46 protein-coding genes (1 of these 46 running past the window's edge) are annotated in these 57,671 nt (G+C 30.2%); 32 read left to right on the top strand and 14 right to left on the bottom strand.

Annotated features, from left to right (window positions below):
- The 5 genes from paaE to BUA86_RS14685 all read right to left on the bottom strand — a co-directional run.
- A protein-coding gene (paaE, locus tag BUA86_RS14705) for a 1,2-phenylacetyl-CoA epoxidase subunit PaaE (protein ID WP_072933910.1) crosses the window boundary here: on the bottom strand, positions 1-661 show its 5' portion. The gene continues 422 nt to the left of window position 1, outside the view; the window shows 661 of its 1,083 coding nt (coding positions 1-661); the start codon lies at positions 659-661; the stop codon falls past the left edge of the window.
- Between the two features lies 1 nt (position 662).
- Positions 663-1,238 carry a TetR/AcrR family transcriptional regulator gene (locus tag BUA86_RS14700; protein ID WP_072933909.1) on the bottom strand — a complete coding sequence of 192 codons (576 nt, stop codon included), beginning with the start codon at positions 1,236-1,238 and terminating at the stop codon, positions 663-665.
- Positions 1,239-1,241: 3 nt separating this feature from the next.
- Positions 1,242-2,579 carry a phenylacetate--CoA ligase family protein gene (locus BUA86_RS14695; RefSeq protein ID WP_072933908.1) on the bottom strand — a complete coding sequence of 446 codons (1,338 nt, stop codon included), beginning with the start codon at positions 2,577-2,579 and terminating at the stop codon, positions 1,242-1,244.
- Positions 2,580-2,687: 108 nt separating this feature from the next.
- Positions 2,688-4,742: an alpha-ketoacid dehydrogenase subunit alpha/beta gene (locus tag BUA86_RS14690; protein ID WP_072933930.1), complete on the bottom strand. Its 2,055-nt coding sequence runs from the start codon at positions 4,740-4,742 to the stop codon at positions 2,688-2,690.
- A 5-nt stretch (positions 4,743-4,747) separates the two neighbouring features.
- Positions 4,748-5,992 carry a dihydrolipoamide acetyltransferase family protein gene (locus tag BUA86_RS14685; protein WP_072933907.1) on the bottom strand — a complete coding sequence of 415 codons (1,245 nt, stop codon included), beginning with the start codon at positions 5,990-5,992 and terminating at the stop codon, positions 4,748-4,750.
- Between the two features lie 323 nt (positions 5,993-6,315).
- On the opposite strand from BUA86_RS14685, the gene BUA86_RS14680 reads away from it, so the two are divergent.
- Genes BUA86_RS14680 through BUA86_RS14650 form a run of 7 tightly spaced genes read left to right on the top strand, consistent with a single transcriptional unit; the run spans position 6,316 to position 13,834 of the window.
- Complete coding sequence (locus BUA86_RS14680) at positions 6,316-7,293, top strand: AAA family ATPase (RefSeq protein ID WP_373282291.1); 978 nt, start codon at positions 6,316-6,318, stop codon at positions 7,291-7,293.
- 15 nt (positions 7,294-7,308) lie between these two features.
- The gene (locus BUA86_RS14675; protein ID WP_072933905.1) at positions 7,309-8,181 is read left to right on the top strand and encodes a DUF58 domain-containing protein; all 873 of its coding nucleotides are present in this window, start codon (positions 7,309-7,311) and stop codon (positions 8,179-8,181) included.
- Positions 8,181-9,143: a BatD family protein gene (locus tag BUA86_RS14670; RefSeq protein WP_072933904.1), complete on the top strand. Its 963-nt coding sequence runs from the start codon at positions 8,181-8,183 to the stop codon at positions 9,141-9,143. The genes BUA86_RS14675 and BUA86_RS14670 overlap by 1 nt, the downstream gene beginning before the upstream one ends.
- A 2-nt stretch (positions 9,144-9,145) precedes the next feature.
- Complete coding sequence (locus BUA86_RS14665; protein WP_072933903.1) at positions 9,146-10,162, top strand: vWA domain-containing protein; 1,017 nt, start codon at positions 9,146-9,148, stop codon at positions 10,160-10,162.
- Complete coding sequence (locus BUA86_RS14660; protein WP_072933902.1) at positions 10,162-11,172, top strand: VWA domain-containing protein; 1,011 nt, start codon at positions 10,162-10,164, stop codon at positions 11,170-11,172. Before BUA86_RS14665 ends, BUA86_RS14660 begins: the two co-directional genes overlap by 1 nt.
- A gap of 17 nt (positions 11,173-11,189) precedes the next feature.
- The gene (locus BUA86_RS14655; RefSeq protein ID WP_072933901.1) at positions 11,190-12,035 is read left to right on the top strand and encodes a tetratricopeptide repeat protein; all 846 of its coding nucleotides are present in this window, start codon (positions 11,190-11,192) and stop codon (positions 12,033-12,035) included.
- A complete protein-coding gene (locus tag BUA86_RS14650; protein WP_072933900.1) occupies positions 12,035-13,834 on the top strand; it encodes a BatD family protein in 1,800 nt (599 codons plus the stop codon). Before BUA86_RS14655 ends, BUA86_RS14650 begins: the two co-directional genes overlap by 1 nt.
- A 54-nt stretch (positions 13,835-13,888) precedes the next feature.
- On the opposite strand, the gene bioB is transcribed toward BUA86_RS14650, so the two are convergent.
- The gene (gene bioB / locus BUA86_RS14645; RefSeq protein ID WP_072933899.1) at positions 13,889-14,842 is read right to left on the bottom strand and encodes a biotin synthase BioB; all 954 of its coding nucleotides are present in this window, start codon (positions 14,840-14,842) and stop codon (positions 13,889-13,891) included.
- A 217-nt stretch (positions 14,843-15,059) separates the two neighbouring features.
- Between bioB and BUA86_RS14640 the strand changes: the two genes are divergently transcribed.
- The 6 genes from BUA86_RS14640 (at position 15,060) to BUA86_RS14615 (ending at position 19,613) form a co-directional block, all read left to right on the top strand.
- Positions 15,060-15,659, top strand: a complete 600-nt coding sequence (locus tag BUA86_RS14640; protein ID WP_072933898.1) for a tetratricopeptide repeat protein — start codon at positions 15,060-15,062, stop codon at positions 15,657-15,659.
- 70 nt (positions 15,660-15,729) lie between these two features.
- Positions 15,730-17,250: a histidine kinase gene (locus tag BUA86_RS14635; RefSeq protein ID WP_083580393.1), complete on the top strand. Its 1,521-nt coding sequence runs from the start codon at positions 15,730-15,732 to the stop codon at positions 17,248-17,250.
- Between the two features lie 3 nt (positions 17,251-17,253).
- Complete coding sequence (locus tag BUA86_RS14630) at positions 17,254-17,979, top strand: CPBP family intramembrane glutamic endopeptidase (RefSeq protein WP_229731923.1); 726 nt, start codon at positions 17,254-17,256, stop codon at positions 17,977-17,979.
- Entirely contained in the window at positions 17,976-18,731 is a 756-nt protein-coding gene (locus tag BUA86_RS14625) for a LytR/AlgR family response regulator transcription factor (RefSeq protein WP_072933897.1), read from the top strand. Before BUA86_RS14630 ends, BUA86_RS14625 begins: the two co-directional genes overlap by 4 nt.
- 51 nt (positions 18,732-18,782) lie before the next feature.
- On the top strand, positions 18,783-19,397 hold the full coding sequence (locus BUA86_RS14620) for a MarC family protein (RefSeq protein ID WP_072933896.1): 615 nt from the start codon (positions 18,783-18,785) through the stop codon (positions 19,395-19,397).
- Positions 19,398-19,412: 15 nt separating this feature from the next.
- On the top strand, positions 19,413-19,613 hold the full coding sequence (locus tag BUA86_RS14615) for a hypothetical protein (RefSeq protein WP_072933895.1): 201 nt from the start codon (positions 19,413-19,415) through the stop codon (positions 19,611-19,613).
- Between the two features lie 40 nt (positions 19,614-19,653).
- Here BUA86_RS14615 and rnpA read toward each other — a convergent pair whose 3' ends face one another.
- Complete coding sequence (gene rnpA / locus BUA86_RS14610; protein WP_072933894.1) at positions 19,654-20,034, bottom strand: ribonuclease P protein component; 381 nt, start codon at positions 20,032-20,034, stop codon at positions 19,654-19,656.
- 111 nt (positions 20,035-20,145) lie between these two features.
- On the opposite strand from rnpA, the gene BUA86_RS14605 reads away from it, so the two are divergent.
- The 3 genes from BUA86_RS14605 to BUA86_RS14595 all read left to right on the top strand — a co-directional run bounded on the left by BUA86_RS14605 (position 20,146) and on the right by BUA86_RS14595 (position 24,217).
- Positions 20,146-20,556 carry a BrxA/BrxB family bacilliredoxin gene (locus BUA86_RS14605; RefSeq protein ID WP_072933893.1) on the top strand — a complete coding sequence of 137 codons (411 nt, stop codon included), beginning with the start codon at positions 20,146-20,148 and terminating at the stop codon, positions 20,554-20,556.
- A 330-nt stretch (positions 20,557-20,886) separates the two neighbouring features.
- Complete coding sequence (locus tag BUA86_RS14600) at positions 20,887-21,882, top strand: aspartate-semialdehyde dehydrogenase (protein ID WP_072933892.1); 996 nt, start codon at positions 20,887-20,889, stop codon at positions 21,880-21,882.
- 79 nt (positions 21,883-21,961) lie between these two features.
- Positions 21,962-24,217, top strand: coding sequence for a CotH family protein (locus tag BUA86_RS14595; protein ID WP_072933891.1), 2,256 nt, complete (start codon positions 21,962-21,964; stop codon positions 24,215-24,217).
- Between the two features lie 71 nt (positions 24,218-24,288).
- On the opposite strand, the gene BUA86_RS14590 is transcribed toward BUA86_RS14595, so the two are convergent.
- Positions 24,289-24,936, bottom strand: a complete 648-nt coding sequence (locus BUA86_RS14590) for a nucleotidyl transferase AbiEii/AbiGii toxin family protein (protein WP_072933927.1) — start codon at positions 24,934-24,936, stop codon at positions 24,289-24,291.
- Positions 24,917-25,420 carry a helix-turn-helix transcriptional regulator gene (locus BUA86_RS14585; RefSeq protein WP_072933890.1) on the bottom strand — a complete coding sequence of 168 codons (504 nt, stop codon included), beginning with the start codon at positions 25,418-25,420 and terminating at the stop codon, positions 24,917-24,919. The genes BUA86_RS14590 and BUA86_RS14585 overlap by 20 nt, the downstream gene beginning before the upstream one ends.
- 740 nt (positions 25,421-26,160) lie before the next feature.
- Between BUA86_RS14585 and BUA86_RS14580 the strand changes: the two genes are divergently transcribed.
- Positions 26,161-27,972 carry a metallophosphoesterase family protein gene (locus BUA86_RS14580; protein WP_072933889.1) on the top strand — a complete coding sequence of 604 codons (1,812 nt, stop codon included), beginning with the start codon at positions 26,161-26,163 and terminating at the stop codon, positions 27,970-27,972.
- A gap of 378 nt (positions 27,973-28,350) precedes the next feature.
- Here the strand turns inward: BUA86_RS14580 and BUA86_RS14575 are convergent, their stop codons facing one another.
- Entirely contained in the window at positions 28,351-29,424 is a 1,074-nt protein-coding gene (locus tag BUA86_RS14575) for a phosphatidylinositol-specific phospholipase C1-like protein (RefSeq protein WP_072933926.1), read from the bottom strand.
- A gap of 297 nt (positions 29,425-29,721) precedes the next feature.
- Here BUA86_RS14575 and BUA86_RS14570 point away from each other — a divergent pair, with 297 nt between their 5' ends.
- The 8 genes from BUA86_RS14570 (at position 29,722) to BUA86_RS14535 (ending at position 40,830) form a co-directional block, all read left to right on the top strand.
- On the top strand, positions 29,722-32,778 hold the full coding sequence (locus BUA86_RS14570) for a SusC/RagA family TonB-linked outer membrane protein (RefSeq protein WP_072933888.1): 3,057 nt from the start codon (positions 29,722-29,724) through the stop codon (positions 32,776-32,778).
- A gap of 17 nt (positions 32,779-32,795) precedes the next feature.
- Positions 32,796-34,559: a RagB/SusD family nutrient uptake outer membrane protein gene (locus tag BUA86_RS14565; protein ID WP_072933887.1), complete on the top strand. Its 1,764-nt coding sequence runs from the start codon at positions 32,796-32,798 to the stop codon at positions 34,557-34,559.
- Between the two features lie 154 nt (positions 34,560-34,713).
- On the top strand, positions 34,714-35,256 hold the full coding sequence (locus BUA86_RS14560; RefSeq protein WP_072933886.1) for an RNA polymerase sigma factor: 543 nt from the start codon (positions 34,714-34,716) through the stop codon (positions 35,254-35,256).
- The gene (locus tag BUA86_RS14555; protein ID WP_072933885.1) at positions 35,256-36,254 is read left to right on the top strand and encodes a hypothetical protein; all 999 of its coding nucleotides are present in this window, start codon (positions 35,256-35,258) and stop codon (positions 36,252-36,254) included. The genes BUA86_RS14560 and BUA86_RS14555 overlap by 1 nt, the downstream gene beginning before the upstream one ends.
- A gap of 170 nt (positions 36,255-36,424) precedes the next feature.
- A complete protein-coding gene (locus BUA86_RS14550; protein ID WP_072933884.1) occupies positions 36,425-37,336 on the top strand; it encodes a hypothetical protein in 912 nt (303 codons plus the stop codon).
- On the top strand, positions 37,323-38,231 hold the full coding sequence (locus tag BUA86_RS14545) for a hypothetical protein (protein ID WP_072933883.1): 909 nt from the start codon (positions 37,323-37,325) through the stop codon (positions 38,229-38,231). The genes BUA86_RS14550 and BUA86_RS14545 overlap by 14 nt, the downstream gene beginning before the upstream one ends.
- A 6-nt stretch (positions 38,232-38,237) precedes the next feature.
- Positions 38,238-39,092, top strand: coding sequence for a hypothetical protein (locus tag BUA86_RS14540; protein WP_072933882.1), 855 nt, complete (start codon positions 38,238-38,240; stop codon positions 39,090-39,092).
- A gap of 139 nt (positions 39,093-39,231) precedes the next feature.
- Positions 39,232-40,830, top strand: a complete 1,599-nt coding sequence (locus BUA86_RS14535; RefSeq protein ID WP_072933881.1) for a S8 family serine peptidase — start codon at positions 39,232-39,234, stop codon at positions 40,828-40,830.
- Between the two features lie 32 nt (positions 40,831-40,862).
- Here the strand turns inward: BUA86_RS14535 and BUA86_RS14530 are convergent, their stop codons facing one another.
- A complete protein-coding gene (locus BUA86_RS14530; RefSeq protein WP_072933880.1) occupies positions 40,863-41,789 on the bottom strand; it encodes a bifunctional riboflavin kinase/FAD synthetase in 927 nt (308 codons plus the stop codon).
- 172 nt (positions 41,790-41,961) lie between these two features.
- On the opposite strand from BUA86_RS14530, the gene BUA86_RS14525 reads away from it, so the two are divergent.
- From BUA86_RS14525 to BUA86_RS14510, 4 genes are all read left to right on the top strand, one after another.
- Complete coding sequence (locus BUA86_RS14525; protein ID WP_072933879.1) at positions 41,962-43,020, top strand: alpha/beta hydrolase; 1,059 nt, start codon at positions 41,962-41,964, stop codon at positions 43,018-43,020.
- 222 nt (positions 43,021-43,242) lie between these two features.
- The gene (atpD, locus tag BUA86_RS14520; protein WP_072933878.1) at positions 43,243-44,751 is read left to right on the top strand and encodes a F0F1 ATP synthase subunit beta; all 1,509 of its coding nucleotides are present in this window, start codon (positions 43,243-43,245) and stop codon (positions 44,749-44,751) included.
- An 83-nt stretch (positions 44,752-44,834) separates the two neighbouring features.
- Positions 44,835-45,128 carry a F0F1 ATP synthase subunit delta/epsilon gene (locus BUA86_RS14515; RefSeq protein WP_072933877.1) on the top strand — a complete coding sequence of 98 codons (294 nt, stop codon included), beginning with the start codon at positions 44,835-44,837 and terminating at the stop codon, positions 45,126-45,128.
- A 261-nt stretch (positions 45,129-45,389) separates the two neighbouring features.
- A complete protein-coding gene (locus BUA86_RS14510; protein ID WP_072933876.1) occupies positions 45,390-46,976 on the top strand; it encodes a hypothetical protein in 1,587 nt (528 codons plus the stop codon).
- A 57-nt stretch (positions 46,977-47,033) separates the two neighbouring features.
- On the opposite strand, the gene BUA86_RS14505 is transcribed toward BUA86_RS14510, so the two are convergent.
- On the bottom strand, positions 47,034-47,492 hold the full coding sequence (locus tag BUA86_RS14505; RefSeq protein ID WP_072933875.1) for a DUF6314 family protein: 459 nt from the start codon (positions 47,490-47,492) through the stop codon (positions 47,034-47,036).
- 166 nt (positions 47,493-47,658) lie between these two features.
- Here BUA86_RS14505 and BUA86_RS14500 point away from each other — a divergent pair, with 166 nt between their 5' ends.
- The gene (locus BUA86_RS14500) at positions 47,659-48,666 is read left to right on the top strand and encodes a homoserine O-acetyltransferase family protein (RefSeq protein WP_072933874.1); all 1,008 of its coding nucleotides are present in this window, start codon (positions 47,659-47,661) and stop codon (positions 48,664-48,666) included.
- 262 nt (positions 48,667-48,928) lie between these two features.
- On the opposite strand, the gene BUA86_RS14495 is transcribed toward BUA86_RS14500, so the two are convergent.
- Together BUA86_RS14495 and BUA86_RS14490 are read right to left on the bottom strand one after the other, a co-directional pair.
- On the bottom strand, positions 48,929-50,137 hold the full coding sequence (locus tag BUA86_RS14495) for a PepSY-associated TM helix domain-containing protein (RefSeq protein ID WP_072933873.1): 1,209 nt from the start codon (positions 50,135-50,137) through the stop codon (positions 48,929-48,931).
- Positions 50,137-52,290 (bottom strand): TonB-dependent siderophore receptor, encoded by a 2,154-nt coding sequence (locus tag BUA86_RS14490; RefSeq protein ID WP_072933872.1) that lies wholly within the window; start codon positions 52,288-52,290, stop codon positions 50,137-50,139. The genes BUA86_RS14495 and BUA86_RS14490 overlap by 1 nt, the downstream gene beginning before the upstream one ends.
- Before the next feature lie 232 nt (positions 52,291-52,522).
- On the opposite strand from BUA86_RS14490, the gene BUA86_RS14485 reads away from it, so the two are divergent.
- Both BUA86_RS14485 and BUA86_RS14480 read left to right on the top strand, forming a co-directional pair.
- Entirely contained in the window at positions 52,523-55,672 is a 3,150-nt protein-coding gene (locus BUA86_RS14485; RefSeq protein WP_072933871.1) for a TonB-dependent receptor plug domain-containing protein, read from the top strand.
- A gap of 9 nt (positions 55,673-55,681) precedes the next feature.
- The gene (locus BUA86_RS14480) at positions 55,682-57,295 is read left to right on the top strand and encodes a SusD/RagB family nutrient-binding outer membrane lipoprotein (protein WP_072933870.1); all 1,614 of its coding nucleotides are present in this window, start codon (positions 55,682-55,684) and stop codon (positions 57,293-57,295) included.
- Positions 57,296-57,671 lie beyond the last annotated feature (376 nt).

Below are 57,671 nucleotides of genomic sequence, written 5' to 3'. Positions count from 1 at the left end.
CTTCGGGACCACATAGGAAAACTTCTCCAACTTGTTTAGGATCGATGATGTGTTGTAAAAAATAATCAATCTTTTCACGATCAATACGACCACTTAAAATTTCAGCATCAGCAGTTTCTCTACTTAAAATATTATATACACTTAAACGTTGCATATATTTATTTTTTAACGCTTCAATTTCTTCTTTAAAGATGATGTTTCCTTTGTTTCTATTTCCGTATAATAGCACAAATTTGCTATTAGGTTCAATTGCAAGAACTGTTTTCATAATAGACATTACAGGAGTTATTCCTGATCCTGCTACAATTCCGACATATACTTTTTCATTCGACTTTTCTACTTCTGTGTAAAAATTTCCTTGCGGTGTCATTACATCTAAAACATCACCAGCTTTTAAAATATCATTTACATAAGTAGAAAAAATACCATTCGTAATTTTCTTTACAGCTACTTTTAACTCACCTTCTGTTGGACAAGAACAAATAGAGTAAGAACGTCTAATTTCTTCGTTGTCTTTAATGTCTTTAAACGTTAGGTACTGCCCTTGTTTAAATTTAAATTCGTTTTGTAATTCAGTAGGCACATCAAATACTACCGATACACATTCTGGTGTTTCGCGTATAACTTGCTTTACTGTTAATTTATGAAAATTCGTAGCCATACTATTTCTGAAATCCGTTAATTAATAATGTCATCAAATCATTTTCTAATTGTTCTGGTGAAATGTCTCGACCAGGTTTGTACCACAATTCTATCCAGCGAAGTGATGATAACAAAGTAAATAAAGCAACAGAAACATTTAAATCTTTAAACTCTCCTGCTTCTATACCAGCTTTTATAAGATTAGCAATTCTTTTCTCGTATCCTTTACGAATTGTTTTATACAATTCCTTTTTTGTTTCTGAAAGGTTTTTCCAATCGTTGTTTGCTACAGAAACTTCATTAGGGTCTGCAATAATCATGCGAACGTGAAGCTGAATTAAATCTCTTAGTTTTTGAATATTTGATTCTTTTGTATCTTCAATAGAACTAATATGCGAAACATATTGATTTGCTACTTTAAAACAAATTTCTTCTAAGATTTCATCTTTTGATCTGATATGATTATACAAGCTTGCCGCTTCCATACCAACTTTTTCTGCCAGTTCTCTCATTGAAGTCGCTGCATATCCTTTTTGCTTGAATATAATTGCTGCTTCTTGAATGATAATTTCTTTTTTACTTTGCTTTTTTGCCACTTTTTATAATAATCTATTATCAATTACACGGTTTAATTTTCCTCCTTCACTTTTCGGAAGACCGTCTGTTTGATATAATTTAATGTTCATTCCTAAACCAATACTATCTCTAATTTTCTTTTGGATGTTTGATATTAATCGGTCAATATCTGCATTTGCATCAACATTTAGATTATCACATGAAACACCTTTTTCATGAAAATAATTCGGGTTAATTTCAAATCCAACTTCAACAACATCCATATTCTTTGGTTTTGTCAAAACTACTTGATAATTTGGAGATAATTGAGGAAATTCTGGAATAAAGTCTGCTATTTGTGTATGGAAAAAGTTTACTCCTCTAATAATCATCATATCATCTGCACGACCAATAATAGGTCCCATTTTAACATGCGTTCTTTTGTCAGAATGCTCATATGTTAATGTAGTAATATCACCAGTCCAGTATCTAATTAATGGTAAAGCCTCTTTTGTTAATGTTGTAATAACTAAAACACCTGGCTCTCCGTAAGGAACAGGTTCTCCTGTTTTTTCATCTACAATTTCTGGGAAAAAGTGATCTTCCCAAATATAGCTTCCAGTTCCTTGCTCTTCGAAATCTTCGTTAGAAACACCAGGACCAATAATTTCACTTAATCCGTATATGTTAGAAGCTTTGATATTTAAATTTGTTTCAACTTCTTGGCGAAGAGCTTCAGACCAAGGTTCTGAACCTAAAATTGCAAACTTAAGATTGAAGTTATCTAAAGACTCACCTCTTTTTTTAATTTCTTCTGCAACAGTTAAAGCATAAGATGGAGTTGCACAAATGGTGTCTGCCTGAAAATCTTTTAACAACATGATTTGTTTTTCTGTATTTCCACCAGAAATAGGAACAACAGTCATTCCTAATTTTTCAGCACCATAATGTAATCCTAGTCCACCAGTAAATAAACCATAACCATAAGCATTTTGTAATGTCATTCCTGGTTTACAACCAGATGCAGCTAATGAACGTGCTACAACTTCCGAAAATAATTCAATATCATTTCTTGTGTAACCAACTACAGTTGGTTTTCCCGTAGTTCCGCTAGAGCAGTGTAAACGAATTACGTTACTTTTATCTTCAGCAAATAATCCAAAAGGATAACTTTCTCTTAGATGATTTTTTTTAGTAAATGGTAATTTATGAAGGTCTTCTACACCTTTAATATCCTCTGGTTTTACACCAGCTTTATCAAAAGCTTCTTTGTAAAAAGGGACTTTATTGTAAACTTTTTGCAAAGTTTTTTGAAGCCTTTCATTTTGAACTTTACGCAATTTCTCAATTGGTAACTGTTCAATATCAGGATTGAATAACATAATTTTGTAGATTTTGATTTTTGTTTGAAACAAATTTAAACCAAAAAAACTAACAAACGTTAGTTTTTTTGGTGTAAAAAATACATTACGCTAAATTTTAACTTTTGATTAATAATTTAAAATATCTTTAATGAGACTTTTTAACTTTGTTGAATTCGGTAACATTTCCTCTTCTAGAACAGAATTTAAAGGAATAGCAGGCATGTCTTTAGCTCCTAATACTCTTACAGGAGCATCTAAAAATTCAAAACAATTTTCATTGATAAGACCAGCAATACTCTGAGCAAAAGAATTTTGTTTAGCTTCTTCTGTTAAAACAATACATCTACTATGTTTTTTAACACTGTTAAATATAGTCTCTTCATCTAAAGGAACTAAAGTTCTTAGATCTATAATTTCTATTTGATTAGAAAAATCTTTAGCCGCTTCTTTCGCCCAATACACACCCATTCCGTATGTTATAATAGTTACAGAATTATGTTCAGATGAAGAATCAGTTACTAAAACCTCTCTAGCTTTCCCAAATGGTAATACATATTCCTCATCTGGTTCTATTGTTGCAGCTTCTTCAGTTCCTTTCATTTTACTCCAATATAATCCTTTATGCTCTAACATAATAACAGGATTAGGATCATAATAAGCAGATTTCATTAAACCTTTTAAATCAGCACCAGTTGATGGATATGCAATCTTGATACCTTTAATATTAGTTAAAATACTTTCAACAGAACTTGAATGGTAAGGACCACCACTTCCGTATGCACCAATTGGAACACGTAAAATCATAGAAACTGGCCATTTCCCGTTCGATAAATAATTAGATCGAGCAACTTCTGTAAATAATTGATTTAGACCTGGCCATATATAATCTGCAAACTGGACTTCAACTATTGGTTTTAAACCAACAGCACTCATTCCTACAGTTGATCCAATTATAAAAGCCTCTTGAATTGGTGTATTAAATACACGGTTTTTACCATATTGTTTAGCTAAAGTTGCAGCTTCTCTAAAAACACCTCCTAAACGTAATCCAACATCCTGACCATATAATAAGGCTTCTGGATGTTTAGCCATTAATTCTCTAATAGCAAAGAGAGCAGAATCAACCATTACAGTTTTTTCTTTTCCTTCTGGAGAACGATTTCCCTTTTCCTCAGTAATTGGAGTTGGAGCAAAAACATGATCGTATAAATCTTCTGGTTTAGGATCTCCAGCTTTTAATGCATTTTGGTAATCGATTTTAACTGTATCAGCAATCTCTTTTTCTATTTGATTGATTTCTTCAATTTCAACACCTTCATTTAAAAGCATTGATTTTAATTTATCGTAAGGATCACGAGATTGTGCTTCTTCTAAATCATCTCTGTACCATTCTTTTCTAACACCAGATGTATGATGATTTAATAATGGAACTTTAGCATGAATTAAAATAGGACGTCTTTCTGTTCGTATAATTTCTATTGCTTTTTTAACTACTTCGTAAGAAGCTAAGAAATCTGTTCCATCTACAGAGAAAACTTCAAGACCTTTAAAACCTTTTGCATAATGGGCGATATCTTGCGCTCTTATTTCATCTGCAGAAGCAGAAATATCCCATTCATTATCTTGTACTAAATATAAAATAGGTAACTGTTTTAATGCAGCCATCTGAAAAGCTTCTGCAACTTCACCTTCTGTACAACTTGCATCACCTAAGGAACAGATTGTAATAGGCTTTACATCTTCAGTAGGTAATCCTTCTAATTCTTTGTATTGCATTCCCATTGCAATTCCAGTTGTAGGAATAGCTTGCATACCAGTCGCACTACTTTGATGAGGTATTTTTGGTAAATCTTCTCTTTTTAAACTTGGGTGAGAGTAATATGTTCTTCCTCCAGAGAAAATATCATCTCTTTTTGCTAGTAATTGTAGCATTAATTCATAAGGAGTAATACCAATAGCTAACAATAATGCATCATCTCTATAATAAGCGCTCAAATAATCTTGAGGTAATAACTGTAAACCTGTTGCGATTTGTATAGCTTCGTGTCCACGAGAAGTTGCATGAACGTATTTTCCTGTTATATTTTTATTTTCTTCATATAATTCGCTTAACGATTTTGCTGTAACTAATAATTGATAAGCTTTTTTTAGAAGAGTTATAGTTGAAGTGATTGTTTCCATAATAATTAAAATTTTGTATTCATATCCCAATTTTCCATGTAATCTGAAATTCGTTTTAAGAAAACTCCTCCCAATGAACCATCAATTACTCTGTGGTCAAATGATAAGGATAGATACATAAACTGTCTTGCGACAATTATATCTCCAAATTCTGTTTCTAAAACGGCTGGTTTTTTCTTAATTACACCTGTAGCTAAAATTGCAACTTCGGGTTGATTGATAATAGGCGTTCCCATTAAATTTCCGAATGTTCCAACATTACTTATGGTAAATGTTCCTCCACGTATATCATCAGGAGATAATTTATTATGTCTTGCTTTATCAACAATCGCATTAACATTTTTTGCAAGACCTTCTAAATTTAATTCATTGGCATCTTTAATAACAGGAACAATTAAATTATTATTAGGTAAGGCAGTTGCAATACCTATATTAATTGTATGATGTTTTATAATTTTAGTTTCAGTTTCGTCTACCGAAACATTAATCATTGGAAAATCTTTTATAGCTCGAACAACACAATCAACAATCATTGGTGTAAAAGTTAATTTTTGATTGTATTTAGTTTGAAAAGCAGTTTTATTCTCTTCGCGCCATTTAACAAAATTAGTTACATCTGGCTCAACATAAGCTGTTACATGAGGGGAAGTTTGTTTACTTTTCTTCATGTGTTTAGAAATTAACTGACGCATTTTATCCATTTCTATAATTTCATCTTTTGCACCAAATGAAGAGGCAGAAATAACAGAATTATTAAAACTAGAACTAACGTTCGTTTTTTTCTGGATATAATTTAAAACATCGTTTTTAGAAATTCGTCCATCGTGTCCACTTCCTACGATTTGATTAATATCTGTAGCAGTTAAATTTTCTTTTTGTATGATATTTTTTACAAGAGGAGATAAAAATTGTGATGTTTCTATAGATTGATGAACTGTTTTCTGTTTTTCCTCAACAGTAATTTCTTTTTCAGTTGTTTCCTCTTTTTTAGAATTATTTTCTTGAAAATTGCCTAACTCAATTACAGCAAAAACTTCCCCTACTTTTATTTCATCACCTTCATTGTATTTAAATTCGATAATTTTCCCAGCATTTGTAGCTGGAACATCAGAATCAACTTTATCAGTTGAAACCTCTGCAATAACTTCATCTTCATTAATAAAATCGCCAATATTTTTGGTGTAGCGAACAAGTTGCACAGATTCCACGCTTTCACCAAGCCTTGGAATTGTCAATTCTTTAATATTCATTTTTGTTTGTGATTTTTGTTGTTGGAAGTTAATAATTTTTAAATAATTACATCTTAAATAAAATATAAAAAAGGAAAAAAAATGATTTTAAGCTGAAAATGGGTAATAATTTTAAGCTTGAGAAAGAATAATTAAAAAATTATTAAGCGTGAAAGTTGTTTAACATAATTCAATTATTTTCCATAATTAATTATTGTTAAATGCAGTATTAACAAAGTTTAACAATATTGTATGAAAGTTTTAGTCAGTAAATAAATTGGATTTAATAATTTTAGGAAATATTTGAACTCAATATAAACATCAATTTCAAGTAAATTTTGGATATACAACATTTAAATCAACAAATAGAAGAAAAAAGCGAAAGCATATCTCGTTTATCTTCGGAAATCAATAAAACGATCATTGGACAAGAGAAAATGGTCGAAAGTCTTTTAATAGGGTTATTAGGAAATGGACATATTTTATTGGAAGGTGTTCCTGGTTTAGCAAAAACTTTAGCAATTAAAACATTATCTGATGCAGTTGATGGAAGTTTTTCTCGTATTCAGTTTACACCAGATTTGTTACCAGCAGATGTTGTCGGAACATTAATTTATAATGTAAAGGAAAACGATTTCACGATAAAGAAAGGACCAATCTTCGCTAATTTTGTTTTAGCAGATGAGATTAACCGTTCGCCAGCAAAAGTGCAATCTGCTTTGTTAGAGGCAATGCAAGAAAGACAAGTAACAATTGGAGATGAAACGCACATTTTACCAAAACCGTTTTTAGTTTTGGCAACTCAAAACCCTGTAGAGCAAGAAGGAACTTATCCTTTACCAGAAGCACAGGTTGACCGTTTTATGCTAAAAACTGTAATTACTTATCCAGAATTAGAAGCGGAGCGATTAATTTTGAGAAATTCAATTAATCAAACTTTTCCTAAGAGTGAGAAAGTAATTTCTGTACAAGAGTTATTAGATGCACGCGAAATGGTGAAGCAAGTTTATATGGACGAAAAAATTGAGAAATATATCTTAGATATTATTTTTGCAACACGTTTTCCAGATAAAGTAGGGTTAGAAAAATTAGTTCCAATGATTTCTTTTGGATCATCACCACGTGGTTCTATCAACTTAGCACAAGCAGCAAAAGTTTACGCTTTCTTACGTAAAAGAGCTTATGTTATTCCAGATGATGTTCGCGCAATGGCAAAAGACGTTTTACGTCACCGTATTGGAATTAGCTACGAAGCAGAAGCAGAAAACATTTCATCTGAAGAAATCATCGATAACATTTTAAATGTTGTACCAGTTCCTTAAAAAATAATCTAACTATTGGACGCAAAAGAAATCATCAAACGTGTAAAACGTATTGAACTAAAAAGCAAGCGAAAAGCAAGTAATCTTTTTATGGGTGAATATCAAAGTTCATTCAAAGGGAGAGGTATGATTTTTAGTGAGATTCGTCCTTATCAATATGGCGATGATGTTCGTAATATTGATTGGAATAAAACGGCAAGATACAATGAACCTTATGTAAAAGTTTTTGAGGAAGAGCGCGAGTTAACCATGTTTTTGTTAGTTGATGTTTCAAATTCTGAGAATTTTGGAACAAGAAAACAAATAAAAATGGAAACAGTTGCAGAATTAAGTGCAACATTAGCGTTTTCGGCAACGACTTATAATGACAAAATAGGTTTAATTTTATATACGGATCAAGTAGAAAAATTTATTCCGCCTAAAAAGGGAAAACAACATGTTTTACGATTAGTTCGTGAAATTGTTTCATTTGAACCAAAAAGTAAAAAAACAGATTTATCTGTTGCCTTAGAGACGTTTATGAATTTGGCTAAAAGAAAGTCAAATGTTTTTATTTTGTCAGATTTTATAGACTCTTCAGATTACGAAAAAGTGTTACGTATTGCAGCTAAAAAGCACGATATAACAGGAATTCGTGTTTACGATGAAAAGGAACAAAATTTTCCTGATGTTGGTTTGGTTCACGTACAAGATAATGAAACAGGAGAAATAAGATTAATTGATACTTCATCAAAAAAACTTCGTCAACAATATGCCAAATATTATTACGATTTAAACGAAAGGTATCAAGCAATTTTCAAGAAAAATAATTCAGGCGCATTAAGTATTCGTACAGATGAAGATTACATTCGCCCATTGTTAAATTACTTTAAAAGTCATAAAGCCTAATGAAGAATTTATTGCTTTTAGTAAATTTTTTAATCATTCAATTTTCGTTTGCACAAGAAATTGTTCCAAAATTAGATAGAACAACAATTAAGATTGGAGAACCAATTAAATATCAAGCAAAAATTGATTACAAAGAAGGAGATAAAATAATCTTTCCTTCGTTTACAGATTCATTAAATTATCACATTACTATTCTGGATCAAAAACTTGATACAGTAAAAACAGATGGTAAATCAGAAATTGTTCAGCATTTTGAATTAACTGGATTTGATGCAGGGAAATTTAATATTCCTTCAATTAAAATTCAGAAAAATGGAAAAGATTTTTCTACAAAAGAAATTGAAATTGACATACAAGATGTTGCAGTTGATACAACAAAAAATGCTATTTTTCCTATAAAACCAGTTATGGAAGAACAATATTCGCTTGGCGACTATTGGAATAAATATTGGTTATATGGAATAATTGCGTTAGTTCTATTTATTATCGGAATAGTATTGGTTGTTCTATATATTCGCTCGAAATCTAAAATTTCTGGTAATTCTTACAAAACACCTTATGACGAAGCAAAAGCAAGTTTAAAAGCTTTAGATGCTAAGAAATACCTTAAGAAAGGAGAACAAAAGGAATATTACACACAGTTATCATTTATTTTGAGAAAATATTTGGGTAGAGTTTATCATTTCTCTGCATTAGAAATTTTATCTGATGAGTTGGTGATGTACATTTCATCAAAAGAAGATATTTTGCCAGAAGATAATCAAAAGTTGAAAGAATTTTTATTTGATGCTGATTTAGTAAAATTTGCCAAACAAGAATTTGATCAACCAAAAAATGAATTAAATAGAAAATGGGTCGAAGAATTTATTGATCGAGTAAAACCATTAGAAATTCCTGAAAATGGAGATCTAAAAAAAGACGAAGTAACAGGAGAAAATTATAAACAGTTTAATAATAATTAAGAATGCTAAATTTTGAGTTTCAAAATCCTTGGATCTTACTTTTATTGCTTGTTTTACCTTTCTTTATTTTTAGAGAAATAAGAAAAACAAGTCAGAAAAAAGCATCCTTAAAATTACCATCTTTAAAAGCATTTGGAGGAGCAAAAAGTTCTTTGTCTTCTTATAAACCACTTTTATTTTTAATGCGCATTATTGCAATGGCTTTATGTATTATTGCACTTGCGAGACCACGCTATGTAGATGTAACAACAAAAGTGAAATCTGATGAAGGTGTTGATATTTTATTAACAGTGGATACCTCTTTGAGTATGTTAGCAAGAGATCTAAAACCAGATCGTTTAACGGCTCTTAAAGAAGTTGCAAAAGATTTTGCCTTAGGAAGAAAAACAGACCGTGTAGGTTTAGTAGAATATTCTGGTGAAGCTTTAACTAAAGTTCCTTTAACTACAGATCGTGATGTATTAACACAAGAAATAGAGTTATTGCATTCTGGTGGATTAGAAGACGGAACTGCAATTGGTGTGGGTTTAGCAACTGCTGTAAACCATTTAAAAGACAGTAAAGCAAAATCTAAGGTTGTTATTTTAATTACAGATGGTGTAGAAAGTATTAATCCTTCTGGAGATTTATTATACGTTTCGCCAAGACAGGCAGCAACAATTGCACAAGAAAAAGGAATAAAAGTATATACAATAGGAATAGGAACTAATGGAATGGCACCTATGCCTGTTGGTTATGACATGTTAGGAGAATATATGTTTGATATGCGACCAGTACAAATTGATGAAAAATTATTGACTGAAATCGCAGAAAAAACAGGAGGCTTATATTTTCGTGCTACGAGTAATCAAAGCTTAAAAGAAATTTATGATGAGATTGATAAGTTAGAAAAATCTGAAATTAACGAAGTCAAATATTATAATTATACCGAATTGTTTGCGCGTTTTTTATTACCAGCATTCTTTTTGTTAGTGATTGAAGGAATTTTACGTAGAACAGTTTTTAAAGAATTAATCTAATGCAGTGGGGAGAATTAAATAATATCTGGCTAATTATTTTATTAATAGTTGTAGTTTATCTATCAATTACAGTTTTTCAATGGAGAGAAAAGGTAAAGAAGACATTTGCAGATAAAGAATTGTTTCCATTTGTTTTTCCAATAACATCATCGCGCAGGTATGGAATTAAAATTATTTCTTTTTGTGTTGCATTATTTTTTATTGTAATAGCGTTAATGGATCCTCTTTTTGGAGAACGTGATATACAAGTAAAACGAGAAGGAATAGACATGGTATTCTTATTAGATTTATCTTCTAGTATGAATGCGCAAGATGTAGCCCCATCTAGGTTAGAAAAAGCATCTAAATTAATTTCAGAAACATTAGGTCAATTAGGAGGAGATAGAGCAGCTTTAGTTGCATTTGCAGCAAACGCATACACAATTTCTCCTTTAACGAACGATTATGCAGCTATAGAAAGTTATCTACAGAATGTTAATACAGATCTTATCTCTAGCCAAGGAACAAATTACTTAAATGCAATAAACGAAGCAATAAAGAGCTTTAAAGGAAATGCAAATTCAAGTAAATTAATTGTATTAATTTCTGATGGAGAAGACAATGAGGATACCCTTAATCAAGCTGTTAAAATGGCAAAAGATAATGATGTAAATATCGTTACAATTGGTGTTGGAACATTAAAAGGAGGTCCAATTCCAGTATACTACAATGGTTATTCGGAGGATTTTAAGAAAGACGAAACAGGCTCTACTGTTATTACAAAATTAGAGGATAAAAATCTTAGAAAATTGGCAAAAGATACCAATGGAGAGTATATTCAGTTAGATAATACACAAGATGCTTTATCAGCACTAACAATGTATAAATCAAGGTTAAATAAAAACGAAATAGCAAATTCAAAAACAAGAGATATGAACCATATTTTTCAATGGTTTTTAGGAATTGCTGTATGTTTACTTTTTGTGGAATTATTAACATCTGAATATAAGATTTTTAACAAAAAGAAATAGTAAGTTTGTATGGTAAAATGATACATATTTTAAGACAAATAATATTTTTAGGAATTATGCTTTTATCAGTTTTTGGTTATAGTCAATCAAAAACTAAGAGTTATATTATTGAAGGCAATGAGTATTATCAAAAAGGAAAATATGATAATGCGGAATTTGCGTATAAAAAAGCTGCAATGGAAGATCCTACTTCAATAAAAGCCAATTATAATCTAGGAAATGCATTGTTTCAACAAAAGCGTTACAAAGAAAGTATAACTCATTATAAAAAATCTGCAGAAATTTCTACAACTAAAAATGATAAACATTTAGCTTATCATAATTTAGGAAATGCGTTTATGCAAGAGAAAGATTATCAGAATGCTGTTGATAATTATAAAGAAGCCTTAAAAAATAATCCAACAGATGATGCAACTCGTTACAATTATGCTTTAGCAAAAAATATGTTAAAGAAAGAACAAGAGAAGCAAAAGGATAAAAATAATAAGGACAATAAAAACGATCAGAATAAACAAAATCAAGATCAGAAGCAAAATCAACAAAAACAAAACCAGCAGAACAAAGAACAACAGAATAATCAAAATAAATCTCAAGACCAAAAATCAGATCAGCAACAGCAACAGAATAAGGGACAAAATCCTAAATCTGGTGGTGAAAATGGAAATAATAAAGGTCAGGGAAATAATTCCTCTCCAGAAATTAAACAAGGAAATAATGGAGAAGGAAAAGACAAAGACGATGCGAAGAATAATATGAGTGATGGTTTATTGAAAGCATTACAAAATCAGGAAGCCAAAACGCAACGAAAAATTATTCAGCAAAAAGCAGAAAAACAACGAACAACAACATCTAAGGATTGGTAATGACAACGACAAGAGTTTTAAATAGCTTTTTAGTGTTTGCACTAACATCTATCACAACGTTAGCACAACAAATTTCTTTTAAATCTGAAGCGGAGAAAACCCAAATAGCTTTAGGAGAAGCATTGCGTGTGGGATTTTTTGTGGAATCTAATACGAATAGCTATTCAATAGATCAGCCAATGAAATATCCTACGCACAAAGGATTACAAGTAGTTGGTGAAGAACGCTCGCAACAAGTTTCTTATGTTAATGGAAAAGGAGTTGTTGAAGATGGAATTATATTATCTTTTGTAGCTGAAAAGGAAGGAAACTATCAGATTGGAGCAGCTAAAGTTGTGATTAATGGTAAAACGTATACTTCTAAACCAATTAATGTAATTGTAAAAGGTTCAGGTTCGGAGGTAGCGCGTAATAATTTTCGAACAAATACTTCTCAGCCCGTTTTTTTACAAAGTAAAGTTTCAAAATCTAATCCGTATGTTAATGAGCAAGTCGGATTATCGGTAAAACTTTATGTAAAAGACTTATCTTATTTAAATCGTAAGCAAAACTTTCGTCAAGGAAATTTAGATGGGTTAAGTCCTAAAATAGTTAAAAGTTCACCCGAGAATATTAAGCAAGAAATTGTAGGAGGAAAACAGTATTTTTCTGAAGAGATTGCTCGTTATTATGTATTTCCACAAAAAGCTGGAAAAATAGAAATAGATCCTTTTTCTGTAGATGTTATTTTACCTACAACTTATGGAGCAGAACCAGTGGAAATTCGTAGTAATGCTGTTACAATAACTGCAAGAGAGCTTCCAGAAGAAGGTAAACCAAAGAATTTTACCGGTGCTGTGGGACAATTTAAAATGAATACATCTGTTGATAAGAAAGAACTTTCTACCAACGAAAGTGTTAATTATGATGTAGAAATTGTTGGTGCTGGAAATTTTAATGCAATTAATTTACCAGTTGTAAAAGCTCCTAAAAACTTAGAAATATTTTCTCCTAAAAAACGTGATGCTTATAAGACATACGATACAGGAATGAAAGGTAAAGTAGCTGAAGAAACAGTTTTGGTTCCAAATGAAGTTGGATCTTATACGATTTCTCCTGTAGAATTTAGCTATTTTGATCCTGTAAAAGAAAAATATGTTACACTGAAATCGGATTCAATTAATCTTAAAGTTAGCCAAGGAAAAGCAATCGCAAATAGCTTAGCATCAAATAATGAACAAGATTCTACATTTACAGATATGATAGATGAGATGAAAAATGATGTAAAGGAAGGTAGAAGTGGTTGGCTTTGGTTAAGCGGAGGTGTAATTGCATTAAGTGCTTTAGGTTTATTATGGGTGAAAAAGAAAAGTAATAAATCAGAAAAAGAATTTCATGATGAAGAAATTAAACCATTAAATGCTCATCATGAAGTTGATAAAACTTTAATAAAAACAGAAACACAAAAGTTTACTATTTTAGAAAAACCATCTATTAATTCTAATCTATTAAAAGAAGAATTAGAAGAATTAAAACAGAAAGTTTACGCTGTTGATGAAAAGGATTTTTATCAATTACAAGAAAAGGTTTTATGTAATGTCGCAATGCAAAAAACAAAAATAGATTTAGCTAATTTTTCTGATGAAATAATTGCTCAAAAACTAATTTTAAGCGGCATAGACGAATCTATTGTTACACAATGGAAAATATTACTTCAGAATGCTCAGAGAGCTAAATATGCGTTCGGAGGGTTAAATCAAGATCTAGAAGAAGTTTATCAGTCAACGCTAAAAATTACAGAAGAATTGATGAAGGAATAAAAATATAATCATAAACAAAAATAGAGGCTTTTAGCCTCTATTTTTGTTTATGATTTATTTCATTGGTGATAATCCTAATCTATTCAACATTTTTAGATCTTTATAAGTACTAGGATTTGGCGTAACTAATAATGTTTCATCTTCACTAGAAAAAATTGAGTTGGCTCCCGACATAAAACACCAAGCTTGCTCACTTTCACTCATCTCTATTCTTCCAGCACTTAAACGAACCATAGATTTTGGCATAATAATTCTTGCGGTGGCAATCATTCTTACCATATCCCAATTATTTACTTTTGGAAGATTTTCTAAAGGAGTTCCCTTTACGCGAGCTAAAGCATTAATAGGAACTGATTCTGGATGAGTATCCATATTTGCTAAAGTTGTTAACATTGATATTCTGTCTTCAACAGTTTCTCCTAAACCAATTATTCCTCCAGAGCAAACCGTTATTCCTGCTTTTCGAACATTGTTTATAGTATTAATTCTATGATTAAAATTTCGAGTAGTAATTATTTGGTTATAATTATTTTCAGAAGTGTCTAAATTATGATTATAAGCATGTAAACCAGCTTCTCGAAGTCTTTCAGCTTGTTTTTCGGTTAACATTCCTAAAGTACAGCAAACCTCCATCTCCATGTTATTGATTTCTTTTACCATTTCTAGAATGCGATCGAAATCTTTATTATCTCTTACCTCTCGCCATGCAGCAGCCATACAAAAACGAGAAGAGCCATTTTCTTTTGCTCTCTTGGCATGTTCAATCACAGTTTTCGTTGGAAGTAAAGCTTGTACTTTTATATCGGTATGATATCTTGCAGCTTGACCACAGTAAGAACAGTCTTCTGGACATCCTCCAGTTTTTATTGATAACAAAGTTGAGATTTGAATTTCTGATGGGTTATGAAATTCCCGATGTACTGTAGCAGCTTCAAATATTAGTTCCATTAAAGGTCTATTATAAATAGACATAATTTCCTCTTTATTCCAGTTGTGTTTTAATTTCATTTATTATTTTTCTTCTTATAACCAAACAAAATTAATTTTTAACAATAATTGATAATGGTACCAGTTTGTATATTCCAATTAGTCCGGATATATGCTTAAACAGTATTATTCTATAATAACATCAACTCGTCCATTAAAAACAACAGTTCGGTAATGTTTAATTCTTTTTGAAAATGGATTGATAGAAATTTGAATCATAATTAAAAACATAACTATTATGAAAACAATTTTTTTATCAATCGTATCATTTCTTTCTATTTCGGTTTTAGCACAAAACAATTTAGAAAATGACCTTAATAAGGCTTTAAACTCTTCAGAAAAATCAAGTCTTGTAGAACTAGTAAAAAATTATCCTAACGAATGGTTACCAAAATATTACTTGGCATTATCAGAAGTTGTAAGCATTTTAGAGAAAGACAATAAAAATGATAGTTCTAAAGTGTTGGATGAAGCAAAAAGTTTAATCAATAAATTAGAAAAACAAGATCCTACTAATGTTGAAGTTTTAAATTTAAAAGCATTGTATTTAACAGCAGAGATTGTTCAAGATCCTTTAACTAATGGTGGAATTTATTATCCAGATGTTTTAGAGACGTATCAAAAAGCATTAAGATTAAACCCGAATAATCCTCGTTCTATTTTAGGATTAGCAGAATTTAATATTAATGCGGCAAATTATATTGGAACGGATACTACAGAGGATTGTAAAAATGTAAAAAAATCTTTAGCTTTATTCACAAACGAAAAGCCTAAGAAAAACGAACCTAAATGGGGAAAAGAGCGTGCCGAGGAGTTATTGAAAAATCAATGTAAATAAATCATCATGACAGTTATTGCTCAGTTTATTCACGAAATTGTTTATTGGCTAATTAATTTAATCGCATAAGATGGAAAAGGGTTTACAAAATATAATAATCACGATTATTTTTGTTCTAATAGGTTTACTTTTTGTAAATATTGAAGGCGAAATTTTATATTCTTTTGTACAAGATAATAGAGTTAATCAATTTAAAACGATTAGTTTATTAGTAAAATACTTTATTTTAGGTTTTGTTATTTTTCAGATTGTGAAAGGAATTGTTCTTTCAGAGAAAAAAACGATTCTACGAAATATTATCATTTTATTGGTTACAAATGTTGTCTTGTATAGCGTAATGTTTTTTACATCGCCCAACGTTTCAATAGACCAAATTTTCGACTCAGAAGCAATTATCTACTTTTTTGGATATTCTGTTTTTAGTTTATTCGCAGGCTTCATTAACACAGGTATTTTTAACGAGTACAAGAAAGAGTATAAAAAAACAAAACATCCATCGGATATAATTGGAAAATATTTTCTGCGAGCTGTCTTTTTTACCCAATTATTGTATTTTGTGTTTGTAAAATTTGTGAATCAATTATTGCCAAAGGCTATTTTCTATAACCAAACATATAATTATATTTTAGTTGGCTTTATTACCAGTATTTTATTAGGTGTATTTTATTTTTTAGAAAGAAAGAGAAATAAGCTACAAAGAGAAATAGTAAAAGAGTCTACTAAAGCAGAAACAGCAACGGCAAATTTTGAAACCTTAAAAAATCAATTAGATCCACATTTTCTGTTTAATAGTTTAAATGTTTTAACTGGTTTAATAGAAGAAAACCCTGATAAAGCGATAGATTTTACAACATCATTATCAAAAATTTATCGCTATGTTTTAGAACAAAAAAGTAAAGAAGTTATTCCAATTGAAGAAGAAATTAGTTTTGCCAAAACATATGTCAACCTTTTAAAATTGCGATTTGAGAATAGTATTCATTTCGAATTAAATGTAAATTCATTATCAGAAGAAGAATACATTGTTCCTTTATCGTTACAAATTTTACTAGAAAATGCAATTAAACATAATGTGGTTTCTGAGCAAAAGCCCTTAAATATCAAGATTTATAGAGAGGATAATTTTTTAATTATAGAAAACTCTTTACAAATAAAAGATTCTTTTAAAGACTCTACAGGAGTGGGATTAAAGAATATTATTAATCGTTACCGTTTAATATCAAATAAAGAGGTTAATATCGAAAAAAATGAGACTTATTTTCGAGTTCAACTTCCAATTTTAACATCAAGAATTAACACTATGGAAAATATAAATTACAATGAGAATGACGATTATCAAATCGCAAAACAAAAAGCTGCAGAATTAAAGAAGTTTTATAAAGTTTTAATGGAATCTGCTATGACCGTTTTTATTTGTGTAACTATTAATATTATAACTGGCGGTTACTGGTGGTGTTTATGGGTTGTTTTTGGTGTTGGAATAAGAATTATAGGAAAAGCAACTAAACTTTATACCTTAGATGATAATTGGGAAGAGAGAAAAGCCCAAGAAATTTTAGAAAAGAATAACCAGTCAAAAAAGTGGAAATAAACAATGGGTTTTATAGAAAAGTTAAAGCAAATAAATTGGATTAAAATTATATGTTTTTATGGATTGATATTACTAGGAACATTTCTAATTAGAAAACTCCCTAATCTTTTACAATTAACTTTTGGAGGATGGGTAGATTTTAATTTGCCTTGGAATATGAATCATGGTTTAGTTGTAATTATTATTGCATTACTTTTCTATCAATTTTCTGGTATCAAGAAACAAGTTTCATTCATTGGAAATTCAATAAAAACTATAATTTTTCCGATAATTCTAGTCATTGGTTATTCTATTATCGGGATAGAAAATGATTTTGGAATTAATAAGCATGTGTGGGCAGGCATTTTTATTGGAATAACATTTATTTATGATGTAATGGAAGAGTATGCTTGGCGAGGATATTTAAATGATGCTTTAGGAAACATTTTTTGGATGGTAAAAAGTATCATTACGGGAGTATTTTGGGCAGTTTGGCATTTACTTATTTTCAATAATTTTGATCAATTTGGTAGCTTTTGGATATTTATGTTGCTATGTATTGTTTTTTCATTTTTATTGACTTTTTCTACATTTAAAACAAAATCTATCATAGCTCCAGCTTCACTGCATGCACTAATGGCTAAAAATAATTTAACAACATTAATTATTTTATTATTAATGATGTTTCTACTTATTTTCTGGAATAAGATAATAAAATCAACTACAACAGATAAATTAATTGAGACATGAAAATAATTATCATAGAAGATGAGAAACCGGCTGCACGTTTATTAAAAAGACGAGTAGATAAATTAGGTTTTGAGGTTACTGAAATGTTACATTCTGTTGAAGAAAGTGTTGCTTGGTTACAAGAAAATTCTGCACCAGATTTAATCTTTTTAGATATTCAGCTTTCAGACGGATTATCCTTTGAAATTTTTAATCAAGTTGAGATTTCATCGGCAATCATTTTTACAACTGCTTACGATGAATATGTCCTAAAAGCATTTAAACTAAACTCTATAGATTATCTACTAAAACCAGTTGATGAAGAAGAATTAAAATTTGCATTAGAAAAGTTTGAAAAGCAATTTCAATCTTCCCAAACATCAATAGATATAGATTCAATTAAAAAATTATTCTCGACGAGTAAAACACAAGATTTCAAGGAAAGGTATTCTATTAAAATTGGGAACTCAATCAAAATTATAGAAACAGAGAATATAGAGTGTTTTTTTAGTGAGAATAAAGCCTCATTTATTCATACAAAGGAGAATAAAAATTATTTGGTAGATTATTCTCTAGAAAAAATAGAAGAGCAATTAGATCCAAAGAAATTCTTCCGTATTAATAGAAGTCAAATAATAAGAATAGATTCGATAAAAGAAATTACAGTTTACTCCAACTCGAGATTGAAAATCATTTTACAAACCTATAACGAAAGTGAATTAATTGTAAGTAGAGAAAAAGTAACCGATTTTAAAAAGTGGTTAGAAAAATAAGATTTCATAAAAAAATGATTAATTTGTAGGAGAAATAATAATTACACTAAAATGAATAACATCACTTCTTTCTTCTCAGAATTTTCAATTAATCAAATTGGAGCTGTTTTCGCCGTATTATTTGCTGTAATAGATATTTTAGGAAGTATTCCAATCATTGTATCAATTCGTAGTAAAGTTGGACATATACAATCGGAAAAGGCAACTGTTGCAGCTGGTATATTGTTAATTTCATTCTTATTCTTCGGTACAAAGATTTTAGGATTAGTAGGAGTTGATGTACAGTCTTTCGCTGTAGCTGGTGCATTTGTGATTTTTATCATCGCATTAGAAATGATTTTAGGAATAGAAATACAAAAAGGAGTTGAATCTAACTCTGCATCTATTGTCCCTATTGCGTTTCCGTTAGTTGCGGGTGCAGGATCTTTAACAACTGTCTTATCCCTTCGTTCTCAATTTTCGGATATTAACATTGTAATAGCCATACTTTTAAATATGTTAATCGTATATTTGGTGCTGAAATTTGCCGGAAGATTAGAAAAATGGTTAGGACCTGGTGTTTTATCAGTTCTAAAAAAAGTTTTTGGTGTAATTTTGTTGTCAATAGCGATCAAATTATTTACATCAAATATTGGCGCATTATTTATGAATGAAATTAAAATTTAAAAATTCATTAATCAAATGAAAACATATATTTATATCGCAACAATGCTTTTGTTGGTAGGATTAGGTTACAACCTATATGTGATGGATTACAAAACGGGATTTCTTGCAGAAGAAAATTTTCGTAGCGTATTAGGAATTGGAGCATCAGCTTGTGGATTGATTTTAGTATCAATTTATTTTAGCTTTTTCAAATTACAAGACAATTTAAAGAAATAGGCTGTTTATAACAGTAAACAAAAAAAGATTAACCATTTGGTTAATCTTTTTTTGTTTGTATTGCTTCGTTTAATTTTTCTACTAAAATTTTTACAGACTTTTCTATCGTCGCATAGTCCTGTGGTTTAGATGAGGTATAAATCATAACTAAATCAACAGAAAAATCATTAGAATGTTCAATTAGTAACTTATTTAATCTGTAGGCTTCTTTTAATCTTCGTTTCAATAAATTTCGATCAACAGCATGTTTAAATTTCTTTTTACCAACACTTACACCAACACGAACCATATAATCTTGCTTTGGTTTAATCTTATAAACAAATCTTACAGGATGAGAAACGCATGTTTTGCTATCAGAAAATAGCGCATCAAAAGCTTTTTTACTTTTCAGTTTCTCATTCTTACCAAAAGTCAATTTCATATTCGTAAATTCTAACTAAATTTGTAATTGCAAAAGTAAGTAAACTAATAAGTTTTTAGATTACGTAACTTTGAAAATAATTCATTTATTAAAAAACAAAAAGAGATTAATATGTATCCAGCAGATTTAGTAATGCCAATGAAGGCACAATTGACTTCTAACGGTTTTGAAGATTTAACTACTGCAGAACAAGTAGAACAAGCAGTAAAACAAGAAGGTACTACATTAGTTATGGTTAACAGTGTTTGTGGTTGTGCCGCAGGTGCTGCAAGACCAGGTGTTGTAATGTCATTAGACAACGATAAAGTTCCAGCTCATTTAACAACTGTTTTTGCAGGATTTGATGTAGATGCTGTAGCAAAAGCACGTGAGTTTTTTGCTCCTTTCCCACCAAGTTCTCCAGCAGTTGCTTTATTTAAAGACGGAGAATTAGTTCACATGTTAGAGCGTCACCACATTGAGGGACATTCTGCAGCTGCAATCGCAGAAAATTTAAAAGCTGCTTATAACGAGTTTGCATAATAGAATAAATAAACAAAATTTAAGAAGCTGTTACTGTAAAGTGACAGCTTTTTTTGTACTGTAATGTTAAATTAGATATCAGATTCTAGTTGTGAGAAGCAAAAAATAATTTCTTAAATATTAAGCAGAAAAATCAATCAATATATTATTCGATAAAATGTAGAATTTTTGAATGATAATTCGATGAAAATAATATCTAACAGAATTAATATCATAAGAATAGAAAATCTTGTAAATTAAGTATTTAAATCAATGATGTACAGTGTTTAGTATTTATATAATTACTAAATTAGCCATTCGAAATTTTAATTATATTTATTTAATAAACAAATGAGAATAGCAGTCGTAGGCGCTACCGGAATGGTCGGCAGAGTTATGCTCCAAGTTTTGGAAGAAAGAAATTTTCCAATCACTGAAATAATCCCCGTAGCATCAGAAAGATCAGTAGGAAAAACTATTGAATACAGAGGAAAAGAATACAAAATTGTATCAATGCAGGATGCTGTAGAAACGCGAGCAGATATCGCAATTTTTTCAGCAGGTGGAGAAACTTCCAAACAGTGGGCGCCTAAGTTTGCAGAAGTTGGAACAACTGTAATTGATAATTCTTCAGCATGGAGAATGGATCCTGACAAGCCTTTAATTGTACCAGAAATTAATGCTGATATTTTAACAAAAGAAGATAAAATTATTGCTAATCCAAATTGTTCTACAATTCAATTAGTAATGGTATTAAATCCTTTACACATTAAATACGGTGTAAAACGTGTTGTTGTTTCTACATATCAATCGGTAACAGGAACAGGAAAAGATGCTGTAGAGCAATTAAACGGAGAAATTGAAGGACGTGATGTTGCAAAAGTTTATCCTTATCAAATCTTTAAAAATGCATTACCTCATTGTGATGTTTTTGATGAAGAAACTGGTTACACAAAAGAAGAATTAAAATTAACAAAGGAACCAAGAAAGATAATGCGTGTTGAAGAAATGAATATTACTGCAACAGCTGTTCGTGTTCCTATACAAGGAGGACATTCTGAATCTGTGAATATAGAATTTGAAAATGATTTTAATTTAGCAGATGTTCGCAAACTTTTATCTGAGCAAGACGGAGTAACATTACAAGATAACCCAGATACAAATACTTATCCAATGGCATTTTATTCAGAAGGAAAAGACGACGTTTTTGTAGGTCGTATTCGTAGAGATTTATCTCAGCCCAATACACTTAATTGTTGGATTGTTGCAGACAACTTACGAAAAGGAGCCGCTACCAATGCGGTACAGATAGCAGAGTATCTAGTAAAAAATAATTTAGTAGGTTAAACTACTTCACGAAAGCCCGATAATTTAATTATCGGGCTTTTTTTAACACTAATTTTTTAACATCTAAAAATAATTAAAAATGAAACAATTTTATTTTCTACCTACCTTTATGATTGTGTCCTTTTCATTTGGACAGAATTTAATCTCCCCTCCTACATTTTCTTCTGAAAGTGGTTTTTATGACAAAGAATTTAATCTACGAATTAGTCATGAAGACTTAAATTTAAAAATAATTTATACGCTTGACGGTTCAGAGCCATCAATAGATAATCTAGATGGAAAAACATATCAATACAAGAAAAGGTACCCAGAATTTCCAGGAGAATCTCCGTATGATTCTCATACGAATAGATTAGTATCTCATTCTTACACAGATTCTATTCGACTTTATAATAGAACCAAAGAAGCCAACAAGTTATCTAACATTTCTACTTCATTTGAAACAAACCCTTATTTTCCAACAGAGGATGTAGATAAAAGTATTGTTGTAAGAGCAAAAGCCTATAGAGACGATAACAGTTTTTCTGAAACAGTAACGAAAGTTTATTTTGTCAATCAATCTTATTCACTTCCAGTAATTAGTATAAATGTTGATGATGATGCTTTTTTTGGATATGAGAATGGATTGTTTGTGGCAGGGACAAAGTTTGATAATTGGAGATTAAACAATCCTTCTGAAACAGCAACTGTTTTTAGCGATGCAAATTATTTAAATAGAGGTTCATCTTCAGAAGTTACAGTTAATCTAATTTATTTAGATAATAACATAGAGCAAATCAACCAGACAGTTGGAATAAGAAATCATGGAAGTGGATCTAGAATTTTTAAAAACAGATCTCATCGTATGTATGCTAGAGCTAGGTATGGTGAAAATAGAATAGGTTATACTTTTTTCAAAGATTATCCACACGATAATTTTAGAAGATTAATTCTTAGAAATTCAGGACAGGATACCAAACAAACGATGTTTAGAGATGCTTTTATTCAGCAATTAAATAAAAATCTAAATTTTGATACACAAAACTATCAACCAGTTGTAAGTTTTATAAATGGTGAATACTATGGTATTTTTAATTTAAGAGAACGATATGATGAGCGATATTTTCAACGAATGTATAATCTTAGAGAACGAGATATAGACCATATCGAAAATGATGGAATTGTAGATTTAGGAGATGATAAGTTCTATTTAAAAACCATAGATTTTTTTAAGAATAACAGTTTAGAAAATCAAGAAACCTATCAAGAAGCTTTAACTTATATAGATGAGGTTAATTTTACAGATTATCATATTGCAGGGATTTTTTCTGCCAATTTTGATTGGCCTTATAATAACAATGAGTCTTTTAGAAAAAGAGTAAATTATACGCCAAATGCTCCGTATGCACATGATGGTAGATTTAGATGGTTAATGAAAGATCTTGATGTTGCTTTTAATGGAGCCGAATATTGGATTAGTAATTCTTTTATACATCATACCTTAGAACACGCGGTTCATCCTATCGATTATTTAGGGAATAATCATGTAAATTATATCTTAAAAGGATTATTAACCAATGAGAGTTATAAAAACTACTTTATTAATCGATTTGCAGATTTATTAAACACGACCTATAAAACAAAAAATGTTGTTGATTTAATTGATGCCATGCAGAATAAAATTAGACAAGAAATGCCTAAACATATTCAACGATGGAATTTAATAGAATCGATGGAAGATTGGGAAAATAATGTAGAAAAGTTACGAGAATTTGCGCGTTTACGACCTCAACATCAATGGAATCATTTAAATGAATATTTCAATTTAAAAGGAACTTATGAACTGACTTCGGAAGTAAACGACTCTCAAAAAGGATTTATAAAGATTAATACAATCGAAATTAACTCAACAACAGTAGGAGTAGAAAATAACTTTACAGCATGGAAAGGCGATTATTTTAAAGGCAATGAAATAACACTTGAAGCTATTGCTTTACCAAATCATAAATTTTCTCATTGGGAAGGAGATTATACCTCAACCAATCAAAAAATTACAATATCTCCAGAAATGGATTTCAAAATAAAAGCTGTTTTTGAAGATGAGAGTTTAAGTATGGGTGATGTTGATAAAGTTTCTTTTATCCTTTACCCTAATCCTGTAGAAAATATTTTAAATATAAAATCTGTTTCTAACTCACCTATAGAATATACAATCTCTACAATTTTGGGAGAAATAGTTGAGCAAAATAAAACTTATAATCAACAAATTGAAGTAAAGAATTTGCCGAAAGGAACTTATGTTATTCAATTATTGCAGAATCAACAAAAAGTTTTAAAGAAGTTTATAAAGAAATAATTATTTAGAAAGTCGCTTTTTAAAGCGACTTTTTTTATTTAAAGTAACCATGACTAGAAGAAAAATTATATTCAATATTTCTTAACTAATTCTTCAAAATCATCTTTTATAAATTCCCAATATTTACCTCTTAAACAAATAGGGTCAGGTTCGTCATCAGCAATAGAAAAATCAATCAGATTTTTAAGAATTAAGCTTTTGTCATGATTATATGGATATCTTTTTTCGTGTAATAAAATCATTTCTGAAATTTCATATTTATTAAGTAACTCATGTAAAACCCAAAAATCTTTTTTTCTTCCACCTCTTTGAATTACATCAATTTTCATTGCAATAATTTCTTCAATTGAGGCAAACTTAGTACCATCTATTATTACTTCTTTTGTTATAAAAGGATCAGTATAGAAAATATCAAGTTTAACAGATTCTTCTTGATTAGCTCCTACAATATATGATTTTCCAAATCCTGTAATTAGATTAGGATTGAAATCTAAATAATCGAATTTTTTTGAAAGAAAACTCTCAATCTTTATAAAATCGACTGTTCCATATTCAGCATCTGAAAATAAATCAATGTCTATAGAAATTCTGTGCCCTAATTGTAAGCTCAATGATGTTCCTCCAACTAATCTAAAACTATTAAATATTTTTGATTTTGATATAGTTTCTAGACTAGTTTTTAATATAGAATTAACGGTGTTATAATATAATTTCTCCATTTCTATCATGTAATTTCATTGGTTCTGTAGAATTAGAATTCAAAGCCTTTGTAATTTTCTCATGACCATAGAAATTTATTATTTCGCTTTTCTCTCTCTCATTACCTCTTTCAAAAATTCTCTTTATAATCATCTTATAATTTTTAGACCAATCTATTTTATCAAAATTTATATCCCAAAAAAGAATTTTTCTTACTGTTGGGACATCATTTTGTTGAGATGAGAGTTTCTCTTTTTCTTTTTTTATATCGAAAAAAGCTTGTAGTAGTACTAAATCTCCTTCTTCAAAATTAAGCTGCTTCTCTATCTTTAGAGCTAGAGATGTAGGTAGATTGCGTTTCGCTTTAATTATGGCGTTAAAAGTTTGTGGATGCTCATTAAGACTTAAAGCAAATGGACGTTGTTTTATAGATCTTTTTTTTAATTCTCGATCTAAAACAATACCTGGATGAATTCCTTTATATTTTTCTGATAATAAAAACATAAACAAATGTAAGCAAAAAAGTTTATATTTTTTGTAAATTATTAATAAAGAGAAGATTCACTTAGTCAAATAATGCAGAGAAAGTAATGTTTATAATGATTCAAACACTTGATGAAATTGCTATTTATAAATAAAAAAAGAATATTCGTAATCTGTTTACTTTTATAACCTGCTATATACTATAGTGTCAGCGGTTGTAGATTATTGATTAATAATTTGTGTTTTGCAAAAGAAAAAGATGTATAACTTAGTTATAAACATCACAGAATAACAAATAATTATTATGCTTTATTTAGTTCCTTTTTTATAAATAAATGCAAATATTACATTTAAAAATAATACAGTGTGAAAAGCAATACTTCTTTGTTCTTCATTTAAAACTTTGAAACAAAGATCAATGATTAAAACACTTGCTGAAATACCTATATATAAATAAAAAATAATTTTTATCATCTGTTTATTTTTTGATATGCTGTTTATACATAGGATAAAAAATGTTACTATATATAATAACTTTGCTCCATTAACAAAGATGATACCAATTGATGATTATTAAATTATTTATTTTCAGAAAGTTAAATCAATAAAGTTTAGTGGATTTTTATTTAAAGAAACATAAAATTATATCTTACAATCTTTCGTCTTATATCTTACATCTAAAAACTTAGATTAACTTATTGTTATAAAATTTTTCCACTTAGAAATGAGCTAAATATTACCCTAGATTTGTTGTTTTACACATGAAAAAACAACTTTTTCTTATCCTAACTCTTATTTGCTCAATGATAAATGCTCAACAAAAAGAAGTTAAAATAGCCTTTCTTGCTGATGTTCATTTTCAAGATTTATATGGAGATTTTTCTGATAATGATTTTAAAGGAATTATTAATCCAAAAACAGGAAAACCAACAATCTTAAGGACAATGGATTCTCAACTCCATTCGACTCGAATTTTTAACGAAAATTTTTTTGCTTTTATAAAAGCATTAGATGATATCGTTGCAAAGCAAATAAAAATTGTTGCAATGCCAGGAGATTTTTCTGATGACGGACAAGCTTATAATCTACGAGGATTGCATAAAATTTTAGATTATTATAAAGAACAACATGGAATAAAATTTTATTTAACTACAGGTAATCACGATCCTGTTGGTCCATTTAGAAAAGAAGCTGGAAAAGATGATTTTTTAGGAGAAGATGGTCTACCGTTAGGAATCTATAGCAATAAAAATATTGAAAAAACAACACCAAATATTATTACAAAAGATATTGCAGAATCTGGATATTTAGAGATTTTAAATGAACTAAAAGAGTTTGGATTTTACCCAAAAAAAGATGACCTATTTTGGAGTACACCGTTTGATAAAAACTTTAAAACGGAGTATACGTTTAGCAAGGCTTTATTAGCTGCAGATTATTCGAAAAGAATGTACGAAGTTGAACAAGGTTTCTCTGTTCCAGATTTGAGTTATGTTGTAGAGCCAACAGAAAATGTTTGGTTAATGGCAATTGATGGTAATACGTATATTCCGAAAAATAACAAAGAAGTTTCTACAAACCCGAACAATTATAAAGGAGCAAGTATTGGATATAACAATGTTTTAACCAACAAGAAACATCTTGTAGAGTGGGTGAAAAATATTGCGAATGAAGCAAAGAAAAAGAATAAAACTTTAATTGCTTTTACACATTATCCTATGGTCGATTTTAATGATGGAGCTTCTAGTGAAATTAAAAATCTATTAGGAGAAAAAAAATGGCAATTAGAAAGAGTTCCACAAGATGAAGTAGCAAAAGTTTTTTCGGATGCAGGAATTAAAATTCATTTTGCTGGGCATATGCACATTAACGATACTGGAAGCAAAAAATCTGAGACTAATTTTTTAGTAAATATTCAAGTTCCTTCTTTAGCAGCCTATATACCTGCTTATAAGATTTTAACAATAAAATCTTCAGATGAAATGGAAATTGAAACAAAAGTATTGAATGATGTTCCTCGTTTTGATGAATTATTCCCTTTGTATGAAAAAGAGTTTTTGGCTTTACAACAAGCTAAATCACCTACAATTTGGAACAAAGATATTCTGAAAACAACATCTTATCATGAGTTTATGCTTTTTCATTTAAAAGAGCTGGTTCGTTTACGAATGATACCCAACGATTGGCCAAAAGATTTTATAGAGAAAGGAAGAAAACTCAACGGAGAGGATTTGTTGTTTTTATCTCAGAATTTGACTATTTCTGCAATAAAGAAAGAATTAAAACAGAAAAGAATTTCATCTAAAGTATATAGAAAATGGAATTTTGATGATTTGATTCTCGATTTATATAAATTTCAATCGGCAGATGAATTGGCTAAAAGAGATATTCCAAAAGAAAGGTTGGAGCAATATAAAACCTTAGAAGAATTATTTGCAGAAAACAATTCACAAGATTTGTTTATTCAACAATTAAAATCATTGTTTAAAATTCTTTCTCATTTATCAAATGGAGAACCTTCTAATCATTTTAAAATAGATTTTAAGGAAAAGATAATTCAACCTCTTCCATAATTAAAAATAAGATTTTGCGATAGGGATTGTCGTGGAAATCCTTTTTACGTAGTAGTCTTTGCAAGTAAAAAGATTGGAACAGAAAGCCCGCCCGATCGCCCAAAATAGCAATGAAGTTATTTAAATTAATTATTTTATTTAATAATTTACAAAAATAATCCTTGTCAAGATTTTCATCCTTGACAAGGATTTATATTTATCACTTCACTTTAAGTTAATGAGAAGCTGATGTTTCGACGGGCTCAACATGACAGCTCTTTTTTTTATTCTTGAGTTCCTTTTTCATGCAGAGTCTGTCGAAGAATTTTATACAATTAAGATAATAAACCTTACAACTTACATCTTAAAAACTTACATCTTATATCTAAAATAGATAATTTACTTTGCTACAACAGGATTTTTTCTTTCGTAAGTATTGTTATCAAAACTAATTTTGAAATTAGATTTAAATAATTTACTTGGTTGATAGTAATCTGTTGTGATAACTTGTGCACCACTTTTTTTCGCATTTTCAAATCGAGAATAATCCTCACTCCTAGCTTCCATAGTATCAGCATCGGCTCTTGTACGAATAATATATCCTTGTTTTGCTAAGTTTTTAATTTCATCTGTTTTCTCAGGATCATTCATAAATAGAATTGCAGATTCTGCTGTTCCTGGAGTAGAATTTGTAAAAATCATTCTATTTTTTAAAGATGGATGTCCTTTTGCATACAAATCACGATTATCTCCATTGTTATCCAATACAAAAATAAATTTACCTTGTGCATCTTTTACCTTTGGCCAATTTCCTTTTAAAACAGCTTCATTAAGTGTTTTATAAGAACCTCTTACATCGTCTGGTGTTATAATTTTATTTTTCCCTAAATATTTCTTCAACTCATTATCTAAATCATCAAACAGCTTAGTTGTGTAATGTTCTGGTTCAGTTCCAAACTCATTCTTTTTTCCATCTTTAGGCTCTAATGTTATAAAAACTGGAGTATGATTTGGATGAGCATCAGACCATTTCTTTAAATCTTTTAAACAATCCTCCAGTGTGTAATACCATGTCATATAATCTATATCTGTTATATGAATCATTTTATAGCCTGGTTTGTTCATTTTCTTTTCAGAATCAAAAGGCTGAGTTGTTTTTACAAGATCTAAAATTTTAGGATGAGCATATTTTCCTCCTTTACTATCAGCATACACATCAATTTCAAGGTTTCTAAGACCTAAATCTAATTGTTCTGGAATTGGAATGTGTTCGTATTGTATTCTTGGTAAAAAATTCATAGAATCTCTTTCAGATAAATAACTATAAACCTCTGGCAAAATAGCTTTTTTATAAGAATTATGAGAACCAATTACTTGAATTTCATTAATTTTTAAATTATCTAAATTTTGTGTTTGTGCATTGGAGAAGCTTAAAGGAAGTAAGTATAAACCAAATAGAATTGTCCTTTTCATTGTTTTAATTTTTGTAAGAGTCGAAATTACTTCGTCTTTTCTCAAACAATTTTTAGTTTATGTTAAGTCTGTTTTACCTTTTTGTAAAAATTATCAAGGATTAAACGTTTTGTAATCGATTATTTTACTTACAGGTAACTTTTTGGTCACTTTAAATTAAAATGTTTTAATTGTTTAGAGGCTTACTTTGTATTCCGAAAAACAAATTAACAGCGAGCTTAACAAAAAAACCACTGTTGCGGCAACAACAGTGGACTCTAAATTAAGCATCGTAAATGTGATACTTTACTTAATGATATGTACCATAAAATTAAACTTTTTAAACTAAAAAAACTAATTCCTTTGGCATTTGTTTTCTTGTACTGTAACAAGGCAGAAGCAAAGGTTTTGAACAACAATTCTAATTTCGGAATACAAGCAGAAGATGCGATTGTAAAAGGAATTGTACAAGACGAAAATGGTTTTGCTGTTTCGGGAGCAAAAGTAACTGTTGTAGAAACAGGTAAAGAAGTCTTAACGGATGAAAACGGGTTATTTTCGATTGATGCTGAAATTGGACAAACTTTAAATGTAGAATTAGAAGGATTTAATTCTCAGAAAGTAGTTGTTAGTTCACTAGACATGACAATTCGAGTTGTTAGTCAAATGGATTCTATTTCAGACGAACTTGCTTTACAAGAAGTAACATTAGTTGGATACGGAACACAGAAAAAATCTGATTTAACAGGATCTGTAAGTCAATTAAGTTCTGAGCAATTTAAAGAAGGAATGAACATTTCTGTGGATAACTTAATCCAAGGAAAAGTTGCTGGTGTTAGAGTTGTACAAACAAGTGGTGAACCAGGAGCAGGAATGAATGTTTCTATTCGTGGTATTGGTTCTATTCGTAGTGGAAGCACACCATTATTCGTAGTTGATGGAGTTCCGTTAAGTAACGAAAATGTAAGTTCTGGAGGACCAAATGTTGGTTTAGGAAGTTCTAGTGCTAAAAATCCATTAAACTTTTTGAACACAAGCGATATCGAATCGATAACAGTTCTTAAAGATGCTTCTGCTGCTGCAATTTATGGAGCAAGAGGTTCTAATGGTGTTGTTTTAATTACAACAAAACAAGGTAAAAAAGGTGATGCAATATTTACTTATGATACCTATTTTGGTGTTTCTAATGTCATTAAGAAATTAGATTTAATGAAGGCTGATGAGTACAGAAGCGCCGTAGTTCCTTCTTACGATCATGGAGGAAATACTGATTGGCAAGATGTATTATTCCGCACTGCTGTTTCTCAAAATCATGCCTTTTCATTTTCTAAGAAAACAAATACAGGAAGCTATTACGCTTCGATTTCTCACATGGATCAAGATGGAATTATTGAAACAAGTAATTTCAGAAGAACAACTGCTCGTATTAATGCGGAGGAATCTTTCTTAGACGATCAACGTTTAAAAGTTAAATTCAATTTAACTGCCAGTGATATTAAAGAAACAGGTTTACCTAATGGAGCTAATGCAGGTTCAGACGGTCAGTTGGTTATTCATGCTTTAATGGCAAATCCAACTCGTTCTGTTTTTGATGAAAATGGTGAATACACGAACTTTAATATGAATGCTCATTACAACCCAATGTATTTATTGAGCAAATACAAAGATCACACAAATACATTTAGAGTTTTAGGAAATGTTGAGGCAACTTTACGAATTCTTCCTGGCTTAAACTATAAACTGAATTATGGAGTAGACAGATCGACTTCGGAGCGTAACACAACAATGTATCCGAATATTACTGATAGAACTCCTACAGGAATGTACACGCAAAGTAATTTAGAGTCTTTGAGTACACTTATTGAGCATTACTTAACTTTTGATAGAACATTTAATAAACATAATATTAATTTATTAGCTGGTTTTTCTTACCAAAAGTTCGAATTTTCAGGAACTTATTTCGGTCTAAATAACATTGCTGCTCAAGGATCTAGTGTTGCACCAGAATATAACCCAGGTTACTCAGGTACACCATTTATTCCAAGTCCAGGTTATGCACAAGAAAATGAATTACAATCGTACTTTGGACGTGTAAATTATAACTACGATAGCCGTTATTTATTTACAGCTTCGTTACGTGCAGATGGTTCTACTCGTTTTGGAGAGAATAACAAATATGGTTACTTTCCTTCTGTAGCAGCTGCTTGGGCAATTAGTAAAGAAGAGTTTTTAAGAGGTTCATCTGTTATTAATGAATTAAAATTAAGAGCGAGTTGGGGACAAACAGGTAACCAAGAAGTACAAAATAAGTTAACACAAGCAAGTTCTTCTCTTTCATCTTCTGCAGGATATTGGTTATATAACCAAAATGACTTGATTAATGGTGTTATGGTTAACAGAACCGCTAATCCTAATTTGAAATGGGAGGTTGTTGAACAAACAAACTTTGGTGTAGATTTTAGTTTATTCAATAGTAAATTATACGGATCGTTAGAGTACTACAATAAAACAACTTTAGATCCAATTTTAAATATTCCTTCAGCACCATTAAGCCCAACAACTACTGTTTGGCGAAATGTAGATGGAAAAATTGAAAATAAAGGTTTTGAATTAACGTTAGGTTCTCAAATTATAAATCAACCAGATTTCGTTTGGACAGTAGATGTAAATGCTGCTACATTATCTAACAAAGTAAAAGACTTACCAGTTTCTGAGATTTATTCAGGAGAAATTTCTGGACCAGGAATGTCAGGTGTTTATGCAAATGTTTATAAAAACGGGTACCAAGCAGGATCGTTTTATATGCTAAAATATTTAGGTATTGATGAACAAGGTAAATACATTTATGAAGATACAAATGGGAACGGTTCTGTAGGAACAGAAGATAGACAAATATTTGAAGGTCCTCTTCCAAAAGTAACATACGGAATTAACAGTTACATGCGTTATAAGAAGTTTGATTTTGCTTTCTCTTTTATAGGTCAAGCCGGTGGGTATTTAGTGAATAATACAAACCTTAATTTAAACATCAACAATTTAGCATCAGACCGTAACTTATTAAGAGATTATTATACTTCTGGAGCAAGTGCAGAAAACTTACCACAATTATCATCTCTTTATTTAGAAAAATCAGATTTCTTACGTCTAAATAATGTTCGTTTAGGTTATAATTTTGGAGTTGAACAATTAAAATGGGTAAAGAGTTTAAACTTATATGTAAGTGCTCAAAACTTATGGACAATCACAAACTACAGTGGATATGATCCGTTAATTGATACTTCTAAGGCTGCGTCAGGAAATCAATCATTAGGAATTGATTATGCTACTTATCCGTCTGCGAAAACATTTATGATTGGAGCAACTTTAAAATTTTAACAACAGAATTAATTATCATGAAATTAAAAACAATCAAAATATCTTACCTATTCATCGCATTACTTTCTGTAAATTTTTTAAGTTGTACAGATTTAGAAGAACAAGTAGTTGACGAAAGATTAGGTTCAGAATCATCAAGTCCAGAAAATGCAATTGCTGCAGCATACGGACAATTAGGAGACGGAACTTTCGTAGATCACGGAAATGTATTCTGTTTACAAGAATATTCTACAGACGAAGCTATTCTACCAACACGAGGAAGTGACTGGGGAGATGGTGGTAAATGGAGAGCATTATCAGAATTTACATGGGATGCTTCTAATCCACAAATTAAATCGGCTTGGGATGCTTTAAATTTCGGAATCACTAAATCTTTAACAGCTATACAAGCAATTGAGAAAAGTGAGGTAGCAAATAAACAATTATTTTTAGCCGAAGCAAAAGGATTATTAGCGTTTTACACATATAATACATTAGAATTATACGGACAAGCTCCTTACAGAGATCCAATGGATGTTAATGCAGAAATTGTTGTAAGAAAAGCAGATGTTGCAATTGATGAGTTAATTACAGAAGTAGAAGGTTTATTACCAAATTTAGCAAACGTTGGAGAGCAATCTACTCACATGGGAAGATTTACAAAACAAGCAGCTTATGCTTTGTTAGCGGAAATGTACATGAACAGAGCTGTATTAAAAAATCGATATTCAAATTCATTTAATTTTAATGAAACAGCTGTAAATGGAGCAGGTACTGACATGGATAAAGTAATAGAATATACTTCTCTATTAATTGATTCTGGACGTTATAAATTAGAAACTAATTTCTTCCGTAATTTTGATATCAGTAATGATAATGGAACTGAGTTAATATTTGCTGTTGTACAAAAAGCAACTTCAAATAGTTTAAGAAACAGTTCGAATAGTTTTGCTTATATGCCTTTAGAGCGCGCACAAAAACCGTCTCCAGATAATAGAGGAACTAATGCTACAGCTACTACACCAGAGTTTTACCATAGTTGGGACGGAAATCATGAAGATCCTCGTTTCCACAGACATTACCAATATGGAGATGGAACATGGTTTATGAACGATGGAACAGATGTTAGTATGCCAGCAACAAGTTTAGTAGAAGGAACAGGAAAACCTTGGTTCCATTTTAATAGAGGAATTCAGGCAGGTTTACAATATGGACCAACTATTTTAGCGAGTGGAGCTTTTGAAATGGTAAATGGACGTATAAAAGTAAACCCATTAAAAATGGAGAAAAATACAAACTTAGCTGTTGATTTTACTCCAGAGTATAACTTTGATAATCCATTACAAGCTGTTCTTTCTCAAAATCAAATTAACAGAGGTGCTCGTGTATTTAAGTACGAGTTTGATCCTAGTTTCGGAAACAATGGAAATGGTAGTGTAAATATCTCATTATTTCGTTTAGGAGGAATATATACATTAAGAGCAGAAGCTTACTTTAGAAAAGGAAATACAAGCGCTGCGTTAGCTGATGTTAATATTCTAAGAACAACCAGAACAAGAGAAGCATTATTTAACAATGCACCTGGTGTTGCGCTTACAAGTTTAGATGAAGCTACTTTAGTAAAAGAAATTGCATTCGAAACATATTGGGAATTAGTTAGAAGAAAACAACTAATACGTTTCGGGAAATTTGAAGAAGCAAGAACTGCAAAAGCTGTAACTGCCCCTACAAGAAGAATTTATCCGATACCACAAGCAACAATAGATGCATCGAATGTATTTACACAAAATGATGGGTATTAAGGTGTAATATAATATCAAAACTAATAAAGTCGCTTTTTAAAAGCGACTTTATTAGTTTTTGACAATAAGTTTTAAGAACTTTAACAAAATGTTTGCGCAAATAAACCAACCATAAACGTAATTTTCGCATCTTAATTAAGAACAAAGAAAACGATTGGACGAAAAACAACTCATAAAAGCTTGTATCGATAACGATTCGAAAGCACAACGTTTGCTTTACGAAAAATATGACGCACGTTTTTTTGCCGTTTGTAAACGCTATTTTACAGATATACAACAAGCAGAAGATGTTTTAGTAAAAGGCTTTATGAAGATTTTTCAGAATATCAGTAAATTTTCTTTTGAAGGTAATTTTGAAGGTTGGATGCATCGTATTATGGTTAATGAATGTTTAATGGAGTTAAGGAAAACAAAGATTTTTCATCTTAATGTAGATGATTACTCCTATTCTATTCCATCTACAGAGGAAGCTTCTCAGCAATTGGAGGAAAGTGATATAATGAAGCTTCTAAATTATTTGCCAGAAGGTTGTAAACTTGTCTTTACACTTTTTGTTATAGAAGGTTATAAACATAAAGAAATAGCAGAAAATTTAGGAATTACAGAAGGAACGTCAAAATCGCAACTTAATTTAGCGAAGACGAAATTAAAGGAAATGTTAAGTAAGAATGATAATCTAAAATCAAATTTATCGTGATGTCTGATGATCCAATAGAAGAATTATTTCGAAAAGGAAGTAAAGAATCTGTGAGCGAAAAACCGAGAGATTTGGTTTGGAAGCGAATTGAAACTGGTTTACAGAATCAAGAGAAGAAGAAAAAACCACTAAGAGAGTTTATTTCTAGTGTATGGTCTTCTGCTGCTGTTTTTGCTCTTATAGCTATTCCTTATTTTATTCTTTTTGTGATGAATATTAATGCAGATAATCAATCACTATTAAACGTTGTAAAGACAATTAATCCCAATATAGAAGACTTAAGAAAATCGGATGAGGAAATGGAAATAATCGAAATACCAGAATCTGATATTCAACCCTCTTCTTCTATTGTAAGAAATGATGAGGTTGAAAAATCTCCTCAAAGAATCGCAGATGAAGGAATCATTCAAAATAATTTAGAGAATCAAAATGAATTAAATACGAATGATAGATTAATTCCAGATATTTCTTTGTTAAGAACACAAGCGCTAGATTCTATAGAAAAAAATGATCAATTGGCTCTAAATTCTAAATTGAGAAAGTTTTCTTCTCAAGATACTATTGCTGCTAAGCAAAATGCTCCAGTTGTAATTAGAGGAATGTCAAGATTAAATGAAAGTTCTCAATCAGAGAATAAAGAAATGGCTGAACAAAGATTATCTAATAAGGTTGCGAGTAATCAACAGTCTCCATCAATTAATAATTTAGAAGTAACACCAGGACTTGCAGTATCTACAGATAAAAAAGTTAATAATGCTGACAATATTATTTATAAACCACTAAAATTTGTTGCAAAAACAGATATTGTACGCACAAGTTTTAGGTTAGAAAAAAAGACCAACAATAAAATTACATTCGTTAATAAAACGGTTACAATTAGCTTTGAAAAAACAGCTGATAAAATCATTTTAAGAACAAATGAATCGAAAATGAATCCTAATCTTATTAACTTATTAGAGCGAAATAAGAAGGAAATTTTTACTTATTATCAAAAATAAAACACTTACAAAAAACAACTTTCACATCTTCTGAATCCCTGAAAAATATCATAATTAAGAAACATTTATGATTAGCTAAGTATATAAAAATCAAATAGACTTTATATCTTTGGCGCTGAAATTCATTTAGTTTAGAAATTATTATTTTCTGACAAATGAAAATTTAGAATATGAGTAAGTTTTTTTTCTTTTTAATTTTTTGGGTTGTTTGCAATGTAAATGCACAGGTTGGTATTGGTACTTCTACTATTGATCCATCTGCTATACTAGAACTAAATAGTAGTAATAGTAGTAATAGTAATAAGAAAGGATTTTTAGGTCCTAAAGTTAATCTTAATAGTGCTGTAGACACACAAACAATTCCATCACCAGCTGTAGGTTTATTAATTTATAATTTATTGGATGCAGGAACTTATCCTAATGAAGTTTTTGCAAACAGATTCTATTATTGGAATGGAACAAGATGGTCAAATATAGGAACAACTAATCTTTTAGAAAGATACCTTTCTAATCGTTCAATTAGTTTCAATTCTACATCAAATCAATCATTCACGTATGCAGAAATTAATTCTACAAGTGCAGCTAATGGAGGATTGCCAGTTAGTTTTTTAGATACAGATGTCGTAATTAATTCAGGAGATATAGCATCAAAAACAGGGAATAACACATTTACTATTAATATAACGGGATTATATGAAGTATCTGGTTTTGTAAACTATAATCCGAATAGAATAACAATTGGTTCACCTCAAAGAGGATGTGCATTGAATATTAAATTACAAATTTCAAATAACAACGGTTCTACATGGACAGATGTAATTGGAAATAGAACATTATGGGGAATAAAAACCAATAATCTTACGAAAACAGCGGTATTAATTTCTACTCCGCTAAACCTTACAAGAGGACAATTGCTAAGAATGGTTGTTCAAAATCCATTTGCGTTAAGTGATGCTTCTTCTATTCATGGAGAAAATCCTGCAACTTCACCATCTGCAGCTTTACCAGCAATTGTAACATCAACTAGAAATCCTATTTCTAAAAATCTTACCCTAACATTATTAGATTATGATATTCAATAATAAGAACTTAAAGAAAACGCTTCAATTTTTATTAATTGTTTTTGGAACTTTCGCTTTAGGTCAAAATACAAATTCGGGTGTTGGAATTGGAACATCAAACCCGCAATCATCTGCTATATTAGAAGTAAATGCAGATAGTCTTCCTGCAAATGGAAAAAAAGGAATGCTATTTCCTCGTGTAGCTTTACAAAATAGAACCGATATAACAACAATTCCCAATCCAGCTACTGGATTAATGATATTTAATACGACAGATTCACCTTCTGATGATTTAATAAAAGCGAATATGTTTTATTATTGGAATGGGACAAGCTGGATAGATTTAGCAACCTCTCAGACTTTTGAGACAGAATTATATCCACAGATTTACATTGTTGCAAATAGAGGAACTCAGGCAATTAACAAAACTAATTTTAATACCGGAGAAAATACGGTTGTAAATTTTGCTGAAGAAAGCACTGGAGCTATGAGTGTTAATGTAGGGAACAGAGTACAATTGTCTAACAATAATTTTAGAATATTATCGGGAGGTCGTTTTGAGATTACAGGTTACATTGGCTATAATCCTTGGGTTCCTGTAAACTGTACTACACAGTCTACAGAAAGTACATGTACAGCAGGATTAGATTTGTTTGTGCAAGTTTCTACTGATAATGGAAGTACATGGACAAATATATCAAAAACGAGTTCTATTTGGGGAGTAGGAACGGGAGATCGTAACCGCTCTGTAATGATAGCGCCATTTGTAATGAATTTAACAACAAATAGTTTAGTAAGATTGGCAATTGGTAAAGGAGCAATTACAAATAATCATGGTGCAAATGGTAATTTAAATATAGAACCTGGTACTGGATTAGCATATTCTCGATTAATTAGAATTCAACGATTAAACTAAATATAAATGAAGAATCTAAAATTAATTTCATTTTTATTAATAGGAATGATTTCGTTTGCACAAGTTGGAATTGGAACAAACACTCCACATTCATCAGCTTTACTAGATGTAGCATCAACAAATAAAGGAGTACTATTACCAAAAGTAAATTTATTAGGAAAAAATGATGTTACAACAATTCCTAACCCTGTAAATGGTTTACTTGTATTTAATCAAGCAGCAAATGGAACAGATAGTAATGCTGTTGCAGCAAATACAATCTATTTTTGGCAAAATTCATTGTGGCAAAAGTTTACAACATATAGCGAAATTATTGCCCTGAAACAAACCAATCAATTTGTTTTGAGATCGAGTACAATACAAGCTTTTACAAATAATCAAGTAACTAATTTAAATGCAACTGAGAGTAACGAAGTTGTTGTACTTTGGGGACAAGATGAAATCTCTATCGACAACCCTACTGATATACAATTATTAAACAACAATCGTACATTTAGAATTAATACCGAAGGAGAATACAGAATACTTTCTAATTTTAGCTTCAATCCTGCAAAAAGTACAACAACAGATAATTCTAATTTTACAAGTGTAACATTCGTTTTCATGAAATCGACAGATGCTGGTAACACATGGAATGCTATTGCTGGGACAACTTCACCTTATGATGTTGGAGTTTCTAATGCTACACAAACCATTATATTGCCACCAACAATTGTTCATTTAAATGTAAATGACAGAATTAGAGTTGTCGTAGTAAAACCAGAGCTAGCTCCTACTTATGGAAATGGCGCTGGAATATTGAAAAATGTAGCATCAGACTATACAAAATATTTAAGAATGACAAGGGTTAGTGCCAATTAAGCTTTGCTAATTTTTGATTATATAATTTTCTTTTAATCGTTTATAACTTATTGATAATGAAAAATAAAATCGTATTAAGTTTTAAGAATTAAACTAAATAATTCATATATTTGAGACTAATCAAATAAATAAACTTAATATGAAAAAAACTCTTCTACCCTTTTTATTTCTTTTAAACTTTAATTTTTTATCCGCACAAGAATTATATCTTGTTAAACTTAAAGAAAAAGAAAACATTTCAAATTATATAGCAAATCCTTTACAAATGCTAAGTCAACGTTCTTTAGATAGAAGAATGAAATACAAGGTTGATTTAGATGAAAAGGACGTTCCTATTTCTTTAGAGAGAATAAAACAAGTAAAACAACTTGATCTAAGCTATATTGGTGAAACCAAATGGTTAAATACAATTATGGTTGAAGTATTTGATAATACTGTTATTTCTCAATTAGAAAATCTTCCTTTCGTAGATTCTGTTACTTCATTGGTTAGAAATGCTCAAAAAACAAATGTAAGAAAACAATCAAAATCGAACGATTTAATAGTTATAGTGAACAACTATAATTATGGAGACTCAGAAATTTTTATCAATCAAATTAATTTAGAACCACTACATACTGAAGGTTTTTCTGGTGAAGGTGTTTATATAGGTGTAATTGATGCTGGATTTCCAGGTGTTGATACAATAGATGCATTTAAAAATTTACGAAATGAGAACAGAATAGTAGATACTTATGATTTCGTTGAAAATAAAGCAGATGTTTATGATGCAAACTCTCATGGAACAAATGTTTTATCAACAATGGCAGCAGAAATTGATGGAGAGTATATTGGTTCTGCTCCAAAAGCTAATTACCTGCTTTACCGTTCTGAGGATTTTCTTTCAGAAACTCCTAAAGAATTACTTTATTGGATACAAGCAGCAGAAAGAGCTGATAGTGTTGGAGTAGATGTCATTAATACCTCGTTAGGTTATAATAAATTTGATGATCCTCGTTACGATTTTACATACAGAGATATGGATGGTAAAACATCTTTAATTTCTCAAGGAGCAGAAATTGCAGTAACAAGAGGGATATTAGTTGTAAATAGCGCAGGAAATGAAGGAAGTAGTGATTGGAAATATATTTCTGCACCAGCGGATGTAGAGAATGTTTTTACTATTGGAGCAACAGATAGAAATAATCAACCCGCTTCATTTACATCTTATGGACCTAATTATAATGGATCTTTAAAACCAAATATCTCTTCATTAGGTCATCAAATCTTAACTTATGTGCCATCTGGAGGATTTCGAATATCAAGTGGAACATCATTTTCATCACCAATTATTGCAGGAGCAATGGCTTTACTTATTCAGAAACTGCCAACGACACCTTTAGAAACTATAAAAAACAAAGTTCAAGAATCAGGGAATTTATTTAACAATCCATCTGATAGATTAGGATATGGCGTTCCAGATTTCTATAGAGCTTCACAAGAATTATTAAGCATTAATGATGTAAAAATACAGGTTAACAAACTTAAAGTTTATCCAAATCCTTTTACAAATGAAGTGAAAGTTGAAACGAGTAATCAAATTAAACAAATTGAAATTTATAATCTTGTTGGACAGAAAATAGCCAACTCTTCTAATACGAATATTATTAAAACTAACCATTTAAAAAGTGGAGTTTATTTAATTAAAGTAATAGATGATAAAGGAAATCTGTTTACAGAAAAAATAATTAAGAAATAATAAATAAAAAAGGTTCGCTTAGCGAACCTTTTTTATGAACTATATTTTTTAATAGCGTTTTCTTTATCTTGATTCATTGCTGAAATTAAATCATCCAAAGAATTAAACTTTTTTTCATCTCGTAATCTTCCTCTAAATTCTAATCGAATAGTTTCTCCATAAATATCTTTATTAAAATTTAAGATATTCACTTCTACTCTATGCTCACGAGAATTAGTAACTGTTTCACGATAACCAATACTCAATAATCCTAAATACTTTTTGTTGTCAACGAAAACATCAACAGCATAAACACCATCTTTCGGAATTAATTTATTAGAATCAACCTCTAAATTTGCAGTAGGAAAACCTAGTGTTCTTCCTATTTTGTCTCCATGTACAACTTTTCCTGTAATAGGATAGTTATAGTTTAATGCTTTATTAGCAAATTCAATATTTCCTTCTTTTAAGGCATTTCTTATTTTAGTAGAACTTATTGCAATATCACCTTCTTCAACAGCTTGTAATTGAATCAGATTAAAACCATATTCTTTAGATAAGACTTTTAATTGCTCAAAATTACCTTCTCTATTTTTACCAAAATGATGATCGTGACCAATAATAAGTGTATGTAGATTTAATTTTTTGATAAGATATTCTACAACAAAATCTATTGATGAAATTTGAGAAAACTCTTTTGTAAATGGATGAACAATAAAATTATCTAAACCATATTCTTCTAAAATATTCTCTTTCTCATCTAATGTAGACAATAGTTCCATTTGAAAATCGGGCTGAATAACTTTTCTTGGATGAGGAGAAAAAGTTAACAATACACTTTCTCCACCAACTTTATTAGCCGTATCGTTTAACTGTCTAATAATTGTTTGGTGACCTATATGTACTCCATCATACATTCCTAAAGTTACAACAGCATTCTCCAAATGGAGACAATCTTCTATGGAATTATATATATTCACGTATTTTTTTTACAAAGTTAAACGTATTTTGGTATAAAAAAAGTAAATGGTTTTTTTGAGGAATATGATATTTGTTCATATTATTTAGAATAGTTCAAAATAAATTGGTTTAAAATAAAAGCTTTTATATGTTTGCCTATTAAATAATAACAAAACCTTCATTTCAAAAAAAATGAAATATATATTCACACTATTTTTAATCTGTTCTTTTTCTCTTTTAAAAGCACAGACTCCATATACAATTGGTGAAACACATACACTACACTCTTCTATCTTAAATCAAGACAGAATTATTGATATTCAATTACCGAAAAATTATTCTAATGAAAATTTTTCCAAGGGAAAATATCCAGTTGTGTATGTTTTAGATGGCGACTTTAATTTTGCTTTACTCGCATCTTTAGAAAGATTTAGTACAAAGTTTTTATATCGACCACAACCCGAGATGATTGTTGTTGGTATTCGAAATACCGATAGAGCAAAAGATTACACACCGACTAAGAGTAAAGAAAAAACACCAGATAATAAATTGATGTATGAAACCAGTGGCGGAGCAGATTTGTTTGCTAGTTTTATAGAAAAGGAATTACAACCCTACATTAATAAAAAATTTAGAACAAATGGATTTAATGTATTACACGGACATTCATTTGGAGGGTTATTTGCTATTCATACATTAATAAATCATACCAATTTATTTGATGCTTATATTGCTATAGATCCTAGTCTTTGGTGGGACAATAAAGTGGTTTACGAGCAAGCTAAAAAAGAATTTAAAATAAAAGACTTTAAAAATAAATCACTGTATGTAGCATTGGCACATGAAGAAATGGGTTCATCTACTGACCGTTTAGAACATGGTAGCACAATAAAAAAGTTTTGTGAAGAAGTAATGCCAACGAGTAATTTATATTCGTCTTGGAAATATTATCCAGATTATGACCATGGTTCAGTTCCCGTATCTTCAAGTTACGATGCAATGGGAGCAATTTTTAAAGGAATAGAATTACCAGTGAAAGAAATTCCTCAAAATCCAGAATTACTTAAAAATACATATTCTTCTTTCTCTAAAAAAATGAATCATCTTTTTGTACCAGAGGAATCTTTATTAATCGAATTAATAAAGTATACACAAAGAGTAAATCAGCAAGAAAATGCGAAAAGAATAATTGATTATGCGTTAGAGTTGTATCCTAAAAGCAGTCAATTAAAAACAATAAATAAAAACTGAGAATAGGTTTTAAAAACATAATATTCTTTAGAGGATACTATAAAAAGATTAGAAAAATAATCGTAAATTCGGTATTGATTATTTTTCAACAGGTTACAAAAATGTCAAGAGATTAAAGTAGGATTTTATTTTTATGACAAAAATCTTGAAAAGTATAGAGTAAATAATATTGATTTACATTACATTTGCACCCAAATAAAATAAACTAAATCATTACATATAATGGCAAATCAGAAGAAAGGTAAGATTGCACAGGTTATTGGACCTGTAATTGATGTTATTTTTGATAACGCAGAAGGCCTTCCAAATATTTATGATGCATTAGAAGTTCCACGCGCAGGAAAAGAAACATTAATTCTTGAGGTTGAGCAACATATCGGTGAAGATACAGTTCGTTGTATTGCAATGGATAGTTCTGATGGATTACAAAGAGGACAAGAAGTTATCGCTGTAGGACAACCAATTATGGTTCCTATTGGAGAAGAAATCAACGGTCGTGTATTCAATGTAGTAGGAGATGCTATTGATGGTTTAGGGAATTTAGATAAACAAAATGGTTTACCTATCCACCGTCCAGCTCCAAAATTTGAGGATTTATCAACTGCAACGGAAGTATTATTTACAGGTATTAAAGTAATCGACTTAATTGAGCCTTACGCAAAAGGAGGTAAAATTGGTTTATTTGGTGGTGCCGGAGTAGGTAAAACAGTATTAATTCAAGAGTTAATCAATAACATCGCAAAAGGACACGGAGGTTTATCTGTATTCGCAGGTGTTGGTGAGCGTACTCGTGAAGGAAACGATTTAATTCGTGAGATGATCGAATCTGGAATTATCAAATACGGTGACGAGTTTATGCACTCTATGGAAAATGGAGGATGGGATATCTCGAAAGCAGATAAAGAATTAATGAAAGAATCGAAAGCAGCTTTCGTATTCGGACAAATGAATGAACCTCCAGGTGCACGTGCTCGTGTTGCTTTATCAGGTTTAACTTTAGCTGAGTATTACCGTGACGGTGATGGACAAGGACAAGGACGTGACGTATTATTTTTCGTAGATAATATCTTCCGTTTTACACAAGCTGGTTCTGAGGTTTCTGCCTTATTAGGACGTATGCCATCTGCCGTAGGTTATCAACCAACATTAGCAACAGAAATGGGTGCTATGCAAGAACGTATTACATCTACTAAAAACGGATCTATTACATCTGTACAAGCAGTATATGTACCTGCCGATGATTTAACTGACCCTGCGCCAGCTACAACATTCGCGCATTTAGATGCTACAACGGTATTAGATCGTAAAATTGCTTCATTAGGTATTTACCCAGCGGTAGATCCATTGAACTCTACATCTCGTATCTTAACACCAGCAATTATTGGTAAAGAACATTACGAAACAGCTCAACGAGTAAAAGAAATTTTACAACGTTACAATGCTTTACAAGATATTATCGCAATTTTAGGTATGGAAGAGTTATCAGAAGATGATAAATTAGTTGTACACCGCGCACGTCGTATTCAACGTTTCTTATCTCAACCATTCCACGTTGCAGAACAGTTTACTGGTATCCCAGGAGTTTTAGTAGATATCAAAGATACAATTAAAGGATTCAACATGATCTTAAACGGAGAAGTTGATCAATATCCTGAAGCAGCATTCAACTTACGTGGAACAATCGAAGAAGCGATTGAAGCGGGAGAAAAAATGTTAGCAGAAGTTAAATAATATATTTTAACCATATAAAGAGTGCTTATGTTTCTTTTTCTTTAAAAGTTGCTAAGTACTCTTTTTTTTAAAACAATAGGATTATGCACTTACAAATTATCACTCCAGAACACGTAGTTTTCGATGCTGAAGTAGATGCTGTAACATTACCAGGTAAAGATGGTGAGTTTCAGATTCTAAATAACCACGCTCCTATCGTTGCAACTTTAGGTGAGGGAACAGTTAAAATAAAAGTTCACACAAAGACTTTTGAAGATTTTGATAATCAATCAGGAAAAGTTTATTCATCTCCATCTAATGAGAAAACATTATTGTTAGACATTAAAGGAGGAACAATCGAAATGAACAATAATAAAGTGATTGTTTTAGCGAACTAATCATTCTTATCAAAAATATTTTTAAGGAGATCTATATGATCTCCTTTTTTTATTGTTAATAAAATCTAAACAATGTTAAACTTTTCTAACTCATCTAAGTTTATTAAGTACTTAATAAATGAATATGTTTTAAATAATCAGTTTCTAACAATATTATTTTAGAAGAAATTCTTTCTCTAAAGTATATATGATTTATATTATATTGTAATCTGTTGTTTTATAGTTAGTTATATTTTTGTTTAAAAATAACAACCTATAACTATGAAAAGAAAACTACTACTACCATTTGTAGTTCTTTCAATTTTATTTACTTCTTGTAATGAAGACGATGTAAGAAATAATAATTCTAATGAAAATGTAGCATTAGAAAATAGAATGAAAGACAAAAAAATGCAGAAATTTTCTGAAATCTTATCTAAAGCAGTTTATGAAAGACAAGACGTAAGAGAATTTTTAAAAGCTGAAGCATTAAAACAATTTGATAATGATTATGACGTCTTATATTATTTGGTAAAAGATAATATGATAAGTAATGAAACATTTAGAGATATTTTAGTTAATTATTCGTCAGAAGAAGAAATAACGGATATAGAAAGAAATGTTCCATTATTAAATATTCTAATTCCAGAAATTAGTTTCTTTGGTGTTTCTGCGGAGAATTTGGATGTTAACGATAATGAAACTCCAGTAATTTATTCAAATGATGAGAAGACTAATTTATACTTAAATGGAAAAATTGATTTCGAATTTAAAAAAGATGAAGTTCCAGATTTCCACACGTTTGTTGTAAATGAAAATGATAGAGTTGATGTTAATTCTATTAAATATAGTACTAGAAGTAATAAGCAATTTAGTACTAATTCTGTACAAAATAATGTAAGGTTTTTATCATCATATTTTGATGGAAGTAAGCAACAAAGAACGTCACTAAATACCAATTCTGTATCTCAAAGACAATTACATAATAGAGTGATAGAATCTTTTGATTACTTTAACGAGAGTACATTAAATAAAAATAATCCAAAAGAAATCTCTTACCAAAGAGATTATATTTATTATGGAATAACAAATAAAAATTCTTTTGGTCGATTAAACCCTGACGTAAGAGAGTATATTGATTACATTTCTGTTAATCCTTCATTTTATTTTATGTTGAATGAAAATCATGATACGAAGAACAAGCCAACAATTCAGCATAGTACAATTGTTAATAGAAGAAGACCATTAACAACAGAGCAATTAATCGATAGAATGTGGACAAAAGGAGCTTATGAATTTAAATTTGAAATTTTTTCAGATCCAGGTCACGCAACTTCTGTTATTATACCAATAAAACCATCTGAAATCTGGAATTTTAATATTAAATACGACAGAAGACATGGCTCTTTTTGGAGAAGATCAAAGCATACATATAGGATTGACCCTAAAGAATTCACATCAAAAGTTTATCATGTTAAAAGTAGGATTAGTCTAGAAAAGTGGAATATTAGAAATCAATCATTAAACCGTTTTATTAGTATTTCTGAAGGAAATTCAACAGGATTGCTTAGAGAAACATTTTCAAAATCTGTAACAACTATTGCTTCAGGAAAATTTAATAAAGGTTACAAATTAGGAATCGGATCAAAAGTAAGTAGTCAATTAGGAGGACAAGAAATTTTTTCTGAAGAAACAATAACACAAAATGTATTTTCTAGAAATTACAGTGATGATGATTTCGTATTAGCAAAAAATATTAAATTAAATTTTTACGATCCTGTAATTGTTAAAAAAACTCGTAATAACTATACACTATTTAAATATGGTAATGAGGCATTTAGTTTTTCCATTGTTCCTGGAATTCAATAAAAATTAATTATAACTTATAAAACCGCCATTAACAAAAGTTTAATGGCGGTTTCTTTTTTATATCACTTTTTCAAAGAGAGTATCAATTATAAAATTCTTTTTAGGACCATTAATTATCGTTTTCATAAAAAACTCTTCGTCACTTTTAATAACATAATAACTTTGGTAAATATCATTTCCACAGAAGTGTTTTTCTGAGCTTTCAACTTTTTTGTTCTGAAAATCTTCTAACGCATAATGTTGGTAAATCTTACCATTATCTACTCCATCAGCAAAATAAACAGTTAAAGTATCAAGAGAAAATTCGTATAAAAATTTTTTCTGAAATGGAATCAATTTTTTTATATCAAAAAAATATGTTTCACCTTTTTCTGTATAGCTCAAAGAGTTTGATTCACTCTCTTCAAAAGTAACGTAACCTTCAGCTTGACCAGAAAGTAATTCATCCGAATAAATTTCTCTATAAATTGTCCAATCACCTAAAAGAAAAGAAAGAATGGGTTTATTTGTATACATTTTGTTTACTCGTTTATTACATTTGGTTCAAAAATATTGTTTTTAGCTGAAAATATTGTAAAATATTCTGCTTAATAAAGTAATAAAAAATTTAATTCCTAAATCAGAATAATTTAATCTTATTATTAGAAAATTATTCTATTTTTGTTTGATATTTAATAAAATAATGAATCTTCACCAATTTAATTATCCAAAACCATTTGAATTAGAGAATGGCAAAACGTTAGAAAAACTAACAATTACTTATCACACTGCTGGAAAATTGAATGAGCAAAAAGATAATGTAATTTGGGTTTGTCATGCGTTAACTGCTAATTCGGATGTATTTGATTGGTGGAAAGGTTTGTTTGGAGAAGATGATTTATTTAATCCAAAAGATCACTTTATTATTTGTGCAAATGTTATAGGTTCTCATTATGGGACAACGAATCCATTGTCTATTAATCCAAAAACTAATACACCATATTTTAGCGATTTTCCTACAGTAACTATAAAAGATATGGCGAATGCACATCAACTTTTAGCTGAGAGTTTAGGAATAAATCAAATAAAAATTTTAATTGGAGGATCGCTAGGTGGACAGCAAGCTTTAGAATTTACATTGCTCAATCAAACAAAAATAGAAAACCTAGTTTTATTAGCAACAAATGCTGTGCATTCTCCTTGGGGAATTGCTTTTAACGAAACACAGCGTTTAGCAATAGAAGCAGATGAGTCTTTTTATGCAAATAAAGAGAATAGAGGACAGAACGGATTAATTGCAGCAAGAACAATTGCAATGCTTTCTTACAGAACATATGAAATCTATGAAGAAAAGCAAAAGGACTTGAATAATGTTTATGAGAGTTTTAAAGCATCATCTTATCAGAAATATCAAGGACAAAAATTAGCCAATCGTTTTAATGCCTATTCATATTGGTTACTTACCAAAACAATGGATTCTCAGAACATAGCAAGAAACAGAGCGTGTTTAGAAGAAACATTAAATTCGATTAAAGCAAAAACAAAGGTTATTGCTATTTCTTCTGATATTTTGTTTCCCGCAAAAGAACAAAAATTTATAGCAGATCACATTCCTAATGCCTCATATCATGAAATAAATTCAAGTTATGGACATGATGGCTTTCTTGTAGAATTAGATGCTTTAAAAGAGATTTTAAAAGATTTAGCTTAAAATTTTTTGGGCGTTCCCTTCGGTCGGGTTTTCCACTCTATCTTTTACTTCGCTATCTCTTCGTAAAAGGATGACGTTTCAACCCCTAACGCTTTTTTAGATTTTAGGAGGTTATTAAGTTTATAAGTGTTTATGTTTTTAAGTAAATATAAATAATCAACTGTACTGCATATTATATAAAGATATTCTCAATACCCATTCTTCAATTCACTTAAACCTTATTATAAAAAAAATCTGCTTCATTACTGAAACAGATTTTCTATTATTTTGTTTGTGTTTTTTTCTTTTTGCGTCTTCCCCACCAAATTAAAAAACCTGTTACGGGTAAGCTAGCACACATTAAACTCACAATAAATGCAATAATTTTTGTTGGTAACCCTAAGATAGAACCAACATGTAAATCATAATTAGCATTAACTACTTTTTCTCCAAAGTCTTTATCTTCATGATTTCTTACGTGTAAAAGTTCACCAGAATTTTCATCAAAAATAAGATTACTATTCTTGTGGTAAGAGTAAGAAAGTTGTCTTACATATATACTAAAGTTCGGATGCTCGTGATCATCCATGTGTTCGTGACCTAAATCTACAGAGAATGCATATGCATCTGGATTTAACTCTTCTACTTTTGCAGCTACTTTATCTAAAGTTGTATCATTTCTCATCTCAAGAGGAGCAGTTGTTGTAATATGAGAAAAATCTGGATACGTTGTATTTCCTCCCGAGAAAACTACATAAATCATTGCTTGTACAATAAAAAAGGCATAGAAAAGACCTGTTACAGCAAAAATTAAAGAGAATATAGATGAATAGAACCCTAAGACATTATGTAAATCATAATTCTTTCTTTTCCAATTTTTAATATTTTTCCATTTAAACCAAAAACGTTGCTTTCGTGCAGCTTTATTTTTTGGCCACCAAAGGATAATACCAGAAATAAGCATAAAAACAAAAATAGTGACTGGAATTCCTGTAAGCCATTTACCCCATTCAGAATTTAAAAGAAATCCCCAATGTAAAGATTTTACGATATTAAAAAATGCATTCTTCTCGTCGTATACTTTTAATACTTTTCCATTATATGGGTTAACGTATGCAGATTTATATACAGGATATTCCTTAAAGTAATTCCATCCTTTCGGATCATGTTCATACCAATAAAATTGATAAGTCATTGCACGATCAATAGGGATGTTTACCCAATGTATTGGGTATTCTTCTTTTACTTGTTCGTTAACTAATTTTTCTAAAACTTTAAGCTTTAACTTTTCTTTGCTCTCAATATTAGGCTCGTTGTGATATAAATATTTATTACGTTCAAGTCCTTCTATTTCGTCTTTAAAAACGTATAAGGCTCCAGTTAATGAAATAAATAAAACGATAGAACCAATTAGTAAACCGAACCAAAGGTGCAGTTTACCAATTAACTTCTTTAGTTTATTTTCTTTCTTTTTTGCTCTCTGTGTTTTCATTAGAATTTGTATGTCAAGCTTCCAACAGCGTTTACTAATTGTTGCGCATTAGCAGTCGAGTAACCAATCCAATATTTTTGGTTTGTTAAGTTGTCTACTTTTACACCAATTCTAAATTTTTTAGTATCGTAAAATGCATTTGCATTTAATATAAAATATTCTGGTAAGTAGAATGTAGGAGTTATGTAGTTATCGCTTGAATAGTTACCACCAACACCAATACCAAATCCTTTTAAATTACCATTTAAGAATTGATAAGTTGCATTAAAATTCGCTAACCATTTAGAACCTGCTGTTGCTGGTCTTGTTCCTACGTTCGCTTCGTTAACATCTTCTTTAATTATAGCATCATTATATGATACACCTCCAATTACAGAGAATCCTTTCACTAAATAAGCATTAACTTCTAATTCTACACCTTCACTTTTTATTTTTCCTCCTTCTGTTTGTACAGAAATATTATTAAAAAACTCTCCTGTATAAAGAAGTGAGTTTTTTACAGTGATATTGTAGTAACTTAATGTTGCATTAATTTTATTATGAACAATGTTCATTTTTAAACCTCCTTCAAATTGATTTGCAGTTTCTGGATCAGAAAGTGCAATGTTTCCATTTATGTCAGTCGCATAATACCCATTACTTTTAAAGCTGTTTTGGTAATTACCAAATACAGAGAATTTAGTAGGGATAATTTCATAAGTAAAACCAAATTTTGGTGACCAAGCAGCTTGATTGTAAGCTTTTGTATCATTACTGTATAATTTTCCGTCTTTAGAATCATTACTTTCATAACGAACAGCAGCCATAATGTTTAATCCTGTTGTAGGTGTAAAAACATTTGAAATGTAAGCACTGTAAGTATCTAAAGTACCTAAAATTGGATATTCTGTTGGTGTTGAATTATTATAAAAATCCTGTAATGTATTACCATTCATATTAGAGTAATCACCTCCTTTAAATGGAACCCAATCAAAATTTGCAGAAATAAACATTTGATTATTTTTCGTTCTCATGTAATCAGCTCCTACAACAGTTCTGTTACGCATGTTTCCAAACTGATAATCAAAGTTGAAATTTTGTTGGATTTGGAAAGTTGTTTTCTTACTATCTCTTGTTGATTGATCTGCTCTTACAACTCCAAATTCTGTTGGGTTAGTTGGATTTGCACCAATAGCAAAGTAAGGGCTGAAGCCATTCGATTTAGAAAAAGCAGAACTTAAATTAGTTGATGATTGGATATGATCAGTAATCTTATAGTTTACTTGTCCAAATACATTTCTAACGCTAGATTTTGTTTTTAAATCATCTCCAACATAAGATTGCTTATAATCTAGTCCATAAGTTTTTTCAACCTCTTTGATACTTCTTAAACCTAAGCTAGGCAAGTAAAAGAACATTTGCTCTGCCATTGCTTTGTTTTCAAACATTTCTAGGTCTACGTTAATATCTAATTTATCATTTAGTTTATAACGTAAAGATGGAGTAAATGCATAAAACTCATTTCCTACATTCTTTTTCTGAAAAGTTCCTGTATTTGTATAAGCAGTATTTAATCTAAACATTAAAGATTTATCATTTGTAATAGGAGCGTTGATATCTGCTTGTGCACGATAAAAATTATAACTACCTCCAGCTATAGAAACGTTTCCTCCAAAATTTTCGTAAGGTTTTTTCGTTACTCGATTAATAATACCACCATAACTTCCAACATTACTACCAAACATAGTAGCAGAAGGTCCTTTTAACACTTCCAATCTTTCTAAGTTAACAGCATCTATAGTAGTTGTAACAGGAGCTACTAATCCGTTACGTAATGCATTATTTGTTTGGAAACCTCTCATTGTTACAAACGCTCCACCATCTCCAGATCTTCCTGTAGAGTTCCATAGTTTTTGTAATCCAGTAACGTTTCTATAGGCATCGTCAATAGTAAATAAGACCTGATTTTCTAATACAGATTTGTCAACACTAGAAAATACCTGTGGGTTTTCAATAAACTTTAAAGGCATTTTATTTGATGAGTCAGTATCTTTTTTGATGAATGTGTTAATAATAACTTCATCAAGATTATTTGTAGTAATTGAGTCTTTTTTTTCTTGTGCAAATATGACCCCAGATAGTAAGACTGAAGCTATTACAAATGACTTTTTCATTTCTTAGAATTTTTTGCAAATGTAGTAATGTATTTTTAAATTATTCTAAATAAATTTAAAATAAGGTGTGTTAAACGGGTATTTTGTTTTTTTATAGTTAGTTATCTATTTTTAAATACCACAACTATATTATTGATTATTAAATACTTAAGTTGTTTTGTTAATGTTTTCATAACATTTAGTTAACGTATAAGGCATTTATAACAATTAATTTTACCGCAAAATAAAAAAAGTGAAAAAGAATGTTTTTAAAATAGCTTTATTAACGTTTCTATCATTTTCTTTACAATCCTACTCTCAAGAAACTACCAAAAAAGACTCTACTTCAACTGAAAATTTTGAAGAAGTTTTTGCCATTCCAGAAGTTGTTGTTACAGCTTTAGGTATAAAGAAGGAAGTAAAAAAACTTGGGTATGGTGTAACAGAAATAAAAGGAGATGACGTAAGTAAAGTGAGAGCCTCTAATCCTTTAGAAGCTTTATCTGGAAAAGTAGCAGGTTTAAATATTGGAGCAAGTACAGAAATGCTTGGTAAACCAGAAATTGTACTACGAGGTAGTAAAGACTTGTTATATGTGATAGACGGAGTTCCTATTAGTTCTGACACATGGAATTTAAACCCAAATGATATAGAAAGTTACTCTATATTAAAAGGGCCTAATGCGGCAGCCCTTTACGGATCAAGAGGTATTAACGGAGCAATCGTTATTACAACTAAAAAGGGAACCAAAGATAAAAAAGGATGGTCTGTAGAATATAGTAATACTACAATGTACGATTTTGGTTTTACTGCAATTCCAGAAACCCAAACCGAATACGGAATGGGGACAGGTTACAGATACAGCTATGGAGATGTTCTGTACGATACGGGACAAAGACTACCAACTTGGGGACCAAGATTCGAAGGACAATTAATCAAACAATACGATAGTCCTTGGGATCCAGTTAACAATTTTAGAGAAGCAACTCCATGGACTGCTAGAGGAAAAAGAAACTTCGAAAATTTTACTCGAGTAGGAGTTGTTAGTACAAATAACATCTCAATTTCTGCTTCTGGGAAAGATTATAATTTAAGAGCTTCTTATAATCACTTATTCCAACAAGGAATGTTTCCTAACACAAAACTTAATGCAGATAATTTTAACATCAATGTAAATTATAATTTAAGTGATAGGCTTACTGTAGATGGTAGCTTAAACTTCAATTTACAATATACACCAAACATTCCAGATGTAAACTATGGACCAAATAGTTACATGTATATGTTCAAAGTATATGGATCTGCACATTATGATGTAAACGATCTTAGAGATATTTACAAGGGACCACAAGGAGTACAAGACCTTATGCAATATTCACCAGAATATGGACGATTAAATAGTGCATGGTTTATGGCAGACAAGTGGTTAAGAGGTCACCAAAAGACAGATGTTTACGGATATTTAAGAGCAAATTATAAAGTATCAGACCGTCTTAGTGTAAGTTTAAGATCACAAGTTTCTACTTGGAACCAAACAAGAACAGAAAGTGTTCCTGCTTCAACGAACTTAAATGATTATGTGCCATGGTACACATTTGGTTGGTACGGAGATTACAGAGAAGATAAAAGAGAACTTTTAGAAAATAATACCGACTTAATTGCAAATTATAATCAAAAAATAGGAGGTTTTGATATATCAACTTTAGGAGGAGTAAACATGCGTTTATTTCAATATAATTCTAGTTGGGCGACTACTAAAGGTTTAGCAATTCCAAATTTATATACATTATCTAATACAAAAGCTCCTGGGTTAAATTACAGTTGGGGATCAGAAATGAAAGTTTATAGTGCTTTCTACTCTGTAGATTTTGGTTATAAAAAGTATTTTAATATTAATACAACAGGAAGGGTAGATAATTTATCTACATTAAGAAAAGGAAATAATACATTCTTTTATTCTTCAGCATCCCTAAGTACTGTATTAACAGACTATATAAAATTTGGAAAAGGAATTTCTTATTTAAAATTAAGAGCGTCTTTTGCTAATGTAAAAGGAGCATTAACATCTCCTACAATAGGTTCTGCTTATGAAGCAACTACTGGTTTAAGTACTGGAGCTGGATCAAGAATTGGAGGAAGAGGATTATTAGGATATGGTGCAGAAATACGTACATCTTATGATGGACCAACTTATTCTAATCAAAACTCCTATACTTCAAACACTTATTACGGCGGTTTACCTTCTTTAGATTTTAGTCAAACATCTGCTAACAGAGACCTTCAACCATTTCAGAGAATATCATACGAAACAGGTTTTGATGCTAAATTTTTAAGAAATAGAATAGGATTAGATTTTACTTATTTCAGAACAATTAATGGTCCTCAAATTTTTGAAATTGAAAACGCTCCATCTGTTGGTCAAACAAAACACAATATTAATGGTTTAACAACCTTAAACCAAGGTTTTGAAATTAGTTTAAATGCACACATTATCAAACATACAGGTAATGGATTCAACTGGCGAGTTAATGCTAACTGGAGTACATATAAAGAAACCTTAAAAGATATCGCACCTGGTTACGATGAAATCTGGTTAAATGGAAACAATTACAGAAGAGGAGATCGTTTAGATGCTTATTATGGGAAAAAATTTGTACGCGATGGTAGTGGGAACATTGTTCATAATGCAGCAGGGTTAATTTATCAAGCACCATCAGGAAATGAGCAAAACGGATTTTTAGGAAACTTAAATCCAGATTTCTCTATTGGGATTACAAATAATTTCTCATACAAAAACTTCGAACTTAATTTCCAATGGGATGCAAGAGTTGGAGGGAAAATTTATGACTTTATGTATTCTCAGACAATGAATGGGGGAACAGGTATAGAAACAACAACAGGAGAGTTTGGAGATGCACGTAGAAGAGAGTGGGAATCTATGAAAGCAAATGGAACTATAACGCCTTCTTATGTAGGAAATGGAGTTGTAATTGTTTCTGGAACTCCAAGATTTCAAAATGGACAGATTACCAACTTAGATGAACTAACATTCGCTCAAAACACAACTCCAGTAGCATTACAAAGTTACATCACAGGAAATAACGGTTTATATGGAAATGAAGAATATTTTATGATTGATAGAACTTATGTAAAATTAAGAGAAGCAAGTTTAACATATAATCTTCCAGCAAAATTCCTAGAAAAATCAGGCTTACAAGCGGTAAGTTTTTCTCTTGTAGGACGTAACTTATTATACTTTGCACAGAGAAGAGATATGGATTTAGATACATTCCCTTCAGGATTTAATGCTACAGATCGTACAGCAGGAGGTACAAAAGGTAATGTTGGTCTACAGTCAAGTTCAACAAGAAATATAGGATTTAGCCTGAATTTAAAATTCTAAACTTTAATTATGAAAAAATCATTTTATTCTAAACTTATAGCTTTAGGAAGTATTATTCTATTACCAATGTCTTGTATTAACAACGACGATTTATTAAATAATCCTAACTCTATACCAGAAAGTGGAATTGTTCCACCAACTTTAATTCTAAATCGTATTACATCGCATTTAGTAATGCCAGAAGAATTCTTTTTCGACCAAGCTCACAGACAGAATCAATACTTTGTAAGTAACTATTCTTACTATTGGGGAACAAATTTCTATAACTGGACAAATTCAAAGGATCAATACAGTCTTTTGTTATATGCTAATAGATTAGAAGAGCAAAACGAAAAATCTACAAATGCTAACGATAAAGCATACTATGCTGCGTTATCAAAATTTTTCAAAGCATATAGTTTCATTTGGTTATCTCAAAGAGTTGGTGATATACCAATGAAAGAAGCAGGAGATTCTAAAAACTTAAGACCAAAATACGATACACAAGAAGAAGTATATGTTCATAGTTTACAATTGTTAGAGGAAGCAAATGAATTATTAAATAATCTTCCAGTTGAAATTCAAAACAGAGTTGCAGATGCATCAGGAGATATTTTTCATTTAACTTATTTACAATGGCAAAAAGTAATTAACTCTTTTCATTTAAGAACATTAATTAGTTTGAGTAAAAGAGCAGATGATACGCCAGAGCTTAAAGTAAAGGAAACATTTGCTAAGATTATAAATAATCCACAAGATTATCCATTACAAAGTTCAAACAAAGACAACATGTCGTATGTTTTTAATCAAGACCATAACCCAAATCCTATCTTTAGAAAAAGGGCTTATACATATGGTGCTAACATTAGTAAAACAATATTAGATTTAACAACATCTTCATTAGACCCAAGAACGTATGCTTTTGCTACACCAGCTCCAGCTAAGTACAATACAGAAGGTTTAGATGTTGCAGATTTTAAAGCCTATGTAGGAGTAAGTACAAATACAGGACAAGCAGAAATTTTTGCAACAACAGATACAGAAGGTATTGCAACAAATGATAGAGGGCCATATTCTTATATGAATTATAAAAGATATCTTTCTTCTCAAGACGGATCAAATTCAGAACCCTATACAGTTATAGGTTACTCAGAATTATGTTTCAATATTGCAGAAGCAATCAACAGAGGTTGGATTTCAGGAGATGCAAATCAATGGTATTTAAATGGAATTAAAGAATCTTTAGAGTTATTTGGTTTAAAAGATGGACAATCATTTTCAATAGGTGATCGTACAGGAGGAGATTTAGGAGAAGTAAAAATAAATGTTGATCAATTCCTAAATCATAAAAATGTAGCTTACAAAGGGAATAATAGCCAAGGATTAGAACAGATTATTCAACAGAAGTATATCGCTTTTTTCTGTAATTCAGGATTCGAGGCTTTTTATAACTGGAGAAGAACAGGTTTTCCAAAATTTGAAGAAGGTGGTGTTGGTATAGGAACAGCAACAAACAAAATACCACTTCGTTGGATGTATCCACAAGGAGAAATAACATATAACTCAGAAAATTATTTACAAGCAATTCAGAGACAATATAACGGCTCTGATGGTACATTTGATAAAATGTGGCTAATAAAATAAAGCATAAAATTATAAAGACCTTATCTATATAGATGAGGTCTTTTTTTTATTTTTGAATAATACGCAACACTATGTGTTGCTTTCTTCCCGAATCGTTAACCTCAAAGTATTTTGTGAAGCCAACTTTTTTGGGGAAGTTGCCATTACAAAATAATCATGTCCTTTTATCCCGATGCTAGAAGTTGGAAACTTGAAGCTGGTTTTAAGATATAAGATTATAAGAAATAAGGTTTTTCCCTAATCTTTACTTTTGTTCTCTGCGTAATCTTTGTGTCCTTTGAGATTAAATAATATAGAAGTTAGATTTTAGTTTTAAGATGTAAGACTATAAGATATAAGGCTTGTTTTGTCATGACTGTCGAAGCATCATTACCTA

The sequence above is a fragment of the Chishuiella changwenlii genome, from assembly GCF_900142565.1.
Classification (GTDB): Bacteria; Bacteroidota; Bacteroidia; order Flavobacteriales; family Weeksellaceae; genus Empedobacter; species Empedobacter changwenlii.
This window is presented reverse-complemented; position numbering and strand designations above follow the sequence as displayed.

Coding starts and splice junctions, on each gene's coding strand:
- BUA86_RS14695 (WP_072933908.1), bottom strand. CDS start 2,579: ATGTTATTCAATCCTGATATTGAACAGTTACCAATTGAGAAATTGCGT.
- BUA86_RS14690 (WP_072933930.1), bottom strand. CDS start 4,742: ATGGAAACAATCACTTCAACTATAACTCTTCTAAAAAAAGCTTATCAA.
- BUA86_RS14685 (WP_072933907.1), bottom strand. CDS start 5,992: ATGAATATTAAAGAATTGACAATTCCAAGGCTTGGTGAAAGCGTGGAA.
- BUA86_RS14670 (WP_072933904.1), top strand. CDS start 8,181: ATGAAGAATTTATTGCTTTTAGTAAATTTTTTAATCATTCAATTTTCG.
- BUA86_RS14665 (WP_072933903.1), top strand. CDS start 9,146: ATGCTAAATTTTGAGTTTCAAAATCCTTGGATCTTACTTTTATTGCTT.
- BUA86_RS14660 (WP_072933902.1), top strand. CDS start 10,162: ATGCAGTGGGGAGAATTAAATAATATCTGGCTAATTATTTTATTAATA.
- BUA86_RS14655 (WP_072933901.1), top strand. CDS start 11,190: ATGATACATATTTTAAGACAAATAATATTTTTAGGAATTATGCTTTTA.
- BUA86_RS14650 (WP_072933900.1), top strand. CDS start 12,035: ATGACAACGACAAGAGTTTTAAATAGCTTTTTAGTGTTTGCACTAACA.
- bioB (WP_072933899.1), bottom strand. CDS start 14,842: ATGAAATTAAAACACAACTGGAATAAAGAGGAAATTATGTCTATTTAT.
- BUA86_RS14640 (WP_072933898.1), top strand. CDS start 15,060: ATGAAAACAATTTTTTTATCAATCGTATCATTTCTTTCTATTTCGGTT.
- BUA86_RS14635 (WP_083580393.1), top strand. CDS start 15,730: ATGGAAAAGGGTTTACAAAATATAATAATCACGATTATTTTTGTTCTA.
- BUA86_RS14630 (WP_229731923.1), top strand. CDS start 17,254: ATGGGTTTTATAGAAAAGTTAAAGCAAATAAATTGGATTAAAATTATA.
- BUA86_RS14625 (WP_072933897.1), top strand. CDS start 17,976: ATGAAAATAATTATCATAGAAGATGAGAAACCGGCTGCACGTTTATTA.
- BUA86_RS14620 (WP_072933896.1), top strand. CDS start 18,783: ATGAATAACATCACTTCTTTCTTCTCAGAATTTTCAATTAATCAAATT.
- BUA86_RS14615 (WP_072933895.1), top strand. CDS start 19,413: ATGAAAACATATATTTATATCGCAACAATGCTTTTGTTGGTAGGATTA.
- rnpA (WP_072933894.1), bottom strand. CDS start 20,034: ATGAAATTGACTTTTGGTAAGAATGAGAAACTGAAAAGTAAAAAAGCT.
- BUA86_RS14605 (WP_072933893.1), top strand. CDS start 20,146: ATGTATCCAGCAGATTTAGTAATGCCAATGAAGGCACAATTGACTTCT.
- BUA86_RS14600 (WP_072933892.1), top strand. CDS start 20,887: ATGAGAATAGCAGTCGTAGGCGCTACCGGAATGGTCGGCAGAGTTATG.
- BUA86_RS14595 (WP_072933891.1), top strand. CDS start 21,962: ATGAAACAATTTTATTTTCTACCTACCTTTATGATTGTGTCCTTTTCA.
- BUA86_RS14590 (WP_072933927.1), bottom strand. CDS start 24,936: ATGGAGAAATTATATTATAACACCGTTAATTCTATATTAAAAACTAGT.
- BUA86_RS14585 (WP_072933890.1), bottom strand. CDS start 25,420: ATGTTTTTATTATCAGAAAAATATAAAGGAATTCATCCAGGTATTGTT.
- BUA86_RS14580 (WP_072933889.1), top strand. CDS start 26,161: ATGAAAAAACAACTTTTTCTTATCCTAACTCTTATTTGCTCAATGATA.
- BUA86_RS14575 (WP_072933926.1), bottom strand. CDS start 29,424: ATGAAAAGGACAATTCTATTTGGTTTATACTTACTTCCTTTAAGCTTC.
- BUA86_RS14570 (WP_072933888.1), top strand. CDS start 29,722: ATGTACCATAAAATTAAACTTTTTAAACTAAAAAAACTAATTCCTTTG.
- BUA86_RS14565 (WP_072933887.1), top strand. CDS start 32,796: ATGAAATTAAAAACAATCAAAATATCTTACCTATTCATCGCATTACTT.
- BUA86_RS14555 (WP_072933885.1), top strand. CDS start 35,256: ATGTCTGATGATCCAATAGAAGAATTATTTCGAAAAGGAAGTAAAGAA.
- BUA86_RS14550 (WP_072933884.1), top strand. CDS start 36,425: ATGAGTAAGTTTTTTTTCTTTTTAATTTTTTGGGTTGTTTGCAATGTA.
- BUA86_RS14545 (WP_072933883.1), top strand. CDS start 37,323: ATGATATTCAATAATAAGAACTTAAAGAAAACGCTTCAATTTTTATTA.
- BUA86_RS14540 (WP_072933882.1), top strand. CDS start 38,238: ATGAAGAATCTAAAATTAATTTCATTTTTATTAATAGGAATGATTTCG.
- BUA86_RS14535 (WP_072933881.1), top strand. CDS start 39,232: ATGAAAAAAACTCTTCTACCCTTTTTATTTCTTTTAAACTTTAATTTT.
- BUA86_RS14525 (WP_072933879.1), top strand. CDS start 41,962: ATGAAATATATATTCACACTATTTTTAATCTGTTCTTTTTCTCTTTTA.
- atpD (WP_072933878.1), top strand. CDS start 43,243: ATGGCAAATCAGAAGAAAGGTAAGATTGCACAGGTTATTGGACCTGTA.
- BUA86_RS14515 (WP_072933877.1), top strand. CDS start 44,835: ATGCACTTACAAATTATCACTCCAGAACACGTAGTTTTCGATGCTGAA.
- BUA86_RS14510 (WP_072933876.1), top strand. CDS start 45,390: ATGAAAAGAAAACTACTACTACCATTTGTAGTTCTTTCAATTTTATTT.
- BUA86_RS14505 (WP_072933875.1), bottom strand. CDS start 47,492: ATGTATACAAATAAACCCATTCTTTCTTTTCTTTTAGGTGATTGGACA.
- BUA86_RS14500 (WP_072933874.1), top strand. CDS start 47,659: ATGAATCTTCACCAATTTAATTATCCAAAACCATTTGAATTAGAGAAT.
- BUA86_RS14495 (WP_072933873.1), bottom strand. CDS start 50,137: ATGAAAACACAGAGAGCAAAAAAGAAAGAAAATAAACTAAAGAAGTTA.
- BUA86_RS14490 (WP_072933872.1), bottom strand. CDS start 52,290: ATGAAAAAGTCATTTGTAATAGCTTCAGTCTTACTATCTGGGGTCATA.
- BUA86_RS14480 (WP_072933870.1), top strand. CDS start 55,682: ATGAAAAAATCATTTTATTCTAAACTTATAGCTTTAGGAAGTATTATT.